Below are 57,671 nucleotides of genomic sequence, written 5' to 3' on the forward strand. Positions count from 1 at the left end.
CCCTCTAGAGGGGGACATGCACAACAACCTCTAATACCCTACTATAAAAAATAAAAATCATTGTTTACTAGGAGTGAATAGGCGCATAGTGTCCCCCGCTAGCGGGGGAATAAAAGGGGGTGGAAAAAGTTAGCAGCAAAATTATTATTAATATTCCTCCCCTACCCCCTCTAGAGGGGGACATGCACAACAACCTCTAATACCCTACTATAAAAAATAAATATCATTGTTTACTAGGAGTGAAAAGGCGCATAGTGTCCCCCGCTAGCGGGGGAATAAAAGGGGGTGGAATCTGGTTAATAGCAGAGTAACTGGTTAATAAACCTCCCCCTACCCCCTCGGAGAGGGGGACATGCACAGCGACCTCAGCTAACGAAGGAATACTATACAAAACCCAAAAATCATTTCCTCCAAAAAATCTCCATTTTAACCCTTAAAATTCTTAAATTGCGCCCTTAAAAATTGGGAGTTTAAACACTGATGTACAAAGAATATAAGCAACTTGATTTATCGCAAACTGGTAAGGATATACTAGAATACTGGAAAGAAAACCAAGTATTTGAGAAAAGCATTTCTAATCGACCTGCTTCAAAACCCTATACTTTTTACGAGGGGCCGCCTTCTGCTAACGGAATGCCGGGCATTCACCACGTGATGGCACGCTCAATCAAAGACATTTTTTGTCGCTATAAAACCCTAAAAGGCTTCCGCGTAGAGCGTAAAGGGGGTTGGGATACTCATGGTCTTCCTATCGAACTTGCTGTAGAGAAAAAACTCGGCATCACTAAAGAAGATATCGGCAAAACCATTACTGTTGATGCTTACAATGAAGCCTGCCGTACAGAAGTAATGAAATACACGGATGTTTGGAACGACCTAACCGAAAAAATGGGTTATTGGGTCGACCTTGAAAATCCATACATCACCTACGAAAACGATTATATTGAAACCCTTTGGTGGATATTGAAGCAATTTCATGAAAAAGGCCTTTTATACAAGGGTTATACCGTTCAGCCTTATTCGCCTGCAGCGGGGACTGGTTTAAGCTCGCATGAGCTAAATCAACCTGGGACCTATAAAATGCTGAAGGATACCTCGATTGTAGCGCAATTTCATCTTAAAAACGATCAAAAACATCCTTTAATGGATAAATTATTTGATCATGAAGGTGAAAATACCTGCATTTTAGCATGGACCACCACTCCTTGGACACTCCCATCAAATTGTGCCCTTGCCGTTGGTGAAAACATCAATTATGTTAAAATTAAGACTTTCAATCCTTATACTTTCCTTCCTGTAAGCGTAATTCTTGCCAAAGATCTCGTTTCAAAATATTTTAAAGAGGAAGCGCAAAGCATTGATTTCAAGGATTATAAAGGAGGAGATAAACTCATTCCTTGGCAAATAGTAAACGAATTTAAAGGCTCTGAACTTCTTGGTTTACATTACCATCAATTGATGCCTTATGTAACGAATGAAGACTTGGAACAGAATGCTTTCCGCGTTATTCCTGCCGATTTTGTAACTACAGAAGATGGTACAGGTATCGTTCACACAGCTTCAGTTTTTGGTGCAGACGATTTTAGAGCTTGCCGCGAAAATAATGTGCCATCGGTGATGGTTAGGGATGAAAAAGGTAATGAATTTCCACTTGTTGATAAGCAAGGACGTATGGTTCAAGAAGTTACAGACTTTGCCGGAAAATATGTGAAGGAAGAATATTACAGCGATGAAGAGCGTAAAAATCCTGATTTCAGGCCTACAGACGTTTTAATTGCCATCAAATTAAAAGAAGATAACAAGGCTTTCGATGTAAAAAAATACGAGCACAGTTACCCACATTGCTGGAGAACGGATAAGCCAGTTTTATACTATCCTCTAGACAGCTGGTTTATTAAAACTACTGCTGTAAAAGACCGTCTTGTAGAACTTAATAAAACCATTAATTGGAAACCTGAATCGACTGGTACTGGCCGTTTTGGGAATTGGTTAGAGAACTTAGTCGACTGGAATTTATCTAGATCGAGATACTGGGGCACTCCCCTTCCAATTTGGCGTAGCGAGGATGGTTCTGAAGAAAAATGCATCGGATCTGTCCAGGAGCTTCGCAACGAAATTAAAAAATCTGTTTCTGCTGGATTTATGGATTCTGCATTCGAAATTAATGATATGCACCGCCCATATGTGGATGACGTAATCTTAGTTTCTGCTTCAGGCAAGAAAATGTTCCGCGAATCCGATTTAATTGATGTCTGGTTTGATTCGGGTGCCATGCCTTATGCGCAATGGGGACTTCCACCAACGGAGGAAGGAAAAAGCGGTAATATGAGTCCGAAGGACTTTTTAGAATACTGGAACAAACATTCCCACGGATCAGATAATAATTCTTCAGAAGGCGCAGGCTCAATTTTCCCTGCTGATTTCATCGCAGAAGGGGTAGATCAAACCCGTGGCTGGTTTTTCACGCTCCATGCTATTGGTGTGATGCTAAATGACAGTGTAGCCTTTAAAAATGTGGTTTCCAACGGATTAGTCCTAGATAAAAACGGCAATAAAATGTCGAAACGCTTAGGAAATGCCGTAGATCCATTTGAAACTATTGAGAAATATGGTGCTGATCCAACACGTTGGTACATGATTAGCAATGCATCTCCATGGGATAACTTGAAATTCAATATCGAAGGAATTGATGAAGTGCGCCGCAAGTTTTTTGGTACGCTACACAATACCTATGCTTTCTTTGTACTGTATGCTAATATAGACAGTTTCAAGTACCAAGAAGAAGATGTAAAAGATAGACCGGAGATTGACCGTTGGATTATCTCACTTTTAAATTCATTAAGTTTAGAGGTAGATAAATTCTACGCCGACTTCGAACCAACACGTGCAACACGTGCCATTCAGAACTTTGTGGATGAGCATTTGAGCAATTGGTACGTACGTTTATGTCGCCGTCGTTTTTGGAAGGGCGAATATACTGAAGATAAAATTTCGGCTTATCAAACGCTTTACACCTGCTTAAATACCATTGCTAAATTAATGGCGCCTGTTGCTCCATTCTTTAGTGATCGTTTATTTATCGACCTTAATAAGGTCACAGGCAAGGAACAAGCCCTTTCTGTACACCTAGCAGATTTCCCTGAATACCAAGAAAATTTGGTGGATAAAGCTTTGGAAGAGCGTATGGGTCTTGCACAAGATATTTCATCACTTATCCTTTCTTTGAGAAAGAAAGTGGGAATCAATGTAAGGCAGCCTTTAGGAAAAGCCTTGATTCCGGTACTAGATAAAAACTTTAAGGAACGGGTTGAGAAAATCAAAGATTTGATCTTATCTGAGACCAATATTAAAGAGATTGAGTACATTACAGATACTGCAGGTATCATCAGCAAAAAAATAAAACCAAATTTTAAAGCTTTAGGCCCGAAAGTTGGTAAGGATATGAAAGTTGTGGCAGAGGCATTAAATACCTTATCACAGCAAGACATCAGTCGCTTTGAAAGCGAGGGTAAGATTAGCATTCCAGGTACAGCATACCAGGTGGATGTTGAAGATGTGGAAATCTTGGCCGAGGATGTTCCGGGATGGCAGGTTGCCAATATCGGTGCATTGACAGTGGCTTTGGATATTACCATCAGTGAAGACCTAAAGCAAGAGGGAATTTCAAGAGAATTGATTAACCGCATACAAAATATGCGTAAAGATCAAGGATTTGAGGTAACTGATAAGATTAAGGTACAAGTTAAAGAACATCCTTATGTTTCGGAAGCTCTGAAAAATAATTTGTCTTATATTTGCGCCGAAATCCTGGCCGACTCCTTAGAGCTTGTAAATGAGCTAGATGGAGGCGAAGTGGTGAACATTGATGAACATGATTTAATGATACTAATTAAAAAAGGATAGAAATGGATGCACACGAAAAAACTAGATATTCTGATTCAGAATTACAAGAATTTAAAGAACTTATAACTGAAAAAATACGTAGCTCAAGAGAGGAATTAGCGTCCTTAAGTCAGTCTTTAAGTAATCCAAATATGAATGGCACCGACGATACTTCTGGAGCATATAAAACTCTTGAAGATGGCTCGGCTACACTCGAAAAAGAATCAATTAACCAATTGGCAGCACGTCAGAGAAAGTTTATTGATAATTTAGAGAATGCTTTGGTACGTATTGAAAATAAAACCTACGGTATTTGCAGAGAAACAGGAAAATTAATTCCTAAGGAGCGCCTTCGTGCCGTTCCTCATGCAACATTAAGTATGGAAGCTAAATTGAAACAGTCCTAAATGAAAGCCTATACTAATCCAGTACTTGCTATTGTTTTTATATTAATTGCCGACCAGGTTTTAAAGTTCTGGATTAAGCTAAATATGACATTAGGCCAAGAGTTTAAAATCATTGGCAATTGGGCAATCATACATTTTACCGAAAATAACGGAATGGCATTCGGTATGGAATTTGGTGGTGAAGCAGGAAAGCTTGCCTTAACCTTATTCCGCATTGTGGCAGTTCTTGGTATTGGATATGGTTTAATCTACATGATAAAGCATAAATATCACCGTGGATTAATTATGAATTTATCGCTCATCTTTGCAGGAGCAATGGGAAATATCATTGATTCTACCTTTTATGGGATGATATTTAATGAAAGCTCATATTATGAAGCTGCAAAATTTATGCCTGCCGAAGGAGGATATTCAAGTCTTTTTCATGGTAAAGTGGTAGATATGTTTTATATGCCTATCATACAAGGAACCTACCCATCATGGGTACCATTCTGGGGTGGTGAAGAGCTCATTTTCTTTAGGCCAGTATTTAACCTAGCCGATACTGCAATCTCAATTGGGGTAATTATGATATTAATCTATCAGAAAAGCTACTTCAAAGAAGAGAAAGAAGAAGAAGTACATATTCATAGCGAAGTTATCGAAGAATAAATTTAAAGGCCTGAAAAGGCCTTTTTTATTGGATCAATTTTCTTTTCAATCTCAAATTTTGGCAGTTTTTATAATTTGGCACGAAATTTTCTTTACAATTAAATCAATAATAATTTAATAATTAAGACATGAAAAATATTTTCCTAGCAACATTTTTAAGCCTTTTTAGCCTAAGTGCATTTTCTCAACAGATGATGAGTATGCACAAAAAAATTGAAGTAAATGGTTCGGCTGAGGCTGAGGTAACTCCAGACATCATTTATATCGGAATTTCATTAAAAGAGTATTTCAAAGATTCTGGCAATAAAAAGAAAGTTGAAATTGAAGATTTGGAGCGCCAGTTACAATCAGCAGTTTTAAAAGCCGGCATTCCACAAGAAAACTTCATGATTAATAATATTTCGAGCTATAATAATAGCTGGAATAAAAAAAAGACTCCTGACTTTTTAGCGCGCAAACAATACCGTATTAAGGTAAGCGACTTAACTAAGTTTAATGATATTATGGGCAGTATTGATCCTAAAGGAATTGAATTTAGCAATATCGATAGTTACGACTATTCTAAGATGGAGAGTCTCAAAAAAGAGCTCAAAATAAAGGCTTTACAAAATGCTAAAGAAAAGGCAGAATACCTGCTAAATTCTATTGGCAGTAAATTAGGTGGAGCATTAGAAATTCAGGAAATCAACAATGACAGTCCGATGGAAAATATGCAATATGCAAAAGTAATGCTCATGGAGGTTGATGTTGCTGGAAGCATGCCAGAAATCGACTTCAAAAAAATTAAGCTCAGCTTTCAGATAAAGGCTGTATTTGAGATAAAATAATCTTGAATTGAATGATTTGAAGGTGATTTTCAATAAATAATTATCAAATCGCCTAATGGATGCGTATTTTTATGGAAACAGAATTTATTTTTAGCTGTCCATTAAAATCATAAAATAAATGCATTCACAACAAAAGGAGCCGAGAGATGTTGTTCCATCCAAGAAAAAACAGATATACTCCATAAGGCCCGAGCTTCGTGAATACCTATTAAAATTTGACCGGGAGGTAAAACTCCCGGTTCAATATTCTGATTTGATGCGCTTTAACCTGAAAACCCCCTTACGGGATAAGGAAGGGCGCGACACACTGTGGTACACCGTTTATTATGATGAAAGTGAGATGAAGGAGCTCTATCCCAATCTCACTTATATTTATGCCCTGATGAATACCGATGGCGATACCGCGGTTATGGAGCATTTATCCGTAGCACGCATCGATTACTGCACTTTTGCCAATACTAAGCCTTTTAGAGTTCGTATCATCAACCGCCTGAATGATAATTACGATCATTTTTATGTGAAAATTGCGGATGCTTCGAGGGTTTACGGACTCGAGCTAGAGCATATTTTATCGCCAAACAGAATCAGCTATTTAACCGATGGCAATACCTTAATTGAAGAGCATATTCCCGGCTTACCTGGCGATGAATTTATCAGTAGAAGGTTAGGAACATCCAAGTTTAATCAAATTAGGATCTGCAAAGAATTTGTAAAGTTTAATGAACGTTGTTTTGTGCGACTCCTTGGTGATATGCGTTCCTATAATTTTGTTGTAGATATTACGCCAGATATTGAAGGAAATCAATATCGCTTTCGTGCAATCGACTTCGACCAGCAATCCTATGAGGGAAGGCTAAAAATGTATTTACCTCATTATTTTAAAGAAAATTTAGCCCTCGTTCAGCTCGGCATGCAACACATGGATGAAACCACCATGCGCCAATATCAAGAAGAAGAACGAAGTCTGATTGCCAATCGTTTTAGGACAGGGCATTATCGCATCGAAGAACTATTTAGTGTAATGGATATTGATCAGATTGCTCCCGATGAAAAGGTGAAGCAGTTAGGGAAGGAATTATCTTCCTACCATAAAAATCCAGCTTTTAAAAGCTGTGAAACTATGGGACAAATTGTATTTGAATGTTTGAGTCAGGTGGTAGGAAAAAGACAAGGCTAAAGATTTTAACCCTGTCTTTTTAATAATTAATCAGCTAAATAACCGAATTTCCCATTGTTGAAATCCTCAAAAGCTTGCACTATTTCCTCTCTGGTATTCATCACAAATGGCCCATGAGTTGCTATAGGCTCGTTTATAGGCTCTCCACTTAAAATTAATATCACCGCATCACTAGTCGCCTCAATTTCAAATTCTTCTCCTTGATTGGCCATTAAAACGAAGTGATTAGTAGGCACCTCATCAGATTGGTTTACCTTCATACTGCCTTCAATGACCAATAATCCGGTATTAAAATGGCTAGGGAAGCTAAATTTTGCCTTTGTTCCTTGTTTAAGCTTTGCATTCTGTAGATGTAAAGGAGTAAAAGTTGATGCTGCCCCACCAACACCTTGGTATTCGCCGGCAATAACTTCTATCTCACCTCCATTATTTTCGATTTGAAAACGATTTATTGTAGAATTTTCAATGGCTTGATATTTAGGAGTACTCATTTTATCTTTTGCAGGCAGGTTGACCCAAAGTTGTACCATTTGAAATTCGCCGCCCTTCTTACTCCACTCCCGCTCATGAAATTCTTTATGTAAAACCCCACTTGCGGCGGTCATCCACTGCACATCACCCTCAGAAATCACTCCACCACCGCCACTACTATCATGATGCTCAATTTGACCTTTGTAAGCGATAGTTACGGTTTCAAAACCACGATGCGGATGCACACCAACACCTTTAGGCTCGATGCTTGGCTCAAATGTATATTTTGAATTATAATCCAACATGATAAATGGATCCATTCGCTTCATATCTAATTTATAAGCACTAGGTATGAAATTATGCACCCTGAAACCATCGCCAACAAAATGGGGGGCACTCGGACTAACAACTAATTCTACAGCTTTTGTACTCATATCTATTTCATTTATAAGGCAAAAGTACGAATCATAAAAAAGAATAGTGTTAACCTAGGTTAAGAAATGATAGGATAGAGAAGCACAGAAAAATAAAAGAAAACATTAAGAACAAACTAACTAAGGGAAGAAAAGTATTCTGTGTTAAACAGATTATCGATAATTAGTCACCCCAGTTAATATCGTAATCATCATTTGAAAGGATAAAAAATGTCCAAATCGCCGAATCTTCATTATATTCATTCTCAACGGTACCTGAGGTAATTTCAAATGTGGTTGTTGCCCCTCTATAAACTTTAACAATTTGTCCATTTTCTACTTTTGATGATATCATCTTACAACCAAATGCCCTTATTGCATTTACATATTCGGTGTATTTTTCTTTTTTATGAACTTGAATATTAATTCGAGTATCAGATGATACCTCACTGTAATAATAGGTCAAAAAGGATTGGGCTCTATCTGAAGTGAAATTTTTTAAAAAAGTAAAAGTTGCCTTCCCCATTTTACCCAAACTAGGTTCAGTTGCGGCTGAAAATTCCCAATTCTTTGCAGTTAAATAGTCTTCTACATCACCCAAAGTTTTTTTTCTAACTTCTAGCAATTGACCCATTGTTAGATTTTGGGCACTTACGAAAAATGTATTGCTTAAAATAAAAATTATTAAAAATAGTAATCTTGCAATCCTATAATTGAAAATGTTCTTCATCTATATTTTAAAATATCTAAAGGATAAAATATTAATCCCTAGTTAATATATTCAAATCCAGTATAAGGAACCAATGCTGCTGGGATCTTAATTCCTTGTTCGGTCTGATTATTTTCTAATAATGAAGCCACGATACGAGGTAAGGCCAATGCGCTACCGTTAAGAGTATGTGCCAACTGAGATTTTCCTTCTTTACTTTTAAATCTCAATTTAAGTCGGTTGCTCTGATAAGTTTCAAAATTAGAAACAGAAGAAACTTCTAGCCAACGAGCTTGTGCAGCGCACCAGACCTCCATGTCGTAGGTTTTAGCAGATGTGAAACTCATATCGCCACCACAAAGACTTAACACGCGGTATGGAAGCTCTAAGGCTCTCAAAAGTGATTGCACATAAGTACTCATATCTTCAAGCACCTCATAAGAATTATTGGGATGTACTACCTGTACTATTTCTACTTTATCAAATTGATGTAAGCGGTTTAATCCACGTACATGTGCGCCATAAGAACCTGCTTCACGACGGAAACAAGGGGTATAGGCACAATTTTTTACAGGTAATTCTTCTTCCTTTAGAATTACATCACGGTATAAATTAGTTACTGGCACTTCAGCTGTAGGAATTAAATATAAATTATCAACACCGATATGATACATTTGGCCTTCTTTGTCAGGCAGCTGACCGGTACCAAATCCTGAGGCTTCATTTACCACAATTGGTGGTTGCATCTCACGATAACCCACTTTGTCAGCATGATCTAAAAAGAAATTGATCAATGCACGTTGTAATTTGGCTCCTTTTCCCTTATAAACTGGAAATCCGGCACCAGCGATTTTATTCCCTAGCTCAAAATCAATAATATCATATTTTGCTGCCAGTTCCCAATGTGGAAGAGCATTTGGCATTAATTGCGGAATTTGACCGTGCTCTAGTACCACTACATTTTCTTCAGGAGACTTCCCTTTAGGGACCGAAACATGAGGAAGATTAGGAAGCAAAACAAGCTCATTTTGCAATAATATTTCGATGGCGCTAAGCTTATCACTAAGGTCTTTAGTTTGCTCTTTAAAGTTATTCGACTGTTGCTTAAGGCTTTCTGCCTCGTCTTTCAGTCCCTGACGCATTAATTCTCCAATTTTCTTTGCACTAGCATTTGCTTCGGCAGCAATGGAGTCTAATTTGGTCTGAGTTTGACGACGATCATCATCCAATTTAATGATTTGATCAACCAGCTCAACTGACTTAAAATTCTTTACCGATAAACGATTTAAAACTTCCTCCCTATTTTCGCGGATATAACTAACTTGCAGCATCTTTATTAATTTTATACAAAGATATAAACTTTTGCAGTTTGGGCTTTGATTTTGGATTTTTCCTCGATTATTGGCCAAATAAAATTAAAATACATGAGCGGAAAACTCTTTCTTGTACCCACACCCATCGGAAATTTGGAGGATATGACCTTCAGAGCCGTGCGCATTTTAAAGGAAGTGGACTTAATTTTGGCGGAAGATACCCGCACCAGTGCGCCATTATTAAAACATTTTGGCATAGATAAAAAAGTCTTTTCGCATCATCAGCACAATGAGCATAAATCCGTAACGGAGGTTATACGATTTTTAAAGGAGGGCAAGCAGATTGCTTTAATTTCTGATGCGGGAACACCGGCAATTTCAGATCCTGGCTTTTTATTGGTTCGCGAAGCTATCCGTAATGATATCCCATTGGAGTGCCTTCCGGGTCCGACGGCCTTTGTACCAGCCTTAGTAGATTCGGGACTAGCAGCTGATAGGTTTACTTTTGAGGGATTTTTACCCGTAAAAAAAGGACGCCAAACTCGCATGAAAGAGCTTGTAAATGAGCCCCGTACCATGATTTTTTATGAATCGCCACACCGTTTATTAAAAACTTTGGAAGAGTTGGCACAATATTTAGGTACAGATCGCCAAGCTTCAGTTTCGCGTGAACTCAGCAAAATGTTTGAAGAAACAGTTCGAGGCACGCTTGAAGAAATTAAAATTCATTTTGAAACACATACTTTAAAAGGCGAAATTGTAATTTGCGTTGCAGGTAAGTAATATTTAAAAATATGTCGATAGAACAGTATTTAACAGACGAACAAGATCCAAAGACAGCCGAGAAAGTCTTAGCGAAATTAAAAGATATGCTCAGTGCAGATGAACCTGTGATTTATTTAGCAATTCAAAAACGACCTGGGGTAACCATCAATCCGGATAGCATTGCCGTGAGCAGTAAACGAATTGTATTTTGCATTCCTGAAAACCTAGGCTTAACAACCAATTTTATCACGTTTTATTGGGCAGATGTGAAGGAAGTATCCTTCAAAGAGGGATTTTTAGGATCCAAATTCATTATCGTCCCACAAAGAGGTGAAAATGTAGTTACCGATTATATTCCAAAAGTGCAAGCTAGAAAGCTGTATCAATTTTGTAATGAGCAGATGGAAAAACATAAAATGATTCCTCCAGGAGTAGGCTCAATGATGCAAAACGAGAACCTAGCAGACGATTATGCTTCCTACATTGAGGTAAAAGATGAAGTAGAAAGTTTTACAACAGCAGAAAATAGTCAGACGGAAGATGACCTCATTCAAAAACTTCAAAAGTTAAAAACACTTTTCGAAAAACAATTGATTAGTCAGGCGGAATACGAACGCAAGAAAGCAGATATTTTATCTCAATTATAAGTGAAAAAGAATTATCAACTGGCACTTTTAAGTGCATTTTTATTGTGGCTAGCTTGGCCCCCAATACCATTTACTGCCTTGATTTTGCTTGTGGCCTTAATCCCGTTATTACAGGCGGCAGAAAACATCCTGGAGTCAGATGAAAAAAAGAAAGGCAAACAAATTTGGCGCATTGCTATAATTTGCTTTTTTATCTGGAATACAGCCTCCATTTATTGGGTTTTTAACTCACTACATGCGGTGATGCCAGTTTGGCTAGCGCTTATCATTTCACAGATTCCATTTTTCTTGGGCGCAGTTTTGATGGCTTTATCTTTTTGGCTTTATTTTCAACTAAGAAAGCTAACAAGTAAAACATGGAGCTATATCGGATTTGTTTGCCTTTGGATAGGATATGAATATTTACATCAAACTTGGGATCTTGCCTTTCCTTGGATGAATTTAGGAAATGGCTTTGCCGAATCACATTATTTGGTTCAATGGTATGAATATACGGGTGTTTATGGTGGCACTTTATGGGTAATAATATCCAATATCCTACTCTTTGAGAACAGATTAGCCATAAAAAATAAGTTGGAACGCGTTCGAAAAGTAAAGCTTCAATCAGCAACAGCAGCATTTATTCTTTTGCCAATACTGCTCTCAACATTGATCTATGTTAACTATGAAGAAAGGGTAAATCCTGCAAATATAGTGGTGGTACAGCCCAATATAGACCCCTACGAGAAGTTTGGTTCATTGTCGACATCAGATCAGGTGGAGAAGCTCATTAAGCTTTCTGAGGGCATCGGACAAAGCAATACAGAATTCTTCATTTGGCCAGAAACAGCCATCTCGAAAGGCACGGAAGAGAAAACATTTAGAGAAGATTCCAATTTTATTAGAATTCAAGAATTCTTAAACAATTACAAAAATGGCAATCTGATTTCAGGGATTGAGAGTTACTCTATTTATGATAGCGCAAAGACTGAAACAGCGAGATACGATAGCAAATCGGGTATTTATTATGATGTTTTTAATGCGGCTGTTCTTATTGAAAACTCAGCTAAACTTCAATTTTACCATAAGTCGAAGCTTGTCCCGGGAGTTGAACAAACCCCCTTTTCAAACTCATTATCCTTTTTAAAGCCTGTATTTAAGGCATTTGGAGGATCTTCAGGAAGCTATGGAAAACAAAGTGAGCCATCTGTATTTTATTCACAAAGTGGAATTGGAGCGGCTCCTGTTATTTGCTATGAATCTATTTGGGGCGAATATGTAGCCGATTATATCAAAAAAGATGCGCAATTTATTACGATAATCACCAATGATGGTTGGTGGGGCAACACTTCTGGTAAAGACCAACATTTACAATATGCAAAGCTGAGAGCGATAGAAACCAGACGATGGGTAGCACGTGCTGCCAATACTGGTATTTCGGCATTTATTGATCAAAAAGGTACGATTGTTCAAAGAACAAAATGGTGGATGCCGGGGGCATTAAAACAAGATATAAACCTGAATGAAGAATTGACTTTTTACGTAAGAAATGGAGATTATATCGCAAAAATTGCCGTTTTAGGCAGTGCTGCTTTCTTGATATTTCTTATTTTTAGTGTCATCAAGAAGCGGGTATAAAAAGAAAATCCGTCCCAGTTGGGACGGATTTCTCAATAAAAATACACCTTAAAACTCTGATAATTAACAATACAATCATTAAAAATCAACACATTATCTAACCTTCACAAAGGAACGGTTAAAATTAATGCATAGTATAAAAAATGCAGTTTTGTTACATCTATCTGACTGAATACTGATAAAAATGCTCTGTTAGTAAAAAATTTGTAAGATATCTCCCTTAAATTTTCAGAATAAGCCTTAAATATTGTATTTTCAAAATAAAAATTTAACAAACATGACCAATAACCGTCGTAAATTCATCCAACAAGTTTCTGGCTTAGCCGGAATTGCATTGATTCCTTCTTCATTGTATTCATGCATAGCTAAGAAAAATCCAAATGCAGCAGATTTACAAAATTCATTTTTTGAAATTTCGCTAGCTGAATGGTCTCTTCATAAAGAATTGTTTAGTAAGAAAATCACCAATTTAGATTTTCCGGTAGTAGCTAAAAAAGAGTTTGGCATCAGTGCGATAGAGTACGTGAATGCTTTCTTTAAAGATAAAGCTAAAGACACAAACTACTTGAATGAGCTCTTAATGCGTTGCAATGATAATGGGGTTAAAAATCACCTAATTATGTGCGATGGCGAAGGTAATTTAGGAGAATTAGACAATGCAAAACGCATGCAAGCGGTTGAAAACCACTATAAGTGGGTTGAAGCTGCAAAATATTTAGGTTGTGCTACCATTCGTGTAAATGCTTATGGTGTTGGGACTGCGGCAGAAGTTAAAACTGCGGCAATCGACGGATTAGGTCGCTTGGGAGAGTTTGCATCAAAAGTTGGCATCAATGTAATTGTTGAAAACCATGGTGGATATAGCTCAGATGGCAGCTGGTTAAGTAGCGTAATGAAAGAAGTTGGTAAAAAGAATGTAGGAACATTACCTGATTTTAACAATTTCTGTCTTACTCGTCAAGGAAATAAATGTATTGAAGAATACGATAGATATAAAGGTACCCTTGAAATGATGCCTTATGCAAAAGCGGTAAGTGCAAAATCACTTGATTTTGATGCGCAAGGAAATTGCATTGAAACCGATTATGTGAAAATGCTCAAAATTGTAAAAGATTCAGGCTTTAAAGGATATGTAGGTATTGAGTATGAGGGAGATAAGCTTGGAGAATACGAAGGTATCAAGAAAACTAAAGCGCTATTGGAACGTGTAAGAGCTGAGATTGGGTAAGGGAGATATGAGATGTGAGATATGAGATATGAGATATGAGATGTGAGATGTGAGATATGAGAGGCACCGTGTCTCATATCTAAATAAAGATGTGAGATATGAGATGTGAGATGCACCGTGTCTCAAATCTATTGTCTCATATCTCACATCTATTGTCTCATATCTAAATAAAAATAGTTTCACTCATGAGTATTAATGTATTCAGTTATTAATTGTAAATCATTAACAGTGTTTAATAATTCTTTTCCCTCAGTATCAAGCAAAACTAAAGTTGGAATTGCACTTATGTTATATTCAGATTTTATTGCCAGTTTATTCTTTGGTAAGTCCGATAAATTATGCCAATCTATTTTCTCCTTCTCAACAGCAGCTTTCCATTTATCATAATCAGAATCAATACTTAAACTCACTAAAGCAACTTTATCCTTAAATTTTAAATTGAATTTTTTTAGCTCTGGAATTTCTGCTATACATGGTGCGCACCAACTAGCCCAAAAAACTAATAGAACATACTTTTTGTCTTTAATTACGTCATCGTAGTTAAATTTATTACCATTTACATCACTCCATAAAAAACTTTTCTTATAGCCTATTTTAGATAAATTGTTTTTTTGATCTAAATATTTCTTTAAAATTTTATATGGTTCTGTAATCTTAATTTTATCGGAAAACAAGCCCATTAATGAAGATAATTCTTCGCTAGACTTAGATTCTTTTTGCCAAAAAAGTTGATATAAAACTGCAAAACTTTCATTATTTGATTTTACAATTTTGGGAGTTATTTTTTTAGAAGATATCTCAAAGTATGTATCAGATTCCTGAGAACCATCATAATCAACTCTTAAAGTTTTACCCTTAAATTCTACAGGAAAACCCGACGTTTTACTATTAGCATTTATTAGAATATTTTCATTTTTAATAAATAATACACTAGAAACACGTGTTTTATCTTTTTTGCGAAAAAAATAAAGTTTTGTGTAAAACTTATTGTTTTCAAGAAATTCGATTTCTAAATTTTTGGCCTTATCTATACTGTATTTATACTCCAATGAACCATTAATTACTTGAACAGTATCAACTATAAGTGTTGTATCTCCGAGCGGAGCGTATCCCCACATTCTAATAACAGCTTTATCACAATTGGAAACATATTTTTTTAACTCAATCGTTATTTTTCCTTCATCTTTATTTTTTTCGCAACTAATAATAGTGAAGCAAGCTATTAATAACAAAAACTGGAATCTGTAATTTTTTATTTTCATGTCCATTACAATTTATAATATATAAAATATTTTTTCTTAGTGAAATACCTATAAATTCATGTACTTTCCTCTCTAGTCTGTCCCTTTGCGTTTTGTGTAGTTTAATGATTTTCTCCAACTAGTATATATGTTTCACAAAATCATCCCAATCCACCTCAACTCGGATCTATAAGTCCCACAAATGCCTCAAAAATATTTATTGAAATTACACTAATTAACCGAAATAATAAAAATTTAATATAAAGATTAAATTTTATCATCATGAATAAAAAATAAGCAATATTGAGTCCTAAGCAATTCAAAATCAATACATTCAATTAGCGGCTAGGCTTTTGCTTCACAAAGTCATCCTTTAGAAAGCTCTAAAAATAGTTGCCTTCTAATAAATTTATGGTTGTTTTTTGTCTTAAATATGAGGTGTGAGACGTGAGATATGAGATGTGAGATGTGAGATATGAGATGTGAGATGCACCGTGTCTCATATCTCATATCTATTGTCTCAAATCTAAATACAGATGTGAGATGTGAGAGGCACCGTATCTCATATCTCAAATCTAGTGTCTCAAATCTAAATACAGATGTGAGATGTGAGAGGCACCGTGTCTCATATCTCACATCTATTATCTCAAATCTAAATAAAGATATGAGAGTCACTAGTGTCACATATCAATCAATGTAAATGCAAGAATAAAAAGTATTAAATTGATTATTAATCTAATAAATACATTTCTCAAAAATTTTCTTTCATCAGATAAATAAATCTTTCTGATAAGATAAATATTAAAAAAAATATTTAAGATAATTAGAATATTTAAGATAATTATCCAAAATTCACTTAAATTAAATCTACGAAATAGAGAATAATTAATATATAATATTATTGTTAAGAAACTTGAAACGGAATTAAGTTTTGAAATCATAATTAAAAACTATTCATAAAATCAGCAAAATCCATTAGCATTCATGCAACGCCCATTCACCCCAATTCGGATCTATAAGTCCCTCAAAAAACATATATTGAAATTACAATAATTAATAAAAAAATTAAATATAAAGATTAAATTTTATCGTTATGGATAAAAAATAAGCAATATTAAGTCCTAACCCATTCAAAATCAATAGATTCAAATAGCGGCTAGGCTTTTGCTTCACAAAGTCATCCTTTAGAAAGCTCTAAAAACAGTTGCCTTCTAATAAATTTATGATTGTTTTTTGTCTTAAATGTGGGATGCGAGATATGAGATATGAGATGTGAGATGCACCGTGTCTCATATCTAAATAAAGATGTGAGATATGAGATGTGAGATGTGAGAGGCACCGTGTCTCATATCTATTGTCTCAAATCTAAATACAGATGTGAGATGTGAGAGGCACCGTATCTCATATCTCAAATCTATTGTCTCAAATCTAAATAAAGATATGAGATGTGAGAGGCACCGTATCTCATATCTCAAATCTATTATCTCAAATCTAAATAAAGATGTGAGAAGCACCGTGTCTCATATCTATTGTCTCATATCTCACATCTATTATCTATCATCTATACTTCGCCACAATCGGCATTCTCCTACCCGTTCCAAATGCTTTTGGGGAAACTCGAAGTATTGGGGGTGCTTGTTTACGCTTAAATTCGGCCATGTTTACCATCCTAAGGATTCTCTTAACCATTGCTTCATCAAAACCCATTGAAATTAGTTCGGAGGAACTCTTTTTAAGCTCAATATATTGGAAAAGTATGGCATCTAATACCTCATAATCTGGCAATGAATCCGAATCTTTTTGTCCCGGACGTAATTCAGCCGATGGGGGTTTCACGATGCTATTTTGAGGAATAATTTCACCATTTCTATTAATGAAATGAGCTAATTTATAAACTTGCGTTTTATATACATCTCCCAAAACAGAAATTGCTCCAGCCATATCTCCATACAAAGTCCCATAGCCTACAGCACACTCACTTTTATTGGATGTATTGAGTAAAATATAACCAAATTTATTCGACATAGCCATTACAACAATGCCTCTACTTCTTGCTTGAATATTCTCTTCTGCCACATTAAATGGAAGATCTTCAAATGCTGGCTTCATCATGCTATCGAATGCTGCTGTAGCCTCCTTAATTGGAATGATTTGATGTTTACAGCCAAGGTTGGCAACAAGATCTAATGCATCTTGTATAGAATGATCGCTAGAGTACTCTGAAGGCATTAAAACAGCCATAACGTTCTCCGATCCCAAAGCCTCAGCGGCAAGCGCACAAACGAGCGCAGAATCAATTCCGCCGGAAAGTCCGAGTACCGCCTTCGAAAATCCAGATTTTTGGAAATAGTCTTTAATACCTAAGACTAAAGCATCATGAATTTGTTCAATATCATTATGAGGATTATGAATGATAGCGTTTAGTCCGAAAATCTTTCCTTCTTCAATAGAATAAAACCTGAGACTTTCCTGAAAATAAGGCAGTTCATCGAGGAGTGCACCTTCTTGATCAAATACTAAAGAACCTCCATCAAAAATAATTTCTGTTTGAGCGCCAATCTGATTTACATAGAATAATGGCAATTTATATTTCCGGCAGTTATCCCCCAATACTTGTACCCTTTCTTCATCATGATTATAAGCGAAAGGAGAGGCTGCAATATTAATCATGAAATCCGGATTTTCCTTTGCAAGCTCCTCCATTGGCGAAATCACATACATCGGATTATCGTTGATATTCCAAAGATCCTCACAAATAGTAAGCGCAATTTTATGGCCTTTAAACTCGATGCAGCTAAAATTTACAGCTGGCTCAAAGTAGCGATACTCATCAAAAACATCATAATTTGGGAGTAGAGCCTTATTCACAATGGACTTAACCTTCCCATTTTCAATAAAATAAGCCGAATTATACAAATCCTTGCCCTTAATTTCAGGATTCTTTGTTGGGAGTCCGATGATGCATGCAATACCCTCACAAGCCTCAGCAATCTTCCTAGCTGAATCTTCACATTGATCGATAAATTCCGAGAATTCCAGAAAATCGCAAGGCGAGTAAGCACAAACAGAAAGCTCGGCAAATACCACTAAATCAGCACCTTGAGCCTTTGCTGAATGGAGTGTATCAATTATTTTGGAGGTGTTAAAATCGAAATCTCCAATAATATAATTTAGTTGAGCAAGGGCTATTTTCATGGTCTAATCATTAAAGCTAAATTAATTGAGCGCTATTCATAAGCTAAACACAGAATATTCTGTGCATTTTCATAATTTAGCAATTTATCTTCATTTATGAGACGAGCGCAAATTTACCTGTTTTTTTTAATATGCCTGATGATCCTGTCTTGTAATAATAAAAAGACTCCCGATATCAGCAAAATCAATCTAAATACTAAAATTGAACGATTTGATAAGGATTTTGGAAGCTTAAATGCAAATAATATCTCCGAAAAAGCGCCAGATTTAAGGAAAAAATATACCTGGTTTTATGATGATTATATGGAAAAAATAATCGTTGCCGGTGTAGCAAGTGATACAGCATATTATTCTAATTTGAGATTTATTCTTCAAAATCCTGATTATTTAGAATTAAAAAACACTGTAGATAAGACTTTTCCTGATCTCAAAAAGCAAGAATTAGAGATTAATCAAGCATTTAAATACATTAAATACTATTATCCGAAGCAGAAATTACCACGTTTAATAAGTTTTTTATCGGGTTTTGCGGTACAAACGCCAATTGGCAACGACTATATTGGAATAGGCTTAGATATGTTCTTAGGCAAAAATGGAGAACGCTTTTATCCTGCCCTTAGAGAAAGTATTCCTGCTTATATTGCTAGACGATTCAATCCAGAAAATATAAGTCCCAGGGTAATAGAAACCCTCATTCGGGAGGACATATTCCCAGAAAAAGACAGCGACAGAACCTTACTAAGTAAAATGATTTACAATGGGAAGGTTCTTTATTTGATGGATGCAGTGATGCCCGAAACAAGTGATACGCTCAAGATTGGATATACCCAAAAGCAACTCGATTGGTGTGAAGAATATGAATCTGGGATTTGGGCTTATTTTATTGAAAATAACCTTTTATACGAATCAGATTACTTAAAAATACAGAAATATATAGCTGAGGCGCCATTTACTCCGGGTATTGGCGAAAAATCTGACTCTGCACCTAAATTAGGAATTTGGACTGGCTGGCAAATTGTAAAGAAGTATATGGATAAAAATCCAGAGTTAAGTTTACAACAGTTAATGCAAGAGGGTGATGCCCAAAAAATTCTAAACGAATCGAAGTATAAGCCGAGATAGGCAGTGTACAATATTTATTGAAAATATTATTTGGCAGTGCTATAAAACAGAAAAGGCTCATAACCAATAGGATACGAGCCTTTTTTTATATAATATAAGACTATTTTAAAATTCTAAGAACAGCTCTTAAGCAAATTACTGAACCAATTACCCAAAGCACATTAGAAACGATGCTTATCATCGGCCATTCGCCTGTAAAGCGTAGAAAAATACCTACTAAACCAATAGCAATACCTAAAACAATAGTTTTGTAGTGTGAAGGATTATTAGCTTCTGCAGTTGAGTTATTTTTATTTAAAGAATCTTCCATTTCGGTTTATTTAGAAATACAAATTTACAAAATATTGTAATTAAAATTTAATTATCCGTTAGATAATGCTGCTGCACCACTTACAATTTCAGTTAATTCGGTTGTAATTGCTGCTTGTCTAGCTTGGTTATACGATAATTTAAGCGATTTTAATAAGTCGCCAGCATTTTCAGTAGCCTTATCCATTGCAGTCATACGCGCACCATGTTCAGAAGCATGAGAATCTAAAACAGCTTTAAAAACTTGAGTTTTTACAGATTTAGGTATTAGTTGTTCTACAATTTCCTCTTGTGATGGTTCTAAAACATAATCAGTTTGAGAAGAAGTCAAATTGGTCATATCCGACTTAGGTACAGGCAATAATTGTTCTGTAGTAAGAACTTGCACTGCAGCATTTTTAAACTGGTTGTAAACCAACTCCACACGATCATATTCGCCTTTCTGAAATCCTGCCATGACAGACTCAGTAATTTTTGAGGTATTTTCGAAAGTTAAATCAGAGAAAAGTTCGTTATTATTACCGATAACATTGTATTTACGTTTCTCATAAAAATCTTGAACTTTCTTACCGATGGCAACGATATGTACGTTTCCTTGGCGAAATTGTTCAGAATATTTATCATTAATCAGGTTATTGGTAGTTTTAATCACATTCATATTGAATGCACCTGCCAAACCACGATTTGAAGAAATAGCAATAATCAAAACCTTATTCGGCTCACGTTCTTGCGTAAAAGGAGAGTTTGATCCATCCATGGTAGCAGATAGGTTGGACAAGATATCCCTCATTTTATTCGCATAAGGACGCAACTGAACAATTGCACTTGTTGCTCTTTTCAACTTAGCTGCTGAAACCATTTTCATGGCTTTAGTAATCTGCTGGGTTGAGGTTACAGATGCTATACGATTTCTTACTTCTTTTAAATTTGCCATCTTATTGAGATGTGAGATGTGAGATATGAGATTTGAGACCTGAGATGTGAGATGTGAGACGAATCTCAAATCTCACATCTATGATCTCATATCTCAATTAATATTTACCGCTAAGCTCCTTAGCCACTGTTTCAAGAACAGTTGTAATGCTATCATCCAATTTACCAGCTTTTAAAGCTTGTAAAACTTCTGGGTGACGTTGCTCAATCTGCTGGATAAACTCAAATTCAAAATCTTTAACCTTATTTACAGGAACATTTCTCATTAAGTTTTTGGTACCAACATAAAGAATAGCTACTTGCTTTTCAACTGTTTCGGGTGCAAACTGTGCTTGTTTTAACAATTCAACGTTACGAGCACCTTTATCAAGTACTAATTTTGTTGCTGCATCAAGATCAGAACCGAATTTAGAGAAGGCCTCTAATTCACGATATTGAGCTTGGTCAAGCTTAAGAGTACCGGCAACTTTCTTCATCGACTTGATTTGCGCGTTACCACCCACACGAGATACCGAGATACCTACATTAATTGCGGGACGAACACCAGCGTTAAACAAGTTCGACTCAAGGAATATCTGTCCGTCGGTGATTGAAATCACGTTAGTTGGGATATATGCAGAAACGTCACCAGCTTGAGTTTCAATAATTGGCAAAGCCGTTAATGAACCACCACCTTTTACGATATGCTTAATTGATTCAGGAAGATCGTTCATTGACTGAGCGATAGAATCGTTTGAATTAATTTTTGCAGCACGCTCTAACAAACGGCTGTGAAGGTAGAATACGTCACCTGGATAAGCCTCACGACCTGGAGGACGACGTAAAAGTAGAGATACCTCACGATAAGAAACAGCTTGCTTAGAAAGATCATCATAAACAATTAATGCTGGTCTACCAGTATCACGGAAGAATTCGCCAATTGCAGCACCCGCAAATGGAGCGTAGAACTGCATTGGTGCAGGATCAGCTGCAGAAGCTGCAACGATTACTGTGTAAGGTAAAGCACCATTTTCTTCTAATACCTTTAATATTTGAGCTACAGTAGAATTTTTCTGTCCGATAGCTACATAAATACAGAATACAGGATTTCCTGCTTCGTAAAATTCTTTTTGATTGATGATGGTATCAATACAAACTGCAGTTTTTCCAGTCTGACGATCACCAATTACAAGCTCACGTTGTCCGCGACCAATTGGAATCATCGCATCAATTGCTTTGATACCAGTTTGTAATGGTTCAGTTACTGGCTGACGATAAATTACACCTGGTGCTTTACGCTCCAAAGGCATTTCATAAGTATCACCTGTAATTGGTCCCTTACCATCAATTGGCTGACCTAAAGTATTAACAACGCGTCCAAGCATACCTTCACCAACCTTGATAGAAGCAATTTTATTGGTACGTTTTACTGTAGCGCCTTCTTTGATTTCATCAAAAGCACCAAGTAACACGACACCCACATTGTCTTCTTCCAGGTTCAAAACGATACCTTGCAAACCATTTTCAAACTCAACCAGCTCACCTGATTGAACTTTTGTTAAACCGTATACGCGAGCAATACCATCACCCACTTGTAACACAGTACCAACCTCTTCGAGCTCGGCCTCCGATTTAAAGCCTGACAGTTGTTGTCTTAAAATCGCCGAAACTTCATCTGGTCTTACCTCTACCATAGTAGTATTTTTTGAGTTTTATATTGTAAATCTTACGCCCCCACCCCTATTGGGAGCAATTTTTGCCCTATTATGGGATTGGGGTAATTAATTTTGTTGAAATTCCTTTTTAAGTTTGTTGAGTTTACCCGACAAGCTTGTATCAAATTGTCTATCGCCAACTTTAAGAATAAAGCCACCAATTAATGCAGGATCAACATGAGAAGTAAGAATTACTTCACCTTTAGTTGCCTCTTTTACTACTGCTTCAATCTGACTAATATTTTCTTTACTTAAAGCTGAAGAGGAGGTAACTGTTGCCTTCACTACATTTTTCAGCACATTATACTGATTAACATATTCTTTAGCAGAGGCTAATAAAACATCAGCGCGTCCCTTCCTGATAGCAATTTTGAAAAATTCAAGAATCATTTTATTCAGCTTATCGCCAAATATAGCATCCAAAATATTCGCTTTTTTATCAAGGCTAATAATTGGATTTTTTAGAATCGCTTGAAGTTCTGCATTGGCTTTACAGGTATCGATAAATAACTCAATATCCTTCTTAACCGGCTCAACAATATTTTGCTCAGCCGCCAGATCAATTAAAGCTTTTGCGTAACGCGATGCAACTTGTATTTCTGACATAATTCGATTTGTTAATTTATTGTCTTATCAAATTAGATTAACAAAATTCTTAATTAAGTTTTACTTCTTTCAGAAGGTCGTTTACAAGAGCCTCTTGTTTTCCCTGATCTTCGAATTGCTTACGCAAAACTTTTTCAGCAATTTCAATAGACAAGCTAGAAACTTGATTTTTTATTTCTGCCATTGCGGCAAGCTTCTGATTAGTAATCTCAATTTTTGCTTTTTCAATAAGCTTAGAACCTTCGGTTTTAGCTTGTTCTTTTGCATCATTAACGATCTGATCTTTAATCTCTTTAGCCTCTTTTAAAATCTCATCACGCTTTAAACGTGCTTCCTTTAAAAGATCTTCGTTCTCACTGATCAATTTAGCCATTTCAGCTTTCGCCATTTCAGCCTTTGCCAAAGAATCTTCGATAAAACGCTCACGCTCATCAAGAGCCTTAACTATTGGCTTCCAGGCAAACTTGCTTAGAAGGAAAAACAGTATTAAAAAAGTAACTGTCGACCAGATGAATAAACCCGGATCCGGAGTAACCAATGGATTTAATGCCAGTAATATCATTTGTTATATTGTTTAATAATCAATCAAAATAATAAAATAAGGCCGGTGCCAATCGCACAGGCCTTATTTTGTTTTTACCTTGTTCCTAAGAACGCAACAACCACAGCAAATAATGCTACCGCTTCAACGAATGCTGCCGCGATTAACATAGCTGTTTGAATTTTAGATGCTGCTTCAGGTTGGCGAGCCATACCTTCCATAGCTTTTCCACCAATGTTTCCGATACCAATGCCTGCTCCAAGAGCAGCTAATCCTGCACCAATACCTGCGATACTTCCAACGATCATAGTCTGATTTTTAAATATATATTAAACAAAAAATAATTCAAATTAATGTTCAGCATGCTCTTCTACCGCCATCCCAATAAATAGGGCTGATAAAATGGTGAAGATGAATGCTTGAATAAAACCTACTAACAATTCAATTACACTAATAAATAGCACGAATGGAATTGCGACACCCGCAACAAATACTGATTTCAAAATAAAAATCAGAGATATTAAACTTAAGATCAAAATGTGACCGGCAGTGATGTTTGCAAACAAACGAATCATTAATGCTACAGGCTTCACAATTAGTCCTACAATTTCAACTGGAATCATTAGTGGATATAACCACCAAGGAACGTGAGGTGTAAATACGTGACCCCAATAATTTTTATTCCCATTAACCGTAGTTAAAACAAAAGTACAAAGTGCAAGCATCATTGTAACTGCAATATTTCCGGTTACGTTTGCTCCACCTGGGAAGAAAGGAACTAATCCCAAAAGGTTATTTAACCAAACGAAGAAAAATATCGTCAGTAAATAAGGCATGAAACCTCTGTATTTATGTCCCAATTGTGGTTTTGCAATATCGTCACGGACAAATAAAATAATTGGTTCCAACAAAGATTGCATTCCCTTAGGGGCTTTACCCTCTCTCTTTTTGTATGAATTAGCAACGCCAATAAAAACAATTAAAAGAATTGTAACAGATATTAATAACGAAACAACATTCTTAGTGATAGATATGTCGAGTGGCTTTTTATTCAAAAGCTCTCCATCTGCATTATAAGTAATGTAAGTTCCATTAGCACTTTTAACATCAGATGGGTAATAATACTTGCCATGATAATTTACAAGTTTTGTACCCTCTAGATCTAAGATTTCAGTCCCATGATCATTATGACCAAATTTATTTGAAAGAAAAGTCTTAAGTCCATTATCGGTCCAAAGAATTACTGGAAGTGGAATATAAACATGGCCGAAAAAATGCCATTCATGTGAATCTGCAATATGGTGAAGAATCACTTCAGAAATATCTTCGTCTGCTTCCTCAACATGCGCTTCAGTAGCTGAAACCTTAGAAGAATCTGCTGCTGCGTGCTCTTCTGAAAAGGCAGAAAAACTCAATAGCGAAAAGAAAACTGCACAAAATGCAAGGCTGAAGAATTTTTTTGTATTGAAAATATGGCTCAAATCCATTTATTATAAGGAATTTACTTAATTTTTTGGTTGCGCAAGTTACACAACAAACAATATATTTCAAACACTGTATGAAAGAAATACAGATAAAAAAAATTGATCACGAAATAAATTGGATCAAAGGTGTTATTTTGAATATAAACAAAGGCTATAATCATGCTAAAAAGCATCTTTACTGTGATGCTAACGAGTAGTGCTTGTGCAGAAGCTTGGTCACTAATTCTCATTCTCCAAGAAGCAATTATATAAATATTGAAAGTAATGAATGAGAATATCCAAAACATTGGCCAAAATTTAGGGATTAAAACGCCTCTTTCCGGAAAGAAATAATCGGCAAAAAAGGGAGCAGCCGCTAAAAACAAGTTGAACAGAATAAAATAAATTATAAAGCGATTAAAACTCATGCCTTCAATTGTCTGACAGTTTGATAAATGGATAAAAATACGCCCAAAACACAAGCTATAGCCGTAACATATTGAACTTTATGATCGTAATATTGATCAATTTTGTATCCTATATATGCTGAACCTCCAATAATAGCCATCATTTGGAAAGCTACACCCGTATATTTTGCAAAATTTGCATAAGACTGACCTTTTGAATTCTCAGAATTTGGCTTATTTCTTTCCTCTTCCATTATTGAAAATTAACATCGCAAAATTATTAAAATAAAGCCTTGCATTGCGGAAAAAATCAAAAACAGGAAAAATAAATGCCTAATTTTAATAAATCATGCACCTTCATATCCAAATTAGCATTTGGTATGAGCCGATCTAAAAATTTCTTAGATAAAGAGTTTATATTTATGACTACAATTCCGTTCTGATAAAATATCTTTGCATAGTTTCTGTTATACTAATTAAAGAAAATTAATTTGAGATCAAAAAATCAAGTTATACGACAATTTTTATTTTTAAGCTTAGCCCTTGGACTGAGCTTTTCTTCCTGCAATTCCCAGAAAGAGACTGTTGCGAGCAGGAATATGCAAAATTTGACTGCTCATTTCAACATTCTTTATAATGCTAATGAAATTGTAAATGAAAGTGAGAGAAATATTCAATTGGCTCATTCCGACGATTATGACCGAATTATCTCGGTCTTCAAAGAAGCTAATGAAAGCAATTCTCAGGGCGAGTTGGGCAAATTAGATCAAGCAATATTAAAGGCAAATACCATTGCGAATGAGAAATCTCAGAGCAAATATGTAGATGAAGCCTATTTCTTAATCGGAAAAGCAAATCATTTAAAGTCTAATTTTTTTAATGCCGTTGAATATTTTGATTATGTGTGCCTAAATTATCCGAAGGAAAAAGAAGTTAAGCAAGCCTCTTTAGCTTGGAAAACGAGGTCATTAATAGCATCTGACAGGCTAGAAGAAGCTTATAACTCCATTGATTCTGCATTAAAATACGTCAATACAGAGAAAAAATCTGTCGCAGATATATTCGCTATCCGTGCACAACTACATATCTATGCAAAGGAAGATCTTCAGGCGATTAATATGCTTGAAAAAGCGATTGCTTCTAAAACAAGTAAGCAGAATAAAATACGCTGGACTTACCTTTTAGCGCAGCTTCAGCAAATAAATGGGCAGGCAGAGGATGCATATAAAAATTATGCTAGAGTTTTAAAGAGCAATGCTTCCTTCGAAATGGCTTTTAATGCAAAATTAAGCTCAATAAATCTTAAAAATAAGATTAGCCTAGATCCTCAAAATAGAACAAAACAAATTGCTGCCTTATTAAAAGATAGCAAAAACATTGATTTTCATGATCAAATTTATTTTCAAATCGCGAACAGCTACGCAGAGGAAAATAACATTGAAAAAGCGATTGAAAACTACAATAATGCGATCTCAAAAAGCACAAAAAATGTCATTCAAAAAGGATTAGCCTATTTAAAATTGGCTGAAATTTATTTTAACGATAGTGACTATATCAAATCGAAAGCTTACTATGATAGCACCCTTGTAGCACTTCCAAGTATTTATCCTGACTATGCACAGATAAAAAAGAAAGCCGATAATATTGAGTTACTTGCTGATCGCTTATCTATTATCGCGAAGGAAGACACCCTTCAAATGCTTGCAAAATTGCCAGAAAATGAGCGAAATGAAAAAATAAACGCGCTAGCTGAGCAAGAATTAATTAAAGCCCAAGCTAAAATTGATAATGACCAATCAGGAGTTACAACTGCTGGATCAACGAGTAGCAGCGGTGGAAATACAAAATTCTATTTTAATAATAGCATTGCCATAAATCAAGGGATTGTAGATTTTAAAAAGACTTGGGGGACAAGAAAGCTAGAAGATAATTGGAGACGCAGCCAAAAATCAGCTGCCGATATTTCTAATACTTTAGCAAATAACCAAGTTCCAATTAATGACCCTTTCAAAGAAATATCTGCTCCAAGCGCATCAGTAAATATTGATTCATTGAAAAAAGCATTAAGTGATTCAATTCCATTGAGCGAGGAAATGAAAAAAGTTTCTAATGAGAAAATCGGATCTGCTATGTATGATATTGGCAATTATTACCGAGAAGTAACTAATGACACTTTAGAAGCAATCAATACGTATGAAAAACTTCTGCAAAGATTTCCGGAAGATCCGAACAAATTGGCTGTTTACTATAATTTATATAGACTTTACAAAGGCGCAAATATGCCGCTTTCCGATAAATACAAGAACATTCTTTTAGATCAATTTCCGGAATCACCATTTGCAAAAATCATTCTTGATCCTGACTACAATCAGAAAAATGACGAGAAAGAAATGGCCTTCAATCAATTTTACAATGATGTGTATGAATTATACACCGATAAAAAATATTCGGACGTGTTAAAATCAATTGAAGAGAATAGTAATAAGTTGGGAGATGAGAAAATTCCAGCCCAATTAGCTTATTTAAATTCACTTGCATTAGGACATTTGGAAAAGCTCGACAAGCTTGAAGATTCATTTAAAAATATTGTTGATTCAAACCCGGAAGATCAACTGATTGTACCATTAATTAAATTACAATTGGCCTTTATCGACTCCAATAGAACTGAAATTGCTAATCGTCCATTTGCATTATTAGACAATGAAACCATCATAAATTCAGTGATTGAAGAACCTACTAATCAAGAGCCTGTGATTAAAAAGCCTGTGATTGTAGAAGCAGTTGTAGAAAAGGCTGTAGTAGTAGAAAAGCCTATAGTAGTGGCAAAGCCAGCGCAATCAGAAGAGAAAAAAGCTGTAGAACCCGTAAAAATAGTAGTCGAAGAACCTAAAAATACTAAACCTGAAGAATTAGTCGTTCAAGAAGCTAAGAAGGAAGAGCCAAAGATTAAAATTGAGCCAATTGATACTTTCTTTGAGCTGAATGAGCCTGGCGATTATTATTTCATAGTAAACGTTTCTGACCCTACTCTGAATTTAAGTTCGTCCCGTTTCGGAATAGGGCAATTTAACCGCGTCAATTTCTCGGGCAATTCAATTAAACATCAAGTTAAATCAGTAGCCGATCAAAATCAGTTAATATTTGTCGGGCCTCTAAATAGCAAAGATGCTGCTCAAGCATATTTTGATCAGATAAATCCTCTTATGAAAGAGATTATGAAAGTTCCTGCTACAAAATACAGTACATTCCTAATCAGCGATAAAAACCTTGAAAAAATTACTGATTTAGGAACCCTTGAGCGTTATGTAAACTTTTACAAAAAGAATTTTAATCAATAAAAAAACATGAATACCCCTTTAACGCAACGCGAATTAAGTCAATATACCATCCTATTTTGGAAATGGATCATTGGAATAATTGCGTTTGGAGCAATCCTAATATTCAGTATTGGTTTGGGGCTTTTTGGTAAGCTCCCCGATTTAAAAACGCTAGAGAATCCGAAAAGCAACCAAGCATCAGAAGTTATTGCTGACGACAATGTGGTTTTAGGCACTTATTATGTGCAAAACAGATCAAATGTTCGTTACGATGAAATTTCTCCTAATGTTATTAATGCGCTCATTGCTACTGAAGATATTCGTTTTTATGGACATTCGGGGATTGATTTCAAGCGGACTTTCACCGTTATTTTCTACAATCTTATGGGTAAAAGACAAGGAGCGAGTACAATTACGCAGCAACTTGCCTTAAATCTTTTTTCGAAGGAAGGTCGCTCGAAAAATTTTGTAAAGCGCTTAATCCAAAAATCTCAAGAGCTAATTGTAGCAGTGAAACTAGAGCGTCAATATACTAAGGAAGAGATTATTACCATGTATTTGAACACGGTAGATTTCGGATCTTACAATACATTTGGGATAAAATCTGCTGCAAGAACCTATTTCAGTACCACACCCGATAAACTAAAGCCTGAACAAGCAGCTATTTTGATTGGAATGCTAAAAGGGCCTTCACTTTATAATCCTAATCGTAATCCTGAACGTGCCTTTTTAAGAAGGAATACGGTTATTGAGAATATGGCTAAGGCAAATTACATTAGTGAAGAAGAAGAAGAACGACTAAAAAAAATTCCATTAAAACTTCTATTTAATCCTTCAGACCATAATGAAGGATCTGCACCCTACTTTAGGGCAGTGCTGAAGAAAGATATTCAACAAACCTTAGAAGAAAACTCAATTTATAAGGCAGATGGCACACCTTACGATCTCGATAGAGATGGTTTAAAGATTTATACAACAATTAACTCGCGCATGCAAAAATATGCTGAAGATGCGCAAAGAGAGTACTTAAAAACCTTACAAGTACAGTTCAATAATTCTTGGAAAGGACGTGATCCTTTTAATTTTCAGGAAGCCAAAAGTCTTATTGATCAGGGCATGCGACGTTCTGATAGATATCAACAGCTAAAAGCAGAAGGCCTTACGGAAGAGGATATTATTAAAAATTTTAAAACACCTACTGAAATGACTATTTTCAGCTGGAGAGGTGAGATTGATACCTTGATGCGACCGCTTGACTCAATCAAGTATTATAAATTGATGTTACGTAATGCTTTGATGTCTATGGAGCCTCAAACAGGCTATATTCGTGCGTGGGTTGGTGGTACAAACTATACTCACTTCAAGTACGATCAAGTAAAAATGGGAACCCGCCAAGTAGGGTCAACTGCCAAACCATTTACTTATGCAGTCGCTATTGGAAATGGCGGCTACTCTCCTTGTTACTCAGTTGCTAATGAGCCTGTTGGTATTGATGCAGGTGATGGCACCATTTGGACACCAAAAGCTTATAAACCTATTCCTGGAACAATCAGCTTAAAAAAGGCATTAGCAAATTCACAAAACTATGTTACTGCCTACATGATGAAACAAGTTGGCGCAACTGCGGTATCAACCCTAACAAAAAACATGGGAATTACTAGTGATGTACCAGCAGTCCCATCTATTTGTTTAGGATCTTTTGATGCTTCTGTTCATGACATGGTAGGCGCTTATTCTGTATTTGTAAACCATGGCGTATGGACCGAACCAATTTATCTTTTACGCATTGAAGACAAGAATGGCAATGTTATCTACGAGCGCAAGCCAAGGGTAAAAGTTGTATTGGATGAACAAACAGCCTATGTAATGACGGATATGCTCAAGGCAGTGGTAAAAGAAGGCACAGGGGCAAGATTAGGATGGAAGTACAATCTAACTAATCCGATTGGTGGTAAAACTGGTACTACCCAAAACAATTCAGACGGTTGGTTCATGGGAATAACCCCCGAATTAGTTACGGGAGTATGGACTGGCGCCGAAGATAGAGCAATTCACTTTACGTCAACTAATTTTGGAGAGGGTGCAAATACTGCCCTACCAATATTTGCATTGTATATGCAAAAAGTTTATGCCGACCCTACATTAAAATATACAAAGGGAGATTTTCCACTTCCAAAAGGAGGCATCACAACAATTATTGATTGTAGCACTTATTCACAAGAGCAAAATGGTGAAACTGAACAGGATAAGAAACTTGGTTTTTAACAATTAAGGCAAGTCCAATTAGTTATCCCAAAAATGAAAGAATTTGATTACCGATCCGACCTTAAAAATATACCTCAAAAACCTGGAGTATATCAGTTTTGGTCGGATGCGGAAGAATTAATCTATATTGGGAAGGCTAAAAATCTCAAAAACAGGGTTTCTTCTTACTTTAATAAAGATAATTTCCGACTAAATGCCAAGACTAGGATATTGGTCGGCAAGGTTAAAAAAATAACCTTTACCATCGTTGATACGGAAATTGATGCTTGGCTATTAGAGAATAGCCTAATTAAAAAGTACAAGCCTAAATACAATATTCTTTTAAAAGATGATAAGACCTACCCATGGATTATCATTAAAAATGAAAAATTTCCGCGTATTTTCTGGACAAGAAAGATTATAAAAGATGGCTCAACTTATTTTGGCCCCTACGCCTCTGTCAGCATGATGCACACCATTCTTGGCATGATCAAAGAGATTTATCCTTTAAGAACGTGTAGTTTACCACTCAGCCACGAAAATATAAATGCAGGTAAGTTCAGAGTATGCCTTGAATATCAAATAGGAAATTGCAAAGGACCATGCCAAGCATATCAATTAGAGGATGACTATAATCAAAGTATTGCAGAAATAAAAGATATTCTAAGTGGGAAAACTGGTACAGTTATTAAAAGACTAAAAAAACAGCTAGATGAATCTGTAACAGAGCTAAATTTTGAGCTTGCACACCGATTAAAATTAAAATATGATTCACTAGATCAGTATCAGAGTAAATCAACTATCGTAAACTCATCTATCACGGATGTAGATGTTTTCAGCATTGCCACCGATGAAAAACATGCATTTGTTAATTTCTTGAAAGTGATGAATGGCACTGTTATTCAGACACAAACTCTGGAGATGAAAAAGAGATTAGATGAAACCGACGAGGAATTGTTAAGCTTGGCAATTACCGAATTTCGAGATCGATTTAATAGTGAATCAAGAGAGATTATAGTACCTTTTGAGATTGACCTTCCCGACAAGGGCATTAGATTTACTATTCCAAAATTAGGAGAGAAGAAAAAATTGCTGGAATTATCAGAAAAAAATGTGCTATTCTTCAAACGTGAAAAATTAAATCAATACGAAAAACTCAATCCTGAGTTTAGAACTGATCGATTGCTTAATTTAATGATGAAGGATTTACGTTTAAACCAATTGCCAAGACATATAGAATGCTTTGATAATTCAAACTTTCAAGGAGATTTTCCAGTATCTGCAATAGTTGTATTTCGTGATGCAAAGCCATCAAAGAAAGACTATAGGCATTTTAACGTAAAAACAGTAGTCGGGCCCGATGATTTTGCAACGATGGAGGAAGCTGTTTTCAGAAGATACAGCAGGTTATTAGAGGAGGGGGAAACCTTACCTCAATTAATTGTTATTGATGGAGGTAAAGGGCAATTATCTTCAGCTATGAAGAGTCTCAAGCGTTTAGGAATTGAGAAAGAAGTTACCATAATTGGCATTGCTAAGCGCTTGGAAGAGATTTATTACCCAGGCGATCAATATCCCTTATATCTTGATAAAAAATCAGAAAGCTTAAAAATTATACAACAATTAAGAGATGAAGCCCACCGATTTGGCATTACAGCCCACAGAAAGAAGCGAAATAAAGCCACTCTAGCTACCGAACTTGAAAACGTGCCTGGAATTGGCCGAACAACAGCCGAGAAGCTCCTGAGGCATTTTAAATCGGTTAAGAAGGTAAAAGAAGCAACAGAAGTCCAGTTGATAGACTTATTGACTAAAAGTCAGACTCAATCTATCCTAGAATATTTTAAACAAAAAAGCCGATAGAAAATAATTCAATCGGCTTTATCAAATATCTTTTTTTGTTTTTAATAAGACCAAAGATCGTGTTCAAAATCCATTAAAGCTTTCTTCACGCGCTCAGATTCATATAGTTTATCTATACCAATGGCATAATCCTTGATTCTTAAATCATCAGGATTAGATTCTTTAACTATATAACTTGAAAAAATACGCTTCATGAAAATATCGTCATAGCTTAAGCCTGCCATGTCATTGGTACGATTAACAGCAGCTTTTGTAACCAAAAGATGACGAGCCTCAGGGAAATAAACCCAAAATGCAGGTTGCTCATCAGAAACTTGACCAGCTTTACTAATTTTTACAATTGGTGCAATTCCAATAATTCTAGGTTCAAAAACAGAACGTTGCTTATCAAAAATCCAATCCTCTTTAATTCTGAACTTCACAATACTATCAGGATTAAACTCGCCGGCCTTCATATTTCCACCAATTTGGTTTCCATCTTGATCGAAAGTTGGAACAAATACACTATCTGCAAATTTTGCCATCGCATCCTTTGCACTTAATACCACGGAAAATTCGTCGCCATTCACATCTTCTTTGGTGCTAGTTGCATCATAAGCAGTTAACTCCCCAGCCTCAATGGCATCGGTTAAAATCGTAACCAATCTTGATTTAGGAGATGCAAAAATCGTGTTTACTTTATCGCGAACGTCAATTTCTCTCCATACACGCTTACTAAACATCACATCAGACTCTCTTAAATTTGCATAAGGAGTAACTTTTGCATTTAGAACATTTGATTTTTTATAATAACCATCTATAGGCCTTTCGGTTGGCTTAGGTTTGGTGCTATTATTCAAGTTTGGTACTTGAGCATTAACAACTAGTGAACTAGCTATCAAAATGAAGGCAAAAAATATATTTTTCATACCAATTAATTTGCTTTAAAGACCATAGGGTCAAGTTGTCTTGGAGAACCATCAGGTCCAACAGCAACAATATCATCAAAAATTACACGAGTCCCAGGTGTTACTGTAGCTAATGCGGCACGCATTTGCGGACTAAAACTATTACTTGAGGCTTGTAAGACAACTAGATCTGCACGTGGTCTGGCAATAGCCAAACTAAACCTAGTTACTTTAAATTTCGCATCAAAGTCGAACTGATCTAGAGTAGCAAAAATTGCATCTTGGCCTTTAATAACCACCGAACTAAGTGGTCCACCAGTTTTACCAGCAAATTTTGCCTTAGGATCAGGAATACGTTTTACACGGAAATCACTAGAGCCAATATTTTGAACTTTACCGTTAATAGTTGCAGATACATTTACCTTGGCAACAGCACCAGGGCTAGTTACATTTACAGAATATTTACCGTTTGAACCAGAAATAGTACCACCATTAATTGTTACAGATAAACTTTCCTTTGGTATTCCTGGCGCTGATACAGATACAGGATTTGGAACACCAACATAAAATACATTCATCTTATCAGGTGAAACTACAACTGAAGGACGAGCGACTTGATATTTTTGTTCTGCAGTAGTATAAGTTTTAATTGAACCATCTGTTTGCTTCACACGAACTGTACCAGTCCAGGTGAAAACACCCTCCTTAGAAGTATTAACAGTGTACATTCCTTTACCATCTTTAATTTGGAGTGAAGATCCACCTACACTCACATCAGGACTTGATTTAGAATCAGATGCAGTAAGAAATACTTCAGCGGTATAAGGTTGTCCCAATATCAAATAAGAAGTAGGTGCAACGGCAACAGCTGAAAATTGATCTAAATTAACCACAGCTACATCCATTTTACCAAGAATACGCTTCACCATTTCAGACTCAGCATTTTTAACATCTGCCTGAATCTTAGCTAAAGCTGTAATTGCAGCGGTTAAAGGAATACCATCGCCAAAATTAGCTTGCTCCCAGCTTTTACTAATTCCTGCACCACTGGTTTTAGGATCTTTAGCTTCTAAAGAAAAGTTTACGCTCTCTCGTTCTTTAGCGTCAAGTAAACCTAACAGTTTGGAACGAGTATCATTAATCTTCTTCTTAAGTACAGTAGCTCTATTCTCGTTAATCATTAAACGGGAAGAAATATCGAGGTTATCTCTTTTAGAGACATCACCAGTCTCTTTATTCATTCCACCACCTTCTTGCTCAAAACGACTTTTCAACTCGGCTAGGTAAACCTCCAATTCTTTAGTATATGAACTCGCCAATTTGGCCTTATCATAAATAGGTTTTGCTCGAGCCGGCTCATCCTTAAGTTTGGTGGCTTCAAATGACGCATAAGTTGCATCAACACCACTTTGAACATTCTCAGTAGAAGCATTCAAGCTATTTGTTAAATTTTTAAAAGCATCTAAAATTGAATCACTAACATTTAGTGCTACTAAACCAAGTAAAACCAGGTAAAGTATTCCAATCATTTTCTGCCTTGGGGTTTCCTTACCTCCAGCCATGTAATTTTATTTAAAAAATTAAAGATTTATAATATCTATAAAAAACAATTAAGATCTACTAGCTTGATTCATTGCCGATAACATATTTCCATAAACAGCATTTAGGGAAGATAAGTTCTTAGCTAATTTACCAACTTCATCTTTAAATTGTTTTGAATCTTCCATCGACTCATTAAAGTTTTGCATGGTTGCAGAAAGATTCTGGTAAAAACCATTCATAGCCTTTAAATGATTACTAGAATCTTGTAACTCTAATTCATAAACGGCATTTAATGCTCCAATATTTTTAGCAAGAGCATTAACTTGATCATGATAGGCTTTTGTATCAATATTAGATTCGCCCATATCCTTTAGACTTGAAGTTGCTTTCTCGAAGGCTTGACTTAAATTATCAAAACTTCCAGTAGCTGTTTTTACCTTAGCAGCCAATTCAGTTGTTGCACTTGCAGTATCTGCGATACCTGAAATTGCCGACACCTTGTCACCAAAGCTACGCAAACCTGCACCGAGGCTTTCAATAAGCTCAGGACCAATTTTAGCATCACTTAACATATTGTCTAAAGCTGCAGTAGAAGAAGCTGAACCTCCAGCTCTTGGACGAGCTACTTCACCCTTAAATTCCTCATCAAGTTCAGGATATACTTTAGTCCAATCTGGTTCCACATGATCAGGTTGAAAGCCCATATAGAAAAATAAAAGCGCTTCAGTAATTAAACCAATAGCGATCATGTATTCTCCACCCTTCCAATGAAGGATTTTAAACATCAAACCAATAATTACAATAGTGGCACCCCAAGAAATTAGGGAGTTCACACCAATTTTAAATTTTTTCTTTTGTGCCATAAATATAAGGGTAGTATAAAAATGAATTTTTTATTTTAAAGTTTATCTTTTATATCGCGACCAAGATATTTACTTACGTTGCGGAATCCGATATATGATTTCGCTGTATCTTGGTATTCGAAGCTACTTGTTGAATTTTGAAGGAAATAACCAATATCCTTCCATGATCCGCCACGAACAACTTTTCGTTTTAGAACTTCAGGGTCTCCAGCTTTAGCCTCATAAGCATAGTTCGGATTCATGTCATGTGTAAAGGTAGATGAAGACTCATCAAAGGCTGAGGAAGTCCATTCCGCTACGTTTCCAGCCATATTATACAATCCATAATCATTTGGATAATATGCCTTAACATGAACAGTAAACGGTCCGCCATCGTCAATATAATTACCACGACCAGGCTTAAAGTTTGCCATCAAACAGCCTTTCGCATTCCTAATATAAGGTCCGCCCCAAGGATAACTTGTTCCAACTCTACCACCTCTTGCAGCATATTCAAATTCAGCCTCTGTTGGAAGTTCGTAATCAGCTCTTTTTGGAAGACGACGGCTTTCTTTATAATTTCCACTTAGCCTTGTTCTCCAAACAGAAAAAGCCCGTGCTTGACGCCAAGTAACACCAACTACAGGATAGTTTTTATAGGCAGGATGAGAAAAATAACCTTGTACCATTGGTTCATTTTGCGTGTAGGCAAAATCGGCAAGCCATACAAGTGTATCAGGATAAATACCTACTGTATCTCTTAGAATAAAATCGGAACGCTTAGTATTTTTATTACCTCTATTATTTGAAGCATCTCTAAATTGCATGATGGCAAAATTGTATTTAATCAATCTCACATCAATTTCATTACGATTAAAGAGTCTATCATCTCCTTGGTAGTACATTGCTTGCAATTTATTACTATTAGCTGCAGCACTTTTACCCTTTTTGCTACCCCAAATTGAACTACCGTTGCCAACTTTTTTCCAATTAATAAACTTTTGAGCAGTACTATTAGGATCTGATTGACCTTTAGGCTTTAAGAAGAATTGATCGTCTTGAAGATAATCAGTAACTGCAATAGAGTCGCGGACCCAATTCACAAACTGACGATACTCATTATTTGTAATCTCGGTTTCATCCATATAAAAAGCAGGAACAGTAACCTGCTTGTTTTGTGAAATTTGAGCAAATGTAACGTCTTGATCGGTCTGACCCATGATAAAAGTCCCTGCAGGAATATAAACCATACCATAAGGAACTTCTGTATTCTTAAATTTCTTGGTTGATACTCCAATCAATTCACCATTGCCACCACCTTTACCACAGCTAGTGCCCAAAATGTACAAAGCTGCAAGAGCGATAAAGTATATTTTTCTCATTTTAAATGATTCCTTTTTGTATTCCCACAACAAAATAAATTCGAATATAGTAAAAATCATTTTACAATACACGTTTACAATAATCTACATCCTCATAAAATAAATAACTCTAACTAAACAATAGCTTAAAAGGAACTATTTTTTTAAGAACGGAAAAGTATCGTATCTATTTTTGATGTGCCAAAATATTTCAATTCTACGTAAAAATGCAACAAAAAGTTGCGATTATTTTTTTGTTTTTTTCTTTTTAAGATAAAAAGTCTGATTACTTATTTACCTGCTTTATATATTGCTCCAATGCCATGGTCATACTTGGCGCTTCTGGTGTTGGTGCTGGGATATTTAAAACTAATTCATGCTCAAGCACCGCTTTGTGTGTACTAGCGCCAAAAGCAGCAATACGAGTATAGTTTTGCTTAAAGTCTGGGAAGTTAATAAATAGTGAGTTAATGCTACTCGGACTAAAAAATGCGATAACATCATAGAATACCTCAGCTAAATCCGACAAATCACTACAAACAGTATGGAATAATACAGCAGCTTTGAAATCATAACCATTTTCACTTAGAAATTTCTGAGTTTCTTCCGCTGCAACATCCGAACAAGGATAAAGAAACTTCTCAGTACTATGCTTTTTTAAAACCTCTGCTAAATCGGCAGCAGTTTGCTTACCAACAAAAATCTTTCTTTTTCGATACTGAATATACTTCTGTAGATACAAAGCAATTGTTTCTGAAATACAAAAGTATTTTAAGTCGGCAGGAACGTCATAACGCATCTCTTCACATATCCTAAAGAAATGATCTGCTGCGTTTTTACTCGTGAAAATAACCGCTGTAAAATCAGCTAAATTGATTTTTTCTTTCCTAAACTCTTTGGCCGGAACTCCCTCTACATGAATAAAAGATCTAAAATCTATTTTTAGATTGTACTTTTTAGCCAATTCAAAATATGGAGACTTTTCAGTATCAGGCTTTGGCAATGTAACCAAGATGCTTTTTACTTTCCTTGGTTTCTCAGTTGAAGTTTCTTGCATATTTTTAATGGGTCTCAATACCCAAGTGCTTTAAATAAGATTATTAAAGGACAGAATTCGAGGGCACAAAGGTAAATAATTAAATAAACTTTAGGAAACTTGTAATTCGATAAAATATTTTCGGCCACCCGAAGAAACTGAAGGGCGAAAATCAATAAGAGCAAAATCACCCCTATATAGCTGTAAATGACAGAAAAACGATAGGACGTGAGACTAAAAGCAATTACAATTGGGAGAAATAAAATCGCTGCATTGAAGTAACTCAAGTACAAAACTGACACATAATCTCGTACTAATCGAGACGAATCGAATAAAAAACCAACGATTTTTAGTACTATAATCTTAAGAGTAAACAGGGTAATTACTGTTGCTGATAAGTACAAAAACAAATTAAAGCCCTCAACAGAGTAAGATATTCCAAAATATTTAGCAGATAAATAAAGATATAGGCCAAGAATTAAACCAAATAAAAGGTATAAAAACACAAAAGGCCAAGAATTAAATAAAGTATCCTCCTTGTTTACTTTACTTAGTACTTGATTGCTATAAAAAGCGTGACTAATGGTATTAATCTCTGTTGGAAAAAAGAATCGAACTAATGAATAAAATAAAACCAGAAATAAAACCACTAAAATAATCCATGATTCTCTAAATTTCCTCAAACTTCCTTCTTCGTATCTTGTTGGTTTTTGGGGGAATTTTGCAACCCATGCCTTAAAATCAAGATTCTCAACTTTATAAAGATTAATAAGGCTATCTAAGAAAGGATTTGGTCTGTTAGGGTCAGGCTTCTTAATCCAAGCAATCGAAAGCGAATCTTGAATAATTTTAATGGAATCACGATACTCTTGTCTCTTTGCAAGGCTTGCAGAATCTAGACGCCTATTGCTTTGCGCAAGAGAAGGCTCTTCAACAAATTTTTTATTACTATCAAGCTGCCCGAAAACAGATGGAATAGCCAAAAAAGAAATCAGAATTAAAACTAAAACCCGCTGAATCATAATGGTTAAAATCTTTAAGACTGAATAGAAATCATTTTGCAAATTTCCGATTTTTTATTTTTGTTTCCTAAATATCTTTACAAAATCGCTTTTGGAAAAATAAGGAGTAAATATTATTAGTCAAGCCATAAAAAACATCAAAAATTTTATAGCATTATTAATATTTTAAATATGCTCCTAAATCTTGAATACTAGCTCATTTTAAATAGCTTTGCGCTGTAAATAATCAAAAACAGCCTTAATATTTAACAGATTAAAATATCAATCTTGTTTTTTATTAACTAGGAGGAAATAATTTAAAGATAATTATAAATAAATCGAATGTCTGCCACCGCATCAAAAAACGCTTCACCACTACTCGTTATCATCGCTTTCGCTATTGTATATGTGGTTTGGGGCTCAACTTATTTTTTCATACAATTGGCAGTTCATGGTTTTCCACCTTTCATTTTAGGAGCATTACGATTTATTCTAGCTGGCTTAATTATGGCATCTTGGTGCCTCATAAAAGGTGAAAACTTGTTTGCAATTGAAGGAATTAAGCGCGCTATAATAAGTGGCATTTTATTGCTTTTTTTTGGTAATGGAATAATTATCTGGGTTGAGCAAAGTATGCCAAGTGCTATGGTAGCGATTACTGTATCATCAGCCCCTTTGTGGTTTGTTTTACTGGATAAGCCCAAATGGACTGAAAATTTCAGGAGTAAATCTATTATTACGGGTATGCTTATCGGACTTGCAGGAGTTGTTTTGCTATTTAGCGAGCAGATTTCTAAAATTTTCTCCATGCCAGAAAGTACGCCAGTAAAAATGAGTAGTATGATCCTACTGCTTTTAGGTGCTATTGCATGGGCTGGAGGCTCACTTTACACAAAATATAAACCTGCCAAAGGATCTATCATTGTAATTAGCACCTGGCAAATGATGGCTGCTGGCATCACTTTTATTCCCGGAATTTTCATACGTAATGAATTTGATGCTTTTCAATGGCAAAATGTTCCCTCCGAGTCATGGATGTCGCTAATTTACCTCGTAATTATGGGATCAATTGCAGGATTTAGCGCCTATGTATGGTTGCTACAAGTTAGAACGGCCATGCAGGTGAGCACCTATGCCTATGTAAATCCGGTAGTAGCAGTACTTCTAGCTGTATTTTTTGCGAATGAAAAAATTACTGGGATTCAAATCGCAGGACTAATCATTATTCTTGGAAGTGTATTGCTTATTAATATGGCCCGATACCGACGAGAAAAATTAGCGAGCAATTAAAAATCCTGAAAAGGTTTTTCACAGCTTAATTATTTTCAAAAGCTTAGCCCTACAGCTTTTTATTGTAGATTTGAATCATGGCCGGAATTTATCTCCATATCCCTTTCTGTAAAAAAGCCTGTCACTACTGTGATTTTCACTTTAGCACCTCCCCACAGTATAAAGAGCCCATGCTCAAAGCATTAAGGCAAGAAATACTTTTGAGAAAGAGCTATTTAAACAATCAAAGTATTGAAACAATTTACTTTGGAGGTGGTACTCCTTCACTTCTAAGTGCCAATGAATTACAAATACTTCTTGGCGAAATCGTAGATCAATTTGATGTAAGCTCAAAAGCCGAAATAACCATTGAGGCTAACCCCGATGATTTAAATCCGCAAAGAGTAAAAGAGCTACGCCAGACGCTAATAAATCGTTTTAGCATTGGAATTCAATCTTTCTTTGAAGAAGATTTACGATGGATGAACCGCGCGCACACTGCCACTGAAGCTCAAAGCTCAATTAAGAGAGTCCAGGATGCAGGTTTCGAAAATATTACCGCAGATTTAATTTATGGATATCCCCTTTTAACTAATCCTAAATGGGAGCATAATATTCAGGAACTTATCCAACTCAATATTCCTCATATTTCATCCTACTCCATGACGGTTGAACCCGCAACAGCTTTATCATCTTTCATCAAAAAAGGGGAGCAAAAAGCCATGGATGAAGGTCAAAGTGCTGCACAATTCTTGATTTTAATGGAACAATTAAAGGAGGCAGGTTTTGATCATTATGAAATATCGAATTTCGCAAAGCCAGGATCCTATTCCAAACACAACTCTAATTATTGGGAAGGCATTTCATACCTAGGAATTGGACCATCAGCTCATTCATTTAACGGAGAAAGCAGACAATGGAACATTTCAAATAATGCCAAATATATCGATCAAATAGAAAAGGGTAAAATTCCCGCAGAAATTGAGGAATTAACCCTAGAAAATCGCATAAACGAATATATAATGACCTCACTAAGAACTAGTAAGGGAATGGATTTAGATAAAATCGCAGATCAATTTGGTTCAGACTATTCAAATGAAATCAAAAATAATTTGGATGCTTTCACCGAAAAGAACTGGATTTTAAAAAAAGATCAGCAGATTATTCTAACAACAGATGGTAAGCTTTTTGCAGACCATATTGCTTCAGAACTTTTTATTAATGCCTAAAAAATGGATTTAAAAAATAAAATTATTTGGATTACTGGCGCTTCCAGCGGAATTGGTGAAGCACTTTGCTATCAACTCAATCAGTTAGGAGCTAAACTAATTATTTCATCTAGAAATAGAGAGGCGCTTTATCAAGTAAAAAATAATTGTAAAATCAATCCTTTAGATGTGCATGTTTTACCCCTAGATTTAGAAAATATAGACTCATTAAAAGAGCTAACAAATGAGGCAATAAAGATTTTCAATAAAATAGATATCATCATACATTCTGGAGGAGTTAGTCAGCGATCTCTTGCCCTCGAAACAGAACTATCTGTAGCACAAAGAATTATGAATATCAATTTTTGGGGCACCATAGCACTTTCGCAACATCTATTGCCTAGCATGTTATCCAAAGGCTCGGGTCATATTGTAATTATAAGCAGCCTTGTTGGGAAATTTGGAACCAAATTTCGTTCGGCCTACTCTGCGTCAAAACATGCTTTGCATGGCTATTTCGACTCTCTACGTACAGAAATAGATCCTAACATAAAAATCACGATTGTTTGTCCTGGATTTATAAAAACTAATGTCACCATCAATGCCTTAACTGCCAACGGGACTAAGCAAAATAGCATGGACGACGCTCAAGCTAACGGAATGCCAGCTGAAGAATGTGCTAAGCAAATAATAAAAGCTATCCTATCTGGCAAAGAAGAGGTTTATATCGGTGGTAAGGAAAAGTATGGCGTACTTTTAAAGCGCTTTTTACCTGGACTATTTACAAAAATTGTTAAAAAAGCAAAAGTAACCTAATGCCTAACTTGAATGGTCGGAAATTACCTTCCATTCGCCATTAATTTTTTTCACAATAAGAGTAAAATAACCTCCTGGCTCATCTTTCTCACGCTTTAGCTTCCAAGCACCCAGTACAAAAGCATGATCAGGAGATAAAATTTTAATATCCTTAATGTCGAAACTTAAATAGCCCATTGCTTGTTTATCAGGATAAGACTTCTTATAATTATTAAGCGTATTGTTCCAGCCATATTTAGGACCAGCTTTCCCAACATAAAGTAAAGAGTCAGATTTAACATAGCCTTGCATATACTCTTCAACATCACCCTGATTCCATGCTAAGCGCTGATCTTCAAGAAGCTTTAAAATAAGTGCTTTATCAGTAGTTTGTGCAACTAAGCACAGCGTTGGAAATACAAATAATAGGGAAAGGATTATTTTCTTCATAGCTAAAATTAAATTTTATCAGGATAAAAAAGAAATAGATTCAAAAAATAACAAAATAGAATTCTTTATTTGACACATACTTAACATTATTAGTCGGCTAAAGCCATAACTTAGATTTTTATTAAACATCTCAAAATAACCACATGCGGGGACATGCATTTTCAAAATTTATTCCGAATGAGCTTCCTAAAGGAGGGTTTGACGAATTATTGAAGCTATTTCTCGAATTGCTCAATTATACTGCCGGCGATGCAGATGAAGCAATCGCGTGGCTCAACGAATTAGATAAGCAGTACAAGCTTACCACCGATGAGTATGGCATGGGTGATTTTATCGAGGATTTGAAAAAGAAAGGTTATTTGGGCGATGATGAAAAAAATCCCGGAGGATTTAAAATAACACCCAAAACCGAACAAAGCATTCGTCAATCAGCACTCGAAGAAATCTTTGGCCAATTGAAAAAATCGGGCAAAGGCGGACACAATACCAATGTTTCGGGACTAGGCGAAGAGAAAAATGCCGATCGTAGGGAATATCAATTTGGTGATAGTGTTGACCAGATTGATATGACCGCATCCATCCATAATGCACAGGTAAACAATGGCATAGGAGATTTCTCCATGACCGAAAGAGACCTAGAAGTAGAGGAGAAAGATTATAAAACAACCACCTCAACTGTCTTAATGATTGATATCTCCCACTCCATGATTTTATATGGAGAAGATCGAATCACTCCGGCAAAAAAGGTAGCCATGGCACTTGCCGAGCTAATTAGAACAAAATATCCTAAAGATACGCTTGATATCGTTGTTTTCGGTAACGATGCCTGGACCATCACCATTAAAGAATTACCCTATTTACAGGTTGGTCCGTATTATACCAATACCTATGCTGGCCTTGAGCTTGCTGTTGATTTATTGAGGAGAAGAAAAACGCATAACAAGCAAATTTTCATGATAACCGATGGTAAACCAACTTGCTTAAAAGAAGGCCTAAAATATTATAAAAATAGTGTCGGATTAGATCGCAAAGTGGTTAATAAAACCCTCAACATGGCTGCTCAATGTAAGCGACTAAAAATTCCAATAACTACTTTCATGATTGCCCAAGACCCTTATTTACAGCAATTTGTGAGACAGTTTACAGAAATTAATGGCGGCAGGGCATTTTATAGCTCATTAAAAGGATTAGGCGAATATATTTTTGAGGATTACATAAAGAATAGAAAAAGAACAATTAGATAGAATTTCAAGATATGGATTTGTTGCGTATAAAAACACTTAAAGAACTTCGCGAATCGGGATATAAGCCACGTTCAGTTAAAGAGGAGCTTCGTGAGAATCTCATCAAAGAGCTTAAAAATAAAAATACCACCATGGATGGTATCATTGGTTATGAAGATACGGTACTTCCTGATCTTCAAACTGCAATCTTATCGCAACATAATATTTTGCTTTTAGGTTTACGTGGACAAGCAAAAACGCGTATAGCACGCTTAATGATCAATTTACTGGACGAATATGTGCCATATATTGAGGGATCTGAATTATTTGAAGACCCTATGAACCCAATATCTTGGTTTGGGCATCATATTTTAGAGATCAAAGGAGAAGAAACCCCGATTGCTTGGCTGCACCGCTCTGATCGTTATACCGAAAAATTAGCTACTCCAGATGTTACTGTGGCTGATTTAATTGGTGATGTAGATCCTATAAAAGCTGCGACATTAAAACTAACCTATTCGGATGAGCGGGTAATTCACTTCGGGCTAATTCCGAGGGCTCATCGAGGAATTTTTGTGATTAATGAACTTCCCGACTTACAGGCACGTATTCAGGTGGCGTTATTTAATATCCTCCAAGAGAAGGATATTCAAATCAGAGGCTTTAAACTACGCTTAGCATTAGATATTCAATTTGTTTTCACTGCAAATCCGGAAGATTATACCAACAGAGGATCAATTGTTACCCCTTTAAAAGATAGAATTGAAAGTCAGATTTTAACCCATTATCCACGTAGCATTGATATTTCGAGAAAAATTACACAACAAGAAGCTCGCTTAACAGATTCACAGCGCTCAAGCATTGAAGCTGATGGATTAGTAAAAGACTTAGTAGAGCAAATTGCTTTTGAAGCCCGTGATTCGGAATATATTGATAAAAAATCTGGTGTTTCTGCGCGACTTACCATATCTGCATATGAGAATTTGATTAGCAATGCCGAAAGAAGAATGTTGCTGAATGGCGAAAAGAACACATTTGTAAGAATTTCTGATTTTCTAGGTGTTATTCCTGCAATTACAGGAAAAATTGAGTTAGTTTATGAAGGTGAGCTAGAAGGGCCAAGCAAAGTGGCAAATATCCTTTTAGGGAAAGCTATCAAAACCTTAATGGTGACTTATTTCCCGGATCCCGAGAAGGTTAAAAAAGCAAAAACAGCAAATCCCTATGCTGACATAATAAATTGGTTTGCTGCAGGAAATACCATCAGCTTGGTAGATGATTTAAGGCTTGAAGACTATAAAAAATCTTTAGAATCAGTACCGGGATTAAAAACTGTAATAAAACAGTTCCATCCGCGTCTAAGCGAAAACCAAAAAGTTTTATTGATGGAGTTTTTATTGCATGGTTTAGCTGAATTCTCTCTGATCAATAAATCTTTTTTAGATAAAGGCTTTAGCTTTGCAGATATGTTTAACAGCTTATTTAGTGCAGAGTTTGAAGACGATGAAGACGAAGACTATAATGATGATCAAGGACGATTTTAATAAACCTGAATCAGAAAAACCGAATTTTAACAAATGACAAACCGAATTTTAGGCTTAATTATAATCAGCATTCTGCTTCTTATAATCGATTTTTATATTTTAAAAGCCCTTAAATCAGTTAAATGGAAGTGGAAGCCTAAAAAATATTTATCCTTCTCCAAAATTTGGTGGGGCTATACCATTATATTAATTATAGGGGTATTTATCAGCATATTTTTCAATATTAAGTTTCTCTTTCGCACCATCATTTTAGTATCGTTCTTCTTAACATTTGTCTCAAAAATATTCATTTTGCCCTTTTTGATGTTCGATGATTTAAGAAGAGCATTTATTTGGACAAAAAGAAAATACCTGACGAAATCTGAGAAAGAGAATATTGATGACAACAAAAAAGAAAATGCTATCCCAAGATCTGAATTTTTAATTAAGACAGGAACATTAATTGCCGCTTTACCTTTGGGATCATTAAGCTACGGAATAGTTTCAAGCGCGTATGATTATCAAATAAAAAAGCAAGTTTTATATTTACCAAGCCTTCCCAAAGCATTTGAGGGAATCACCATTGCGCAGCTTTCAGACATACATTCTGGAAGTTTTTATGATCGCAAAGCGGTTTTGGGTGGTGTTGAAATGTTATTAAAAGAGAAACCTGAACTTGTATTTTTTACCGGCGACTTAGTTAATAATTTGGCTTCCGAAATGCGTGATTACCAAGACATATTCTCAAAGGTAAAAGCACCACTAGGGGTTTATTCCGTATTGGGAAATCATGATTATGGCGATTATCAATTCGGATTTGGGCCATCAGCAGTAAAAGCAAAAAACCTCGCAGATGTAAAGGCAACACATAAAAACATGGGCTGGGATTTACTTCTGAATGAAAATAGAACGATAAAAATTAGCGGCGAAGAAATTTCTATTGTGGGAATTGAAAATTGGGGCGTTGGACGATTTGCCAAATACGGAAAGTTGGATGAAGCCTTAAAAAACACAGATGATAAGCCTGTTAAACTTTTGTTATCGCATGACCCATCTCATTGGAGAGCGCAGGTATTAGCTAATTATCCTCAAATAGATGTCATGTTTAGTGGACATACACATGGGATGCAATTTGGTATCGTTACCGAACAATTTCAATGGAGTCCGGCGCAGTACGTTTATAAAGAATGGTCGGGCCGATACCAAGAAGGCTCACAACAATTATATGTGAACGTAGGATATGGCTTTTTAGGCTATCCTGGTAGGGTAGGAATGTTACCTGAAATCACGATATTTGAATTAAGACAAGGTGATCCGAGTTCAATGAATGAACAAAATTCTTAAGCAAAGTCTAAATTTTCTTTTATTTAGCAATATTTTTATTGCCTTATGCGCTGTTTCACAAGCTTTAGTAAGCTATTGGCTTCTAGAAATAGAACCTAATCCTTATGTTTTAGCAATCTTATTTTTCTCAACAATACTAACCTATAATTTCAGCATTCTCCTATCAAAGCCGCAAAATCCTGAAAAATCGCCATTTTTAAGAGTGCGATGGATATTTTCTCATTTTAGGCTAATGCTAAGCCTATTAATTATTTCCGCCTTAAGTTTATTAGCATTAGCCTTCTTTCTCAGTTTCTCTTCCTTAATACTTATGTTAATTCTCGGAGTAATTTCCATCGCCTATAGTCTGCCCATTTGGGGTGCTAAAGGCAATAAATATGGGATTAGAAATATTCCAGGATTGAAGATTTTTATAATCGGCATGGTATGGGCAGGAAGTACCGTACTATTACCAATATTTGAAATTGAGAGCCCTGATATAAGCACGATTTCAAATCAGGAAACACTAATTTTACTTTTGAATCGCTTCCTATTTATTGTTGCAATAACCATCCCATTTGATATACGAGATCTTTTTCAAGACAAGCAAAATGAGCTTAAAACTATTCCCGTAATCATTGGAGAAAAAAAATCACTAGGACTTTGCCAATTTTTCCTAGTATCGCATCTTTTCCTACTTTACGCATTTATAGGAGAATTGGATGCTAATTTCTGGGCATTAGCGCTTAGTATTTTTATTTCGGGATGGCTTATATTTAGATCGAAATGGAAGAAAAATGAATATTATTACTTTCTTTTGCTCGATGGAACCATGATTCTACAACTATTTATGTTAGAACTATTTAACATTGCTACATGACAAAAAACATTCAGATTAATTCTATAAACATCCTTGGCAAAGCAGAACTGCTCGTTTCTGATCATCAGAAAGCAATGACTGCATTTAGGAAGATTAGCATCCAGACTGAGGGAATTAATTTAGATTATACTGGTTTTGTTGGCGACATGGTAAAAAACACTAAACACCATGGAGGAAATGATAAGGCTATTTGTTGCTATAATTCAGATCATTTTGTAAAATGGAAAAATGAACTTGACTTTGACCTTGAAAAAGGTGCATTTGGTGAGAATCTGACATTGTCTGGCGAAAATGCTCATGAACAGTGCGTTTATATTGGCGACCGCTATCAATTGGGAGAGGCTATTGTGGAGGTATCTGAACCACGTGGGCCTTGTTATATGATTGGGATACGATATAACTATAAACAATTCCCTATTCATCTTCAAGCAAGCGGATTAACAGGATTTTATTTGAGAACAATAAAGCCAGGATTTGTCAAAAAAAGCGATGAATTGGTACATATTAGCTCTCATCCCGAACAGATATCGGTGATGGATGTAAATCAAGTTCGCTACCATGATCCAAAAAATAAGGAATGGCTCGATCGTTTAATAAAATTATCGCCACTCACCGAAGAATGGCGAATTAGGTTCGAAAAAATGCGTAATAAACTAAAATAGAATTTTAGGCTTCCTTTAATATACGGAATTTTTTAATCAATTACAAATTTATAGCCTACCCCTCTAACCGTTTGCATAAAATGTGGTCTATCGGGATTGCTCTCAATTTTCTTCCGTAAGCGTACTATATGCATATCAAGGGTGCGGGTATTTACATCCGAATTATAGCCCCATACCACCATCATCAGCTCATCGCGATTAATAACGGTATTGGCATTCTTTAAAAAGTAGAGTAAAATTCTGTTCTCCAAAATGGTGAGCTCAATCTTTTTCCCGTCACGAATCAGTGAATGGGTATTAGGATGATGCTCCATATTACCAAATTTATAGACTTCAGACTTATCACTATTGATGACAAATTTTACCTTATTTTCAATTAACGCGACCAATACATCCATATTGAAAGGCTTAGTTACATAATCAGAAACTCCAAAGCTATAGGCATCAATTTTATCAATATCCTGCGACTTAGCGGTCATCATGATGATCAGATTGTCAAAGCCTAGCTTACGCACATTCTGACAAACTTCAGAGCCCTGCTTAGTAGGTAGCATCCAATCGAGCAATACAATATCTGGCTGCTCAGTCATAATCAAATTTTCGGCAATTAGACCATCAGAAGCCTCTATTACTTTATATCCTTCAGCCTGTAGGCGATGTACGACTAAGAATCGTAAATTTTCATCATCCTCAATAACGGCAATTTTAATTTCTTTTTGCATAATTATAATTCATAAGGCAATTCTATTGTAAATTCAGACCCCTTCCCAACCACACTTTTGACAGATATGTTTCCATGCATAAATTTAACCAGTTCTTTACAAAATGCCAAACCTAAGCCCACACTTCCCTGCTGATTATACTCATTTTGGACTCTAAAAAATTTTTCAAATATATTATTTAGGTCCTTTGTAGGAATACCAATACCGCGATCAGAAAATTTGATAAACAGTTGCTTCTTAATTTTAGTAATCTTGATTTTTAAAACTTTATTATCAGGCCTAGAATATTTATAAGCATTATCTATCAAATTTTGGAATATGCTACCAAGTAAAACTGGGTCTGACCTAAAATATTCAACTCCCCTAATCATATAAGATATATCGAAATCAGGATACTTAACTCGGTAACTATCAATCAAATTCTGACAAAACACTTCTAGATTAATGTTTTCAGGCTTAATCTGTATGGCTTTATTCTCAATCTGAGTAAATGAAAGCAATTTATTCATCAAATCGTTGAGCTTATCGGCTTCTTCATCAAGTATTTTACCATAATGAATACGTTCACGATCACTTAACTGGCTAGCACTTCTAATATTATTGCCAGCTATTTTAATCACGCTTACTGGTGTTTTAAACTCGTGTGTAAGATTATTGATGAAATCATACTGAAGCTTAAATAGTTTACTGTTAATATTTAGATTCCTAAAAATTAAATAGGCGATAAGAACGAGTATAAAATAAGAAATGATTAATCCGCCAGCGATAGGCAAAAAACGAGCATTTATTTCCTTACGGAGAAAGGTCTTACTAGAGCTAAAATATAGCTTATAATCAGAGAATGGACCCGATAAGGGTAAATCATTGCTTATGATTTCTGAAGTATTTTCAAGTGATTCATAAACCAGAGGTTTAATATTTATGGATTCATACAATTCTGGCTTCGTATTTTTAATTCTTAGCTTCAGTGGGTCGAGATAAAATGAAAACATATCCAACTCATACATTGGCGAGAGGCTCTGATTAGAGAGCATTAAATCTTTATAGATTTTTATCTCCTCCCTTCGGGGGATGTTCATGTAGGAAATCCTTTTGGACATCACACTATAAAAAACATTGAATCGATCTGAATCGTTTAGCACACGACTCGTATCTGCCAACTCAATAAAACCACTAAATTTAAGAGCCATTTTATTGAACTCATCTCCTGATTTTAGCGAAAAAGGTTTTGTAGCCACATTTTCTTTAAAGACAAGGATTGAATCTGGAGCTATATTTCTTGAGAATTGATAAATAGCCTTAGGACCTAGTGAAAAGTTATTAACCCTGATTCCTTCAGAAAATGTACGATTACTTATGGTGGCATCATAAAAAACAACACGATCAACGAAATTGAATTTCCGGAAGATTGTATCTATATACTTTGCCGCTTGCGTGGAGTCCAGGTAGCCTTGATAGAATGATATTTCTGGAATTTTATTTTGAAAAAAATCATTGTATGGTTTAATGGTCTCTTCTAGGACTTCAATTTTTTGAGAAGCAAACTCGTTTTCTACGTAATTAGCGGTAAAATTATAAGCGGTATATAAAGTCCCACCGAGAGCGGCTGTAATTAGTATCAGGAATATTATAACCAGGGCAAAGTTTTTACGATAAGTTTGCTGATAGTGCTTCATCCGCTATTTACGGCTAAGGTTTTTGTCTAGAAATACTTCTAGTTCACGATAAAACTCAAGGCGATTGTCGATATTTCTGAAATAATGTGCCTCATCTTCCTTAAGAATATAAGTTACCGGAACATTTTTCTTTTTTAATTCCTTAACAAACTGATTGGTTTCATTCATGTTAACCCTTGGATCTCTGGCGCCTTGGGCGATAAGAACAGGGACTTTAATCTTATCTGTATGAAAAACTGGAGAAACAGCTCTGAAATATTCCGAGTCTTTTTCAGGATTTCCCACCGTTTCATAATACATCTGCTGGTAAGGTCTGAAATAAGGTGGAATATCCTTCAAATAGGTATATAAATTTGTAAAACCTGAATAAGAAGCACCGCATTGATATAAATCGGGTCTAGAAAACAGTCCGTGTAAAGCCGAAAACCCCCCAAAACTATAGCCATAGATCGCAATTCGTTTCGGATCTGCAATTTTTTCTGAAATCAACCAACGCACACCATCTGTAATGTCATCTTGCATTTTACCGCCCCATTCTTTGAAGCCAGCAGTCCAAAATTTCTTACCATAGCCCTTTGTCCCTCTAAAATTAACCTGAAAAACTGCATAGCCCCTATTTGCTAAAAATTGTACTTCAGAATTATAGCCCCAGCTATTTCTAGATTCCGAGCTTGAATGAGGTATTACTACAACAGGTAAATTTTCTTTGTTTTTACCTTTTGGAAGAGTCAAATATCCATTTACAATCAGGGAATCTCTAGTTTTGAAGCTTACTGGCTTCATCTCAGCCATATCCTCAATGAGCAGTGAAGGATTTACATCACTCAATTTTACCAATTTATTGGTACTTGGTGTGTATCGGTAAAATGATCCTGGATTACGATCGGTATAGGTCCGAACAATAAACTTACTCTCTGCCGAATCAGAACTACTCAATCGAATCTCAGTATTGGGCAATAGTAATTCGAGTTTATTAAAAATACTTTTAAACGAATCATCCAAATAATGACGTTCCTTTGTCCAAGTTTCATAGCCCGCATAAACCAATTTGCCCTTATTTACAGAAAAAGTGGCATCAGAAACGTCTACATCAGGATGGTTATAAATGGTTTTGTGCTCTTTTCCAGTTTTACAGTCCAGTTCAACTAATGCCATCTTATCTCGATTCTGATTAGACAAAGCATAAATACAGGTATTATCTGCACTAAATCCTAAGGGCAAAATAGTCGTTTTGAAATTATTAGTAATGACTGAGTTAAAGGCTTGGCTCTCTTGCTCCCGGTATAATAAAGTTTCATTAACCCCATCACTTGCAATTGCCATACGCAATTTACCAACTGGATCAGAATACCATTTAGTTATATTGCCAGGATTTTTAAAAACTAAGGCTAGTTTACCGGTCTGAATATTTAATCTATAGGCATCAAATACGGTCGAATCTCTTTTATTAAGAGCCACTAGAACATGATCATCAAAAACTCTACTTGTAGTTATTAACCTAATTCTAGAATCAGTGGTTGATAATAATTCGCGATTGTTTGTGCCATCTATTTTTACAGCAACTAAGGCTGCATCTTTATTCGCCGGACCGGTATTCAGGTATAAAATCTCATTATTACTTGCCCAAAAATAGTTTGAAATGCTCCTGTTGGTATCACAAGTTAACTGAATAGTATTTTTACCATCCCAAGTTTCAACATAAATATGGATTCGGTTATTTTCAGGCTTTAGATAAGAAATAAACTTCCCATCAGGTGAAACCAAAAAAGATGTTTTTAAAGGTGCAGCAAAGAATTTTTCCAGAGGAATACGCTCCACCGAGCCTTCATAAGAACAGGCTGCTGTGGTTAGTATTACAAATAAGAATAAATAATTTCTCAATAACTGCATTATCAAATTATTAGTCTACAAATTTCGCTCAAAAAAATTCACTAGCCTATTCTAATTGAATAATATAGATAAATGTTACAAGTAATAATCAAATCAGTATCATTTATTGCCGTAGACAAGTCTGAAGCTGAATCAATTATCGTAAAAAAATCTTAAAAGTCTCCCCAGAAGGGCGGTTAGTTAGTTCTAATTTATGAAATTATTAAATTTAATAGCATTAAACTTAACTTTATATATTCGGGAAATCGAATTTTAAAAAAAATAATGAAAAAAGTCGTTTTTATACTTTTTCTTCTTTACCCATTTACACCGCTCAAGGCCCAAATTAACCCTGAGGAAGTCCTTGCTATGCAATATTTTCAATCTGGTGAATTTGAAAAGGCTGCACCAATTTTTGAAAAACTTTTTAATAGGACCAAGGATTTAAATTACTACGACCCATATTTCAATAGCTTACTGAAAACAAAACAGTTTAATGCTGCTGAGAAACTAGCAAAAAGCCTTTTGAAGGATAACCCCAACAATTATACATTCTCAGTGGATATTGGGCGTATTTATTTGGAAAAAAGTGAACAAGAAAAAGCATCAGAATGGTTTAATTCATTAATCCAGTCTATGCCATCAAATGAATTTGCCATCAAAGATCTTGCTATTACATTTTATAGAGCTGATGCTTATGATTATTCTATAAAGGCATTAGTTGCCGGACGAAAATTAATCAACCAAAAAGATGCCTTTACATATGATTTACTGAGCTTATACCGATTTAAAAAAGATAAGCCAATGCTCATTCAAGAGTATATTAATTTATTAAATACAAGTCCTGAGGCACTTCCACAAGCACAGAGAGCTCTAGGTAGTACTTTTGAGAACAAAGAGGACTATGAGCTCCTGAAATCGGCAATTTTACGCTTTCTTCAAAAAGAACCTCAAAATACGGTGATGGCCGAGCTCCTAACCTGGTACTACATTCAGCAAAAGGAATTTGACATGGCATTGAGGCAAACGCTTGCCTTAGACCGCCGTTTAAAAGAAAACGGGCTTAGAATATTTGAGCTTTCTAAAATAATGGCTTCAAATAATGCCTTTGACCAAGCAATAGAATCATTAAACTATCTTATCACAAAAGGAAGCACAAATCAATTTTACATTCCTGCAAAAATCAATCTCGTTTCCATAAAAAACAAACAGCTCAATTCAAAAAAAGCTAGCAAAGAAGAATTAATTGCTCTTGAAAACGATTATAATTTTCTACTGAACGAGTTCGGACGCAAACGAGAAACCGCTTTCGCCATACGACAATTAGCAAATTTACAAGCCTATTATCTTGGTAAGCATAACATTGCCACCGAACAATTGGAAACACTATTAAACCTTCCAGATTTAGAAAAACAATTAATTGGAGAAGTAAAATTGGATCTTGGCGATATTTATATTTTAAGTGGAGAGCTGTGGGAATCCGCTCTTTTATTCGGACAAGTAGAAAAAGATTTTGCCAATGAGCCATTAGGCCAAGAGGCTAAGTTCAAGAATGCAAAATTAGCCTATTTTCAAGGCGATTTTTTATGGTCGAAAGCACAATTAGATATCTTAAAAAGCGCAACATCTCAGTTAATTGCAAACGACGCCTTGAATCTTAGTCTGCTGATTTCGAGTGATCTAAGCACTAAAAATGACAGTGCAGCACTACTAAAATATGCAAATGCTGACCTTCTCTTCTTTAAAAAGCAAAATAAAGAAGCATTACAACTTTTAGATAGCATTAGCGTTCTTTATCCAGGCAATACATTGGACGATGATATTGCCATGTTAAAAACTAAAATATTTATAAATAACAAGTCGATAGATGAAGCCATTGAACAGCTTCAAAAAATTATCAATCAAAATATTACAGAACTATGGGGCGATGATGCGCTCTTTCTATTGGCAGAAATTTATGAGGAAGAAACAAAGCAAACTGATAAGGCAATGGAGCTATATCAAAAAATAATAAATGATTTTCCAGGTAGTTTATTTGTTCTTGAAGCGAGGCAACGCTACCGTAAACTACGCGGAGATCAAATGGATAAAGAGTTTTAAAGCTTAATTTTTAAATCACTATTCCTATATTCGCAGCATGATTTTATATAATGTGACCATAATTTTGGATAATGAAATCCAAATTGAATGGTTGAATTGGATGCAAAAAAAGCAAATTCCAGAATTAATGGAAACGGGCTATTTTGTTTCCAATCGCCTTTTAAAGATACTTGACTCTCCCAATGAAGGTGTAACTTATTGCGTTCAGTTTGTTGCAGAGTCAATTGAAAAGCTGAATGACTTTAAACAAAAGCACGGACAATTTTTAGAGGCAAATACCCCAACAGAATTTAATAATAAGCTGGTAATCTTTCCAACGGCAATGGAATTTATTGATAATCAATGAAATTTGTAGAAACAGAAATTAAAGATCTTTTCATTATTGAACCCAAAATTTGGAAAGATGACCGCGGTTATTTTTTTGAAAGTTATAATAAACAATCTTTCGATGACGCGGGTATTCAGGTAAATTTTGTTCAAGACAATCAATCGCTTTCTCAGAAAGGAACATTGAGAGGATTACATGCTCAAGCCAATCCTTATGCACAAGGAAAACTAGTCCGCGTTATTCAAGGTAAAGTTCTAGACATAGCTGTTGACATCCGTAAAGAATCTAAAACTTATGGACAATATGAAGCTGTTGAATTAAGTGGCGACAATAATCGAATGCTATGGATCCCACCAGGCTTTTTACATGGGTTTGTAACGCTAGAAGATGATACTATTTTCGCTTATAAGGTTTCTGGACTTTATAATAAATCATCAGAGTTTGGAGTTATTTGGAATGACCCTGATTTAAACATCGATTGGGGAATTCCTACAGATCAAGTAATATTATCAGAGAAAGACAAAACGCTGCCTTTATTTAAGGATTTAGATAATTCATTTTAATTAAAAAGCCGGTTTTAAAACCGGCTTTTTAATTGCTAGGATTATTTTTATTTAATAAGATTATAAAGTTCGTCTAATTTAGGTGAAAGAACAATTTCAATTCGTCTGTTACGACTTCTAATCTCGGGGCTTGATCCAGTTTCTATCGGTTGATATTCCCCTTTTCCTGTAGCAGTAATACGGTCGTTCTCAATTTTTTCAATTTCGGTTAAAAACCGAACTACAGAGGTAGCCCTTAAAACACTTAAATCCCAGTTATCCGTAATTTGACCTAGGTTTACCACACGCTGATTATCCGTATGCCCTTCCACAGAAATATTAATTTCCGGTTGCGTTTTTAACACCTTGGCAAGCTCTTTTAAAGCTAGCTCACCTTTCTCATCAATAATGATACTTCCACTACTAAATAGTAATTTGTCTGTTAAGGAAACATATACCTTACCATTCCGAATATCAACACTCAAGCCATTCTGCTGAAAGCCCAATAATGCTTTTTGTAATTTATCCTTTAAAGCATTGGTAGCTTCATCCCTTTTTCTTAGGATATCTTCTACCTCTGTTAAACGCTCTTCACGTTTTTGTAAATCATCAGCAAGCTTTTGGATTTCAGAACTTGTGTTTAATTTTAATGCTGAATAGTTCTCGTCAAGAGTTTTTAACTTTTCTTCAAGCTCAGTAATTTTTGAATTAAGCAGGGCAGTATCCGACCTCAAACTAACTATTTCACCTTCTAAAGCATTAACCTTATTTCGAGAAGCTTCCCAGCCTAGAGATATGGAATCTTTTTGAACCAGTAATGCATTGTATTTTTTTGTGGACATTACCACACAAGATGAGATAAAGCTTATTGAAAATAATAGAATTAGGGATTGAAAAATAGTTTTCATTTTTATATTTAAGAAATTGCGTTTCGTAAAAATCCAATAAATGGATATAGTTTTGAAAAGCCCTCAATTACTTGTTCAGCAGCATTTGGACTTGACAATTCTTTTTGATTTAATGCGTGAGTAAAAGTAAAACTTTTAAGCTTTAGAAATTCAAGTTCAGGATGGTCAATTTCATAACCTTTCGGACAGGTCTTCAATTTATACTCAGTATCTAGGCCGCCATAATAGTTTAGGAAAGAAGATTTTTCAATAATATTTCTAAAATCAGTCCCATTATAATCAATTTCCTGCCTAATAGCCTTCAATAAATCAGCTTCTGGCATCCAGCATCCCCCACCGATAAATGATTCTTCGGGATGTATATGTAGATAATATCCGGGGCCATTAAACTTTTTGCCATTCGGAGAGAAGCCGATACCAAAATTGCTTTTATAGGGTGTTTTATCCTTGCTAAATCGAATATCACGATAAATTCTGTTTAC

At 35.5% G+C, this 57,671-nt stretch carries 49 protein-coding genes (1 of these 49 running past the window's edge); 24 read left to right on the forward strand and 25 right to left on the reverse strand.

The genetic code is table 11. The annotated features are described in order from the left end of the window. Window positions 1-480: 480 nt before the first annotated feature. From ileS to QZ136_RS02845, 5 genes are all read left to right on the forward strand, one after another. Window positions 481-3,903, forward strand: coding sequence for an isoleucine--tRNA ligase (gene ileS / locus QZ136_RS02825; protein ID WP_291400114.1), 3,423 nt, complete (start codon window positions 481-483; stop codon window positions 3,901-3,903). Between the two features lie 2 nt (window positions 3,904-3,905). Continuing rightward, window positions 3,906-4,289 carry a TraR/DksA C4-type zinc finger protein gene (locus tag QZ136_RS02830; protein ID WP_291400116.1) on the forward strand — a complete coding sequence of 128 codons (384 nt, stop codon included), beginning with the start codon at window positions 3,906-3,908 and terminating at the stop codon, window positions 4,287-4,289. Then, window positions 4,290-4,940, forward strand: a complete 651-nt coding sequence (locus QZ136_RS02835; protein ID WP_291400118.1) for a lipoprotein signal peptidase — start codon at window positions 4,290-4,292, stop codon at window positions 4,938-4,940. It abuts the gene before it with no gap. A 128-nt stretch (window positions 4,941-5,068) separates the two neighbouring features. Beyond that, the gene (locus tag QZ136_RS02840) at window positions 5,069-5,767 is read left to right on the forward strand and encodes an SIMPL domain-containing protein (protein WP_291400119.1); all 699 of its coding nucleotides are present in this window, start codon (window positions 5,069-5,071) and stop codon (window positions 5,765-5,767) included. 118 nt (window positions 5,768-5,885) lie between these two features. Further along, complete coding sequence (locus tag QZ136_RS02845) at window positions 5,886-6,944, forward strand: hypothetical protein (RefSeq protein WP_291400121.1); 1,059 nt, start codon at window positions 5,886-5,888, stop codon at window positions 6,942-6,944. 26 nt (window positions 6,945-6,970) lie between these two features. Here the strand turns inward: QZ136_RS02845 and QZ136_RS02850 are convergent, their stop codons facing one another. The 3 genes from QZ136_RS02850 to serS form a co-directional block, all read right to left on the reverse strand. Beyond that, complete coding sequence (locus QZ136_RS02850; protein ID WP_291400123.1) at window positions 6,971-7,849, reverse strand: pirin family protein; 879 nt, start codon at window positions 7,847-7,849, stop codon at window positions 6,971-6,973. 163 nt (window positions 7,850-8,012) lie between these two features. Continuing rightward, window positions 8,013-8,558, reverse strand: coding sequence for a hypothetical protein (locus tag QZ136_RS02855; protein ID WP_291400125.1), 546 nt, complete (start codon window positions 8,556-8,558; stop codon window positions 8,013-8,015). Window positions 8,559-8,596: 38 nt separating this feature from the next. Further along, window positions 8,597-9,868: a serine--tRNA ligase gene (gene serS / locus QZ136_RS02860; RefSeq protein WP_291400127.1), complete on the reverse strand. Its 1,272-nt coding sequence runs from the start codon at window positions 9,866-9,868 to the stop codon at window positions 8,597-8,599. Between the two features lie 93 nt (window positions 9,869-9,961). Here serS and rsmI point away from each other — a divergent pair, with 93 nt between their 5' ends. The 4 genes from rsmI to QZ136_RS02880 all read left to right on the forward strand — a co-directional run bounded on the left by rsmI (window position 9,962) and on the right by QZ136_RS02880 (window position 14,107). Continuing rightward, window positions 9,962-10,633, forward strand: a complete 672-nt coding sequence (rsmI, locus tag QZ136_RS02865) for a 16S rRNA (cytidine(1402)-2'-O)-methyltransferase (protein ID WP_291400129.1) — start codon at window positions 9,962-9,964, stop codon at window positions 10,631-10,633. 11 nt (window positions 10,634-10,644) lie between these two features. After that, on the forward strand, window positions 10,645-11,262 hold the full coding sequence (locus tag QZ136_RS02870; protein ID WP_291400131.1) for a PH domain-containing protein: 618 nt from the start codon (window positions 10,645-10,647) through the stop codon (window positions 11,260-11,262). Beyond that, entirely contained in the window at window positions 11,263-12,879 is a 1,617-nt protein-coding gene (lnt, locus tag QZ136_RS02875) for an apolipoprotein N-acyltransferase (RefSeq protein WP_291400133.1), read from the forward strand. Between the two features lie 277 nt (window positions 12,880-13,156). Further along, a complete protein-coding gene (locus QZ136_RS02880) occupies window positions 13,157-14,107 on the forward strand; it encodes a TIM barrel protein (RefSeq protein ID WP_291400136.1) in 951 nt (316 codons plus the stop codon). Window positions 14,108-14,286: 179 nt separating this feature from the next. Here the strand turns inward: QZ136_RS02880 and QZ136_RS02885 are convergent, their stop codons facing one another. Both QZ136_RS02885 and QZ136_RS02890 read right to left on the reverse strand, forming a co-directional pair. Continuing rightward, a complete protein-coding gene (locus QZ136_RS02885; RefSeq protein WP_291400137.1) occupies window positions 14,287-15,369 on the reverse strand; it encodes a TlpA disulfide reductase family protein in 1,083 nt (360 codons plus the stop codon). Between the two features lie 1,536 nt (window positions 15,370-16,905). Next, window positions 16,906-18,543: an NAD+ synthase gene (locus QZ136_RS02890; RefSeq protein WP_291400139.1), complete on the reverse strand. Its 1,638-nt coding sequence runs from the start codon at window positions 18,541-18,543 to the stop codon at window positions 16,906-16,908. A 96-nt stretch (window positions 18,544-18,639) separates the two neighbouring features. Between QZ136_RS02890 and gldB the strand changes: the two genes are divergently transcribed. After that, window positions 18,640-19,665 carry a gliding motility lipoprotein GldB gene (gene gldB, locus QZ136_RS02895; RefSeq protein WP_291400141.1) on the forward strand — a complete coding sequence of 342 codons (1,026 nt, stop codon included), beginning with the start codon at window positions 18,640-18,642 and terminating at the stop codon, window positions 19,663-19,665. A gap of 100 nt (window positions 19,666-19,765) precedes the next feature. On the opposite strand, the gene QZ136_RS02900 is transcribed toward gldB, so the two are convergent. The 8 genes from QZ136_RS02900 to QZ136_RS02935 all read right to left on the reverse strand — a co-directional run bounded on the left by QZ136_RS02900 (window position 19,766) and on the right by QZ136_RS02935 (window position 25,872). Continuing rightward, window positions 19,766-19,975 (reverse strand): hypothetical protein, encoded by a 210-nt coding sequence (locus tag QZ136_RS02900; protein ID WP_291400143.1) that lies wholly within the window; start codon window positions 19,973-19,975, stop codon window positions 19,766-19,768. A gap of 51 nt (window positions 19,976-20,026) precedes the next feature. Continuing rightward, window positions 20,027-20,908, reverse strand: coding sequence for an ATP synthase F1 subunit gamma (atpG, locus tag QZ136_RS02905; RefSeq protein ID WP_291400145.1), 882 nt, complete (start codon window positions 20,906-20,908; stop codon window positions 20,027-20,029). Window positions 20,909-21,005: 97 nt separating this feature from the next. Continuing rightward, window positions 21,006-22,580 (reverse strand): F0F1 ATP synthase subunit alpha, encoded by a 1,575-nt coding sequence (gene atpA / locus QZ136_RS02910; RefSeq protein ID WP_291400147.1) that lies wholly within the window; start codon window positions 22,578-22,580, stop codon window positions 21,006-21,008. A gap of 87 nt (window positions 22,581-22,667) precedes the next feature. Next, window positions 22,668-23,207 carry an ATP synthase F1 subunit delta gene (atpH, locus tag QZ136_RS02915; RefSeq protein WP_291400149.1) on the reverse strand — a complete coding sequence of 180 codons (540 nt, stop codon included), beginning with the start codon at window positions 23,205-23,207 and terminating at the stop codon, window positions 22,668-22,670. A 49-nt stretch (window positions 23,208-23,256) separates the two neighbouring features. Next, window positions 23,257-23,769, reverse strand: a complete 513-nt coding sequence (locus QZ136_RS02920) for a F0F1 ATP synthase subunit B (RefSeq protein WP_291400151.1) — start codon at window positions 23,767-23,769, stop codon at window positions 23,257-23,259. Window positions 23,770-23,843: 74 nt separating this feature from the next. Then, window positions 23,844-24,056, reverse strand: a complete 213-nt coding sequence (atpE, locus tag QZ136_RS02925) for an ATP synthase F0 subunit C (RefSeq protein WP_291400153.1) — start codon at window positions 24,054-24,056, stop codon at window positions 23,844-23,846. 42 nt (window positions 24,057-24,098) lie between these two features. After that, window positions 24,099-25,235, reverse strand: coding sequence for a F0F1 ATP synthase subunit A (atpB, locus tag QZ136_RS02930; RefSeq protein ID WP_291400155.1), 1,137 nt, complete (start codon window positions 25,233-25,235; stop codon window positions 24,099-24,101). A 400-nt stretch (window positions 25,236-25,635) separates the two neighbouring features. Next, entirely contained in the window at window positions 25,636-25,872 is a 237-nt protein-coding gene (locus tag QZ136_RS02935) for an AtpZ/AtpI family protein (RefSeq protein ID WP_291400157.1), read from the reverse strand. A gap of 345 nt (window positions 25,873-26,217) precedes the next feature. Between QZ136_RS02935 and QZ136_RS02940 the strand changes: the two genes are divergently transcribed. Genes QZ136_RS02940 through uvrC form a run of 3 tightly spaced genes read left to right on the forward strand, consistent with a single transcriptional unit; the run spans window position 26,218 to window position 33,042 of the window. Then, on the forward strand, window positions 26,218-28,956 hold the full coding sequence (locus QZ136_RS02940) for a tetratricopeptide repeat protein (protein ID WP_291400159.1): 2,739 nt from the start codon (window positions 26,218-26,220) through the stop codon (window positions 28,954-28,956). Between the two features lie 6 nt (window positions 28,957-28,962). Next, on the forward strand, window positions 28,963-31,200 hold the full coding sequence (locus tag QZ136_RS02945; RefSeq protein WP_291400161.1) for a transglycosylase domain-containing protein: 2,238 nt from the start codon (window positions 28,963-28,965) through the stop codon (window positions 31,198-31,200). Window positions 31,201-31,233: 33 nt separating this feature from the next. After that, window positions 31,234-33,042, forward strand: coding sequence for an excinuclease ABC subunit UvrC (gene uvrC, locus QZ136_RS02950; RefSeq protein ID WP_291400163.1), 1,809 nt, complete (start codon window positions 31,234-31,236; stop codon window positions 33,040-33,042). Window positions 33,043-33,083: 41 nt separating this feature from the next. On the opposite strand, the gene gldN is transcribed toward uvrC, so the two are convergent. From gldN to QZ136_RS02980, 6 genes are all read right to left on the reverse strand, one after another. Then, on the reverse strand, window positions 33,084-33,950 hold the full coding sequence (gene gldN, locus QZ136_RS02955) for a gliding motility protein GldN (protein ID WP_291400165.1): 867 nt from the start codon (window positions 33,948-33,950) through the stop codon (window positions 33,084-33,086). Between the two features lie 5 nt (window positions 33,951-33,955). Beyond that, window positions 33,956-35,491 (reverse strand): gliding motility protein GldM, encoded by a 1,536-nt coding sequence (gldM, locus tag QZ136_RS02960; RefSeq protein ID WP_291400167.1) that lies wholly within the window; start codon window positions 35,489-35,491, stop codon window positions 33,956-33,958. A gap of 48 nt (window positions 35,492-35,539) precedes the next feature. Then, window positions 35,540-36,334: a gliding motility protein GldL gene (gene gldL, locus QZ136_RS02965; protein ID WP_291400169.1), complete on the reverse strand. Its 795-nt coding sequence runs from the start codon at window positions 36,332-36,334 to the stop codon at window positions 35,540-35,542. A gap of 35 nt (window positions 36,335-36,369) precedes the next feature. Beyond that, a complete protein-coding gene (locus tag QZ136_RS02970; RefSeq protein WP_291400171.1) occupies window positions 36,370-37,695 on the reverse strand; it encodes an SUMF1/EgtB/PvdO family nonheme iron enzyme in 1,326 nt (441 codons plus the stop codon). A gap of 265 nt (window positions 37,696-37,960) precedes the next feature. Then, entirely contained in the window at window positions 37,961-38,731 is a 771-nt protein-coding gene (locus QZ136_RS02975) for a uroporphyrinogen-III synthase (protein ID WP_291400172.1), read from the reverse strand. Between the two features lie 14 nt (window positions 38,732-38,745). Beyond that, window positions 38,746-39,732 (reverse strand): DUF4271 domain-containing protein, encoded by a 987-nt coding sequence (locus QZ136_RS02980; protein ID WP_291400174.1) that lies wholly within the window; start codon window positions 39,730-39,732, stop codon window positions 38,746-38,748. 321 nt (window positions 39,733-40,053) lie between these two features. Here QZ136_RS02980 and QZ136_RS02985 point away from each other — a divergent pair, with 321 nt between their 5' ends. The 3 genes from QZ136_RS02985 (at window position 40,054) to QZ136_RS02995 (ending at window position 43,004) form a co-directional block, all read left to right on the forward strand. Continuing rightward, complete coding sequence (locus QZ136_RS02985) at window positions 40,054-41,001, forward strand: EamA family transporter (protein WP_291400176.1); 948 nt, start codon at window positions 40,054-40,056, stop codon at window positions 40,999-41,001. A gap of 77 nt (window positions 41,002-41,078) precedes the next feature. Continuing rightward, on the forward strand, window positions 41,079-42,209 hold the full coding sequence (hemW, locus tag QZ136_RS02990; RefSeq protein ID WP_291400178.1) for a radical SAM family heme chaperone HemW: 1,131 nt from the start codon (window positions 41,079-41,081) through the stop codon (window positions 42,207-42,209). Between the two features lie 3 nt (window positions 42,210-42,212). Continuing rightward, window positions 42,213-43,004 carry an SDR family oxidoreductase gene (locus tag QZ136_RS02995; protein WP_291400181.1) on the forward strand — a complete coding sequence of 264 codons (792 nt, stop codon included), beginning with the start codon at window positions 42,213-42,215 and terminating at the stop codon, window positions 43,002-43,004. Between the two features lie 3 nt (window positions 43,005-43,007). Here the strand turns inward: QZ136_RS02995 and QZ136_RS03000 are convergent, their stop codons facing one another. Beyond that, window positions 43,008-43,433, reverse strand: a complete 426-nt coding sequence (locus QZ136_RS03000; protein ID WP_291400183.1) for a nuclear transport factor 2 family protein — start codon at window positions 43,431-43,433, stop codon at window positions 43,008-43,010. A gap of 143 nt (window positions 43,434-43,576) precedes the next feature. Here QZ136_RS03000 and QZ136_RS03005 point away from each other — a divergent pair, with 143 nt between their 5' ends. The 5 genes from QZ136_RS03005 to QZ136_RS03025 are packed head-to-tail and all read left to right on the forward strand — an operon-like array spanning window position 43,577 to window position 49,044. After that, a complete protein-coding gene (locus QZ136_RS03005) occupies window positions 43,577-44,677 on the forward strand; it encodes a VWA domain-containing protein (protein WP_291400185.1) in 1,101 nt (366 codons plus the stop codon). 11 nt (window positions 44,678-44,688) lie between these two features. Then, on the forward strand, window positions 44,689-46,200 hold the full coding sequence (locus tag QZ136_RS03010) for a sigma 54-interacting transcriptional regulator (protein WP_291400187.1): 1,512 nt from the start codon (window positions 44,689-44,691) through the stop codon (window positions 46,198-46,200). A 33-nt stretch (window positions 46,201-46,233) separates the two neighbouring features. Further along, complete coding sequence (locus QZ136_RS03015; RefSeq protein WP_291400189.1) at window positions 46,234-47,523, forward strand: metallophosphoesterase; 1,290 nt, start codon at window positions 46,234-46,236, stop codon at window positions 47,521-47,523. Continuing rightward, window positions 47,507-48,382: a UbiA family prenyltransferase gene (locus tag QZ136_RS03020; RefSeq protein ID WP_291400191.1), complete on the forward strand. Its 876-nt coding sequence runs from the start codon at window positions 47,507-47,509 to the stop codon at window positions 48,380-48,382. Before QZ136_RS03015 ends, QZ136_RS03020 begins: the two co-directional genes overlap by 17 nt. Then, window positions 48,379-49,044, forward strand: coding sequence for an MOSC domain-containing protein (locus QZ136_RS03025; protein WP_291400193.1), 666 nt, complete (start codon window positions 48,379-48,381; stop codon window positions 49,042-49,044). The genes QZ136_RS03020 and QZ136_RS03025 overlap by 4 nt, the downstream gene beginning before the upstream one ends. A gap of 32 nt (window positions 49,045-49,076) precedes the next feature. Here QZ136_RS03025 and QZ136_RS03030 read toward each other — a convergent pair whose 3' ends face one another. The 3 genes from QZ136_RS03030 to QZ136_RS03040 are packed head-to-tail and all read right to left on the reverse strand — an operon-like array spanning window position 49,077 to window position 53,332. Next, the gene (locus tag QZ136_RS03030) at window positions 49,077-49,766 is read right to left on the reverse strand and encodes a response regulator transcription factor (protein WP_291400195.1); all 690 of its coding nucleotides are present in this window, start codon (window positions 49,764-49,766) and stop codon (window positions 49,077-49,079) included. Between the two features lie 2 nt (window positions 49,767-49,768). Then, window positions 49,769-51,442, reverse strand: a complete 1,674-nt coding sequence (locus QZ136_RS03035; RefSeq protein WP_291400197.1) for a HAMP domain-containing sensor histidine kinase — start codon at window positions 51,440-51,442, stop codon at window positions 49,769-49,771. 3 nt (window positions 51,443-51,445) lie between these two features. Further along, a complete protein-coding gene (locus QZ136_RS03040; RefSeq protein WP_291400199.1) occupies window positions 51,446-53,332 on the reverse strand; it encodes a S9 family peptidase in 1,887 nt (628 codons plus the stop codon). 264 nt (window positions 53,333-53,596) lie between these two features. Between QZ136_RS03040 and QZ136_RS03045 the strand changes: the two genes are divergently transcribed. Genes QZ136_RS03045 through rfbC form a run of 3 tightly spaced genes read left to right on the forward strand, consistent with a single transcriptional unit; the run spans window position 53,597 to window position 56,302 of the window. Then, the gene (locus QZ136_RS03045) at window positions 53,597-55,411 is read left to right on the forward strand and encodes a tetratricopeptide repeat protein (protein ID WP_291400201.1); all 1,815 of its coding nucleotides are present in this window, start codon (window positions 53,597-53,599) and stop codon (window positions 55,409-55,411) included. A gap of 37 nt (window positions 55,412-55,448) precedes the next feature. Next, on the forward strand, window positions 55,449-55,757 hold the full coding sequence (locus QZ136_RS03050) for a DUF4286 family protein (protein WP_291400203.1): 309 nt from the start codon (window positions 55,449-55,451) through the stop codon (window positions 55,755-55,757). Beyond that, a complete protein-coding gene (gene rfbC, locus QZ136_RS03055) occupies window positions 55,754-56,302 on the forward strand; it encodes a dTDP-4-dehydrorhamnose 3,5-epimerase (RefSeq protein WP_291400205.1) in 549 nt (182 codons plus the stop codon). Before QZ136_RS03050 ends, rfbC begins: the two co-directional genes overlap by 4 nt. A 47-nt stretch (window positions 56,303-56,349) precedes the next feature. On the opposite strand, the gene QZ136_RS03060 is transcribed toward rfbC, so the two are convergent. Beyond that, a complete protein-coding gene (locus QZ136_RS03060; protein WP_291400211.1) occupies window positions 56,350-57,189 on the reverse strand; it encodes an OmpA family protein in 840 nt (279 codons plus the stop codon). 8 nt (window positions 57,190-57,197) lie between these two features. Continuing rightward, window positions 57,198-57,671: the 3' portion of a DUF2461 domain-containing protein gene (locus QZ136_RS03065; RefSeq protein WP_291400213.1), read on the reverse strand. 123 nt of this gene lie beyond the right edge of the window; 474 of the gene's 597 nt are visible here — the last part of the coding sequence; its start codon lies off the right edge, out of view; it ends in the stop codon at window positions 57,198-57,200.

This window comes from Daejeonella sp., from assembly GCF_017495225.1.
GTDB lineage: Bacteria > Bacteroidota > Bacteroidia > Sphingobacteriales > Sphingobacteriaceae > Daejeonella.

Excerpts from the sequence above, each read along its gene's own strand:
- QZ136_RS03000 (WP_291400183.1), bottom strand. The coding sequence starts at position 43,433 with ATGAAGAAAATAATCCTTTCCCTATTATTTGTATTTCCAACGCTGTGC.
- QZ136_RS03040 (WP_291400199.1), bottom strand. The coding sequence starts at position 53,332 with ATGCAGTTATTGAGAAATTATTTATTCTTATTTGTAATACTAACCACA.
- atpG (WP_291400145.1), bottom strand. The coding sequence starts at position 20,908 with ATGGCAAATTTAAAAGAAGTAAGAAATCGTATAGCATCTGTAACCTCA.
- QZ136_RS02980 (WP_291400174.1), bottom strand. The coding sequence starts at position 39,732 with ATGATTCAGCGGGTTTTAGTTTTAATTCTGATTTCTTTTTTGGCTATT.
- QZ136_RS03010 (WP_291400187.1), top strand. The coding sequence starts at position 44,689 with ATGGATTTGTTGCGTATAAAAACACTTAAAGAACTTCGCGAATCGGGA.
- QZ136_RS02995 (WP_291400181.1), top strand. The coding sequence starts at position 42,213 with ATGGATTTAAAAAATAAAATTATTTGGATTACTGGCGCTTCCAGCGGA.
- gldB (WP_291400141.1), top strand. The coding sequence starts at position 18,640 with ATGAGACGAGCGCAAATTTACCTGTTTTTTTTAATATGCCTGATGATC.
- QZ136_RS03050 (WP_291400203.1), top strand. The coding sequence starts at position 55,449 with ATGATTTTATATAATGTGACCATAATTTTGGATAATGAAATCCAAATT.
- ileS (WP_291400114.1), top strand. The coding sequence starts at position 481 with ATGTACAAAGAATATAAGCAACTTGATTTATCGCAAACTGGTAAGGAT.
- QZ136_RS02890 (WP_291400139.1), bottom strand. The coding sequence starts at position 18,543 with ATGAAAATAGCCCTTGCTCAACTAAATTATATTATTGGAGATTTCGAT.
- QZ136_RS03025 (WP_291400193.1), top strand. The coding sequence starts at position 48,379 with ATGACAAAAAACATTCAGATTAATTCTATAAACATCCTTGGCAAAGCA.
- QZ136_RS03035 (WP_291400197.1), bottom strand. The coding sequence starts at position 51,442 with ATGAAGCACTATCAGCAAACTTATCGTAAAAACTTTGCCCTGGTTATA.
- QZ136_RS03005 (WP_291400185.1), top strand. The coding sequence starts at position 43,577 with ATGCGGGGACATGCATTTTCAAAATTTATTCCGAATGAGCTTCCTAAA.
- gldM (WP_291400167.1), bottom strand. The coding sequence starts at position 35,491 with ATGGCTGGAGGTAAGGAAACCCCAAGGCAGAAAATGATTGGAATACTT.
- QZ136_RS03060 (WP_291400211.1), bottom strand. The coding sequence starts at position 57,189 with ATGAAAACTATTTTTCAATCCCTAATTCTATTATTTTCAATAAGCTTT.
- QZ136_RS03045 (WP_291400201.1), top strand. The coding sequence starts at position 53,597 with ATGAAAAAAGTCGTTTTTATACTTTTTCTTCTTTACCCATTTACACCG.
- atpH (WP_291400149.1), bottom strand. The coding sequence starts at position 23,207 with ATGTCAGAAATACAAGTTGCATCGCGTTACGCAAAAGCTTTAATTGAT.
- gldL (WP_291400169.1), bottom strand. The coding sequence starts at position 36,334 with ATGGCACAAAAGAAAAAATTTAAAATTGGTGTGAACTCCCTAATTTCT.
- rfbC (WP_291400205.1), top strand. The coding sequence starts at position 55,754 with ATGAAATTTGTAGAAACAGAAATTAAAGATCTTTTCATTATTGAACCC.
- atpB (WP_291400155.1), bottom strand. The coding sequence starts at position 25,235 with ATGGATTTGAGCCATATTTTCAATACAAAAAAATTCTTCAGCCTTGCA.
- QZ136_RS03015 (WP_291400189.1), top strand. The coding sequence starts at position 46,234 with ATGACAAACCGAATTTTAGGCTTAATTATAATCAGCATTCTGCTTCTT.
- QZ136_RS02880 (WP_291400136.1), top strand. The coding sequence starts at position 13,157 with ATGACCAATAACCGTCGTAAATTCATCCAACAAGTTTCTGGCTTAGCC.
- QZ136_RS02855 (WP_291400125.1), bottom strand. The coding sequence starts at position 8,558 with ATGAAGAACATTTTCAATTATAGGATTGCAAGATTACTATTTTTAATA.
- QZ136_RS02900 (WP_291400143.1), bottom strand. The coding sequence starts at position 19,975 with ATGGAAGATTCTTTAAATAAAAATAACTCAACTGCAGAAGCTAATAAT.
- uvrC (WP_291400163.1), top strand. The coding sequence starts at position 31,234 with ATGAAAGAATTTGATTACCGATCCGACCTTAAAAATATACCTCAAAAA.
- QZ136_RS02830 (WP_291400116.1), top strand. The coding sequence starts at position 3,906 with ATGGATGCACACGAAAAAACTAGATATTCTGATTCAGAATTACAAGAA.
- QZ136_RS03020 (WP_291400191.1), top strand. The coding sequence starts at position 47,507 with ATGAACAAAATTCTTAAGCAAAGTCTAAATTTTCTTTTATTTAGCAAT.
- atpE (WP_291400153.1), bottom strand. The coding sequence starts at position 24,056 with ATGATCGTTGGAAGTATCGCAGGTATTGGTGCAGGATTAGCTGCTCTT.
- QZ136_RS02940 (WP_291400159.1), top strand. The coding sequence starts at position 26,218 with ATGCAAAATTTGACTGCTCATTTCAACATTCTTTATAATGCTAATGAA.
- QZ136_RS02840 (WP_291400119.1), top strand. The coding sequence starts at position 5,069 with ATGAAAAATATTTTCCTAGCAACATTTTTAAGCCTTTTTAGCCTAAGT.
- rsmI (WP_291400129.1), top strand. The coding sequence starts at position 9,962 with ATGAGCGGAAAACTCTTTCTTGTACCCACACCCATCGGAAATTTGGAG.
- QZ136_RS02835 (WP_291400118.1), top strand. The coding sequence starts at position 4,290 with ATGAAAGCCTATACTAATCCAGTACTTGCTATTGTTTTTATATTAATT.
- atpA (WP_291400147.1), bottom strand. The coding sequence starts at position 22,580 with ATGGTAGAGGTAAGACCAGATGAAGTTTCGGCGATTTTAAGACAACAA.
- QZ136_RS02985 (WP_291400176.1), top strand. The coding sequence starts at position 40,054 with ATGTCTGCCACCGCATCAAAAAACGCTTCACCACTACTCGTTATCATC.
- hemW (WP_291400178.1), top strand. The coding sequence starts at position 41,079 with ATGGCCGGAATTTATCTCCATATCCCTTTCTGTAAAAAAGCCTGTCAC.
- QZ136_RS02870 (WP_291400131.1), top strand. The coding sequence starts at position 10,645 with ATGTCGATAGAACAGTATTTAACAGACGAACAAGATCCAAAGACAGCC.
- QZ136_RS02975 (WP_291400172.1), bottom strand. The coding sequence starts at position 38,731 with ATGCAAGAAACTTCAACTGAGAAACCAAGGAAAGTAAAAAGCATCTTG.
- QZ136_RS02920 (WP_291400151.1), bottom strand. The coding sequence starts at position 23,769 with ATGATATTACTGGCATTAAATCCATTGGTTACTCCGGATCCGGGTTTA.
- gldN (WP_291400165.1), bottom strand. The coding sequence starts at position 33,950 with ATGAAAAATATATTTTTTGCCTTCATTTTGATAGCTAGTTCACTAGTT.
- QZ136_RS02935 (WP_291400157.1), bottom strand. The coding sequence starts at position 25,872 with ATGGAAGAGGAAAGAAATAAGCCAAATTCTGAGAATTCAAAAGGTCAG.
- QZ136_RS02970 (WP_291400171.1), bottom strand. The coding sequence starts at position 37,695 with ATGAGAAAAATATACTTTATCGCTCTTGCAGCTTTGTACATTTTGGGC.
- QZ136_RS02845 (WP_291400121.1), top strand. The coding sequence starts at position 5,886 with ATGCATTCACAACAAAAGGAGCCGAGAGATGTTGTTCCATCCAAGAAA.
- QZ136_RS02945 (WP_291400161.1), top strand. The coding sequence starts at position 28,963 with ATGAATACCCCTTTAACGCAACGCGAATTAAGTCAATATACCATCCTA.
- serS (WP_291400127.1), bottom strand. The coding sequence starts at position 9,868 with ATGCTGCAAGTTAGTTATATCCGCGAAAATAGGGAGGAAGTTTTAAAT.
- QZ136_RS02850 (WP_291400123.1), bottom strand. The coding sequence starts at position 7,849 with ATGAGTACAAAAGCTGTAGAATTAGTTGTTAGTCCGAGTGCCCCCCAT.
- QZ136_RS03030 (WP_291400195.1), bottom strand. The coding sequence starts at position 49,766 with ATGCAAAAAGAAATTAAAATTGCCGTTATTGAGGATGATGAAAATTTA.
- QZ136_RS02885 (WP_291400137.1), bottom strand. The coding sequence starts at position 15,369 with ATGAAAATAAAAAATTACAGATTCCAGTTTTTGTTATTAATAGCTTGC.